Here is a 57,671-nt window from a genome sequence, read left to right on the forward strand (position 1 = left end):
GGGTTCGATCCCGCTAAGTAAACGCAATTTACTCTAAGATATCGGCGATTAGCGCAGTTTGGTAGCGCACTTGGTTTGGGTCCAAGGGGTCGCAGGTTCAAATCCTGCATCGCCGACCACTTTAAAAAAATTATGGTCAAAGAACGATTGGTTTGGGTATATCCAATTCAGTCGCAGGTTCAAATCCTGCATCGCCGACCACTTCTAAATTTCTAAATACATCCTTTAATTCAGCTTAATTCTCCTTTGTTATTTTGTTGCGTTCGTTTTTTACGCATTTGAACGCTGATTGCTGCTATATACGCCAAATAATTGCCCCCCAGACTCGACTATCATAAATATTAGGTTATAATGCCGCGTCTATTGTTTAACATAGTGCCCATAGGGGCAAAGCAGCAATGGTATCTCATGGTTACAATGCGCCGTTTTAAGTTGAAATTTTCAGCGTTAAAACTTGCTATCACTCATGGAGATCACCTTGTTTGTAAGGAAGGCGAACAGTCGCCAAAATTGAAGATTGAGGTAAATCATGCAAGTTTCTGTTGAGACGACTCAAGGCCTTGAGCGCCGTCTGACCATCACCGTTCCTGCAGAGAACGTTGAGACTGAAGTAAAAAAACGCTTACAACAACTGTCTAAAACCCAGCGTATCGATGGTTTCCGTCCTGGTAAAGTACCAGCGTCTATCATCAACAAGCGTTACGGTGCTGCAGTACGTCAAGAAGTTGCTGGCGAATTAATGCAACGCAACTACATCGAAGCAATCGTTTCTGAAAAAATTAACCCAGCTGGTTCACCTACTTTCGCTCCTAAAGCGTTAGAAGCTGGTAAAGATTTAGAATTCGATGCAACTTTCGAAGTTTACCCAGAAGTTGAAATCCAAGGTTTAGATAAAATCGCTGTTGAAAAGCCAGCTGTATCTGTAACTGACGAAGACCTAGCTAACATGCTAGAAACTCTACGTAAGCAACACGCTTCTTGGGCTGAAGTTGACGCAGCTGCTGGCGAGAACGATCGTGTAACTATCGACTTCGTTGGTTCTATCGAAGGCGAAGAGTTCGAAGGCGGTAAAGCTGAAGACTTCCCACTAGAACTTGGTCAAGGTCGTATGATCCCAGGTTTCGAAGACAACATCGTTGGCAAAAAAGCGGGCGAAGAAGTTGTTGCTGAAGTAACTTTCCCTGAAGAGTACCACGCTGAAAACCTTAAAGGTAAAGCAGCTACTTTCGCAATCACTGTTAAGAAAGTTGAAACTCAAGAGCTTCCTGAGCTTAACGACGAGTTCGCAACTAAATTCGGTGTAGCTGAAGGCGGTGTTGACGCTCTTAAAGAAGAAGTTAAAAAGAACATGACACGTGAGCTTGACCAAGCAGTTAAAGCTAACGTTAAAGATCAAGCTATCAAAGGTCTTTTAGCTAACAACGAAATCGAAGTGCCAAAAGCGCTAGTAGATCAAGAAATTGATGCACTACGTCAGCAAGCTGCACAACGTTTCGGTGGCGACGCTAAAAACATGCCTGAGCTTCCAGCTGAATTATTCCACGAGCAAGCTGTAACTCGCGTTAAGACTGGCCTATTACTAGGTGAAGTAATTAAAGCAAACGAGCTTAAAGTTGACGACGCTAAAGTTGAAGAGTTAATCGCAACTGTAGCTTCTGCATACGAAGATCCAACTGAAGTAGTAGAGTACTACAAAGCAAACGATCAGCTTATGCAGCAAATGCGCAACGTAGCGATGGAAGAGCAAGCAGTTGAAGCTATCCTAGCTAAAGCAAACGTGACTGACGTTGAAAAAGCATTCGACGACATCATGAATCCACAGCAAGGTGCTTAATAAGTCATTGACTTAAGCTCTCGCTAGCGATTAAATGGCTCGTGTTACCCTGTATTTATACAGCGTACTCGGGCCATTTTAGTTTGTGGTATCAGTTTCAAAAAAACCAACAATACTGATGTTATTTCAGAACTTTTTTCGACGAGGATTGAATTTGTTCTGATAAGTTCCTATATAGTTATAAAGATTGAATAGACAGCTTAATTTACATTAGTATAAATGTGCTTTCCTTATAGTAAGGATGAGTCGCAGCGGATAAGGAATTAAATAAGAATGAATAGCGGTATGATAGACCCTCTAAACGCACTAGTCCCTATGGTTGTCGAACAAACAGCTAAAGGTGAGCGCTCATATGATATTTACTCACGTCTTTTAAAAGAGCGCATTATTTTCTTAACTGGCCAAGTAGAAGATAACATGGCTAATTTGATTCTTGCGCAAATGCTGTTTTTAGAATCAGAAAACCCAGAAAAAGATATTTATCTTTATATCAATTCGCCAGGCGGTTCTGTGACTGCGGGTATGGCAATTTACGATACAATGAATTTTATCAAACCTGATGTAAGCACAATTTGTGTTGGCCAAGCGGCAAGCATGGGTGCATTTTTGCTATCAGGTGGTGCTAAAGGTAAGCGTTTTTGTTTACCTAACTCACGTGTAATGATCCACCAACCATTAGGTGGTTTCCAAGGTCAGGCATCTGACTTTGAAATTCATGCCCGTGAAATCTTATCAATTAAAGATAAGCTAAACCGTTTAATGGCTGAACATACTGGCCAGCCACTCGATGTGGTTTCTCGTGATACCGATCGCGACAACTTCATGAGCGCAAGCGAAGCGGTTGAATACGGCCTAGTTGATTCAGTATTTTCAAGCCGCGAATCGAAGTAATCTGAATAGCTAATAATAACGTATTGTTAGCTATCACCCTTTACTATGCGAAAACTAATATTCTTTGATATAGTTAAACATAGTGAATTAGCAGTGGCCTAGTGCTACTGCCAACGTAATAAATGAGGTAGCTGAATGTCTGACACTCCTACAGACGGCGACAAAAGTAATAAATTGTTATACTGCTCTTTCTGCGGCAAAAGCCAGCACGAAGTTCGCAAACTAATTGCTGGCCCTTCAGTATATATTTGTGATGAATGTGTTGAGCTGTGTAACGATATTATCAGGGAAGAAATCAAAGACATTGCGCCGAAGCATAATGCGTCTGATAAACTGCCTGTGCCGAAAGAAATTCGTAATCACTTAGATGATTACGTGATTGGCCAAGACCACGCGAAAAAAGTGCTGTCGGTTGCGGTATACAATCACTACAAACGTTTACGCAATCAAACAATCAATGCAGATATTGAGCTTGGTAAGAGTAATATTCTACTAATCGGTCCTACAGGTAGTGGTAAAACATTACTTGCTGAAACCATGGCTCGTTTACTTGATGTACCATTCACGATGGCGGATGCAACGACACTAACTGAAGCAGGTTATGTAGGTGAAGACGTTGAAAACATCATTCAAAAGCTGCTGCAAAAATGTGATTACGACGTAGAAAAAGCACAACGTGGTATTGTTTACATCGATGAAATCGACAAGATTTCTCGTAAGTCTGACAATCCATCGATCACCCGTGACGTATCGGGCGAAGGTGTACAACAAGCCTTACTTAAGCTAATTGAAGGGACGGTTGCATCTGTGCCACCACAAGGCGGCCGTAAGCATCCACAGCAAGAATTCTTGCAAGTTGATACATCTAAGATCCTATTTATCTGTGGCGGTGCGTTTGCTGGCCTAGATAAAGTGATTGAACAACGCAGCCATAAAAATACCGGTATTGGTTTTGGTGCTGAAGTTAAGCAATCATCAGGTAGCCGTAGTTTAAGTGAAACATTTAAAGATGTTGAACCAGAAGATTTAGTGAAATACGGTTTAATCCCTGAGTTCATTGGTCGTCTTCCAGTTGTTGCGACATTAACAGAACTAGATGAAGCAGCGCTTATTCAAATTCTTAGCGAACCAAAAAATGCATTAACTAAACAGTTCTCTGCATTGTTTGCGATGGAAGATGTTGAGCTTGAGTTCCGCGAAGATGCACTTAGCGCAATTGCTCATAAAGCAATGGAGCGTAAGACTGGTGCTCGTGGCTTGCGTTCAATCGTTGAAGGTGTATTACTTGATACTATGTATGAATTACCTTCGATGGATGATGTTAGCAAAGTGGTTATTGATGAAACCGTTATTAAAGGTGAATCAGACCCAATTTTGATTTACCAAAGCGGTAACCAAGACAAAGCTGCATCAGAATAAAGCTGTAATAGTTTAAAAGTTAAGCAGTTGAACACGAAAAAGGAGCCAAAGGCTCCTTTTTTTATAAATATGTTGAACTTTCCCTTACATATCCCCATATACTTGAGTAATCTTTAAAATAAATGAAGTGCGAAGAGAATATAATGACGCTTGAGAGAACAGATCGAGTCGAAATCCCCGTGTTGGCACTGCGCGATGTAGTGGTTTATCCACACATGGTGATCCCGCTATTTGTTGGTCGTGAAAAATCAATAAAATGCCTAGAAGCGGCGATGGACAAGGACAAACAAATTTTCCTAGTGGCGCAAAAAGACGCCTCTGTTGATGATCCGCAGCAAGATGATATCTACCGTGTTGGCACCATTGCCACAGTACTTCAGTTATTAAAGTTACCTGATGGCACCGTTAAAGTGCTTGTTGAAGGCATACAACGTGCGAGCGTTGAAACGTTTTTAGATAACGATGATTTCTTTGTTGCTGAAGCACAGTTCATCGAATCAAGCCATATCGACGAGCAAGAACAAGATATCTTTATTCGCAGCGCAATTAGCCAATTTGAAGGCTATGTAAAGCTTAATAAGAAGATCCCACCTGAAGTACTTACTTCTGTGTCAGGCATCGATGAAGCTGCGCGTCTTGCTGATACCATGGCAGCACACATGCCGCTTAAGGTACCTGAAAAGCAAAAAGTGCTTGAGATTGCCGATGTGACTGAGCGTCTTGAATACTTAATGGCGCTGATGGAAGGCGAGATTGACTTACTGCAAGTTGAGAAAAAAATCCGTACTCGCGTGAAAAAGCAGATGGAAAAGTCGCAGCGTGAGTATTACCTCAACGAGCAAATGAAAGCGATTCAAAAAGAGCTTGGCGAACTTGATGATGTACCCGATGAATTCGAAGCAATTAAAAAACGCATCGAAGAGTCTGGTATGCCTAAAGAAGCGCAAGAGAAAGCAAACGCTGAGTTATCTAAATTAAAAATGATGTCGCCGATGTCGGCGGAAGCAACCGTCGTGCGCTCTTATATTGACACGCTAATCAATGTACCTTGGAAAAAACGCTCTAAGGTGAAAAAAGACTTAGCTGGCGCACAAAAGATTTTAGATAGTGACCATTACGGCTTAGATAAAGTTAAAGAACGTATTATTGAGTATCTAGCGGTGCAACAGCGCACTAACAAGCTAAAAGGCCCAATTTTATGTTTAGTGGGTCCTCCTGGTGTAGGTAAGACTTCACTAGGTCAGTCAATCGCACGCTCTACAGGTCGTAAATATGTGCGTATGGCATTAGGTGGCGTTCGTGATGAAGCGGAAATCCGCGGTCACCGCCGTACTTACATTGGTTCTATGCCAGGTAAGTTAATCCAGAATATGACTAAAGTTGGCGTAAAGAACCCATTATTCTTATTAGATGAAATCGATAAGATGTCATCAGATATGCGTGGCGACCCAGCATCAGCATTACTTGAAGTACTTGATCCTGAGCAAAACAGCCATTTTGCTGATCACTACTTAGAAGTTGATTACGACTTATCTGACGTAATGTTTGTGGCAACATCAAATAGCTTTAATATCCCAGGTCCATTATTAGACCGAATGGAAGTTATTCGCCTTTCGGGTTACACCGAAGACGAGAAACTTAACATTGCTAAGCAACACTTGATCCCAAAACAAGTTAAGCGCAATGGCTTAAAAGAGCATGAAGTTGAAATTGCTGACAGTGCAATCATTGGCATTATCCGCTACTACACACGTGAAGCGGGCGTTCGTAACTTAGAGCGTGAAGTGTCAAAACTATGCCGTAAAGCAGTTAAAAACATCCTGCTTGATAAAGACACTAAAAAGGTCCTTATCGACGATAACAACCTTGAAGAGTTCTTAGGCGTTCAACGCTTTGATTATGGTAAAGCTGAAGACGGTGACCGTATTGGCCAAGTAACGGGTCTTGCGTGGACTGAAGTAGGTGGTGATTTACTGACTATTGAATCAGCAGCTGTACCAGGTAAAGGCAAGCTAACTTACACAGGTTCGCTTGGTGATGTAATGCAAGAGTCAATTCAGGCTGCGATGACGGTTGTTCGTAATCGTGCTGAAAAACTTCGCATTAATAGCGACTTCTATGAGAAACGTGACATTCATGTTCACGTGCCAGAAGGTGCAACACCAAAAGATGGCCCAAGTGCTGGTATTGCCATGGTAACTGGTTTGGTATCGAGCTTAACGGGTAATCCAGTGCGCTCAGATGTAGCAATGACAGGTGAAATCACATTACGTGGTGAAGTATTACCAATTGGTGGCTTAAAAGAAAAGCTACTGGCAGCGCATCGTGGTGGAATTAAAACCGTAATTATTCCAAAAATTAACGAACGTGACTTAAAAGAGATCCCAGACAACGTATTAGAGGGCCTTGAAATTCACCCAGTTACATGGATTGATGACGTTTTAAAACTGGCTTTGAAGCACCCAGTAGAGAGTTTTTCTGTCGAAACTGAAAAAAACCAGTAAAAAACCGCAAAAAAGTGCATTTAGGGGCTTTTCAAATACAAAGGGTATGATAAGTTAAGCACTAGTTTTCAAGCCTAGGCCTTATGTGGCCTAGGGTTGAGAAAAATATAATAAACTGAGCATAAACTTAATTTGCTCATAAATTTTCAAAACAGTGATGTTATTTTTTATAAAAACAATCGCTCTTGATAATAACAATGAAAGAGGATGATATTGTGAATAAATCTCAATTAATCGATCAAATCGCAGCTGACGCTGACATTTCTAAAGCGGCTGCAGGTCGTGCACTAGATTCATTCATCGAGGCTGTTTCAGGCGCTCTTAAAGATGGCGATTCAGTAGCGCTAGTTGGCTTTGGTACTTTCTCTGTACGTGAGCGTGCAGCGCGTTCAGGTCGTAACCCGCAAACTGGTGAGACTATCCAGATTGCTGCAGCAAACATTCCTTCTTTCAAAGCAGGTAAAGCGCTGAAAGACGCAGTAAACTAATCATTAAAGATTAGTTGGTGAGAGATACCTAATCACACTTAAATTGAATTTAGGTAACTTATCACCAGTTACTTCAAGTGAAAAAGCGTATCTGGTAAGATACGCTTTTTTTACATGAGCAGGGTTAATTTGTACCTGATCAGAATAGAGATAGATAAATGCTTGAGAAAATCAGAGAAGGTTCGCAGGGACCTGCAGCCAAAATTATATTAGGCGCGGTGATTTTATCTTTTGCTTTAGCTGGGATCGGTGGTTATTTAGGACAAACCACAGAGCAACCCGTTGCAGAAGTAAATGGAGTTAAAATTAGCCAAACCGAATTCAGCCGTGCATACCAAAACGAACGTAACCGTTTAGAACAACAATTTGGTGAATACTTTGCACAAATCGCTGCTGATCCAAATTACATGGCACAAATTCGCCAAGGCGTAATCGACCGTTTAGTACAACAAGAATTGCAAACTCAACTAGCGGCAGAATTAGGTCTTCGTGTAAGCGACGAAAGTGTTCGTAAAGCAATTTTAGAAATGCCTTACTTCCAAGTAGGCGGCCAGTTTAGCAACGACCGCTACTTACAAGTTATTCGTCAAATGAATTTCCAACCAGATGCTTTCCGTGAATATTTACGTGAAGACATGACACGCAGCCAATTAGTGGGTGCAGTAGCTGGTACTGATTTCATCTTAGAAAATGAATTAAACAACAGCGTTGCTCTACAACAGCAAACGCGAAGTATTGATTACTTAGTTGTTACTAAAGAATCATTACAAGCTGGTATCGAAGTAACAGAGCAAGAAATTGCTGATTACTATGAGTTGAATCAACCGCAATTCTTAGCACCAGAGCAAGTGTCTGTAAGCTACATTGACTTAAATGCAGCAAGCTTAACGCTTGATTCAAGTGTTTCAGAAGAAGATATCAAAGCTTACTATGATCAAAACAGTGCACAGTATGTTGAGCCTGAAAAACGTCGTGTATCGCACATCTTAATTGATAACAGCGAAGACGATGATGCAGCAAAAGCGAAAGCTGAAGAGCTACTAACGCAGTTACAAAACGGTGCTGATTTTGCTGAGCTAGCTGAGTCTTCTTCTGATGACGTAGTGAGTGCAGAAATGGGCGGCGACCTAGACTGGATTGAACGTGACATGATGGATCCTGCGTTTGAAGATGCAACGTATGCACTTGAAAGCAAAGGCGACATTTCTGACGTTGTAGAATCAGAGTTTGGTTATCACATCATCAAACTTACTGATATTCAAACACAGCAAGTTAAACCATATGCTGACGTAAAAGATGAGCTTCGCGCTGAACTTGAGCGTACTAAGAAAATTAATGCATTCTATGAAAAGCAAACTCAAATGGGTGAGCTTGCGTTCGAAATTTCAGATACTTTAATTGATGCCGCAGAAGCAGCAGGCGTTGAAGTGCAGAAAACAGAACTTTTGACTCGCAATGCATTACCTGAGCCGCTAAACAACCCACAAGTTGTTACTGCTATTTTCTCACCTGAAGTGTTAGAAGATCGTATGAACTCAGAAGTAATTGAAGTAGGCGATGAACATGCTGTTGTTGTTCGTGTAAACGATCACAAAGCTGCGACTACGAAAGCACTAGCAGATGTGTCTGAGCAAATTAAAGCGACGTTAGTTTCACAAAAAGCATCGGAGCTTGCTAAAGATAAAGCACGCACTCTATACGCTGAGATCGAAGCTGGTAAGAGCCTAAACGAAGTTGCACAAGCTGAAGGCCTAACAGTACGCCAAGAAGCTGCACTTGCTCGTCAAGCTTACACAGTGTCACCAGCTATTGTTCAACAAGCTTTCAAAATGGCTCACCCACAAGGTGCACCAGAGGTTGAAGTTGTTGACCTAAACAATGGCGATGCGGCAATTGTTGCGCTAAAAGCAGTTAATCCAGCAGCTGATGTTGAGATTAATGAGCAACAAAAGCAAAACATCACGATGGCTCAAGTGAATAAAAACTACATGGTATTTATTGCAGCACTAAAAGCACAAGCTGAAGTGCAAGTACCAAAAGCGACTCAAGCTGCTGAATAATTAGCAAACTGAGTTAAATAAAAGGCGCCTATTGGCGCCTTTTTTGTTACCGTTAAAGGTAATGCAAGTTATAAGGAGCTTTTATGGAGTACAGTCTAATAGAGCAGCTACCAAGCGCAGAAGAATACTGTGATATGCGCCTTAAAGCTGGCTTATCAGCACGTTCATTAGCGGCTGCAAAGGCGGGGTTACCAAACTCTCTTTATGCTATTTGTATTCGTAAAAACGATGAGTTGATTGGCATGGGCCGCGTTATTGGTGATGGCGGCTGTAATTTTGAAGTGGTTGATATTGCTGTATCACCTGAATATCAAGGGCAAGGGTTAGGGCGTGTCATTATGGAACATGTTGACCGCTACATTGAATCTGCCGCTTATGAAGGTAGTTACGTCACTATGGTCGCTGACAAACCTGGCTTTTACGAAAAGCTTGGCTACAAGTTTGTCGCACCACAAAGCCAAGGGATGTATAAAAAGTTTTGATATGAGTAAAGCTGCAAGGGGAGTGATCGAATCACTCAGTAGGAGGCGTTTTAACGCCGAATCAAACTGACAGCTTACGGCTGATAGCTGACAGCTCACTATCAACAGTTCAACAACTTCTGCGTCACCACCGATTGGGGATCTTGGAAAATCGCTTCGGTTTGGCCGTATTCAACAATCTCACCGTGATCAAGTACCACAAGTTGGTCGCTAATATGACGCACCAAACTTAGGTGATGCGTAATAAGTACATAGCTAAGGCCTGTGTCTTTTTGTAGACGTAGCAATAAGTTTACCGTTTGTGCGCGTACAGACGGGTCAAGGGACGATAACGCTTCATCGAGCACGACAACCTTAGGGTCTAAAATTAAAGCCCGTGCAAGCGCTATACGTTGTAATTGACCACTACTAAACATATGCGGGTAATAGTGCTGGTGATCTAAAAGCAAGCCCACTTTTGCGAGGGTTTGCTTTATTTTATCTTCACGCTCTTCTTTGTTTAAATCAGTGTTGTACTGTAAACAGTCATTGAGCATATCGCCAATGGTTAAACCTGGATTCAAAGACGCTTCAGAGTCTTGGAAAATCAACCTAATATGGCGACAGTCGTTATCACGCAAGCCATCATTTTCGATGATATTGCCATCAAGTAGAATTTGCCCTTTATCTGCGTTATCAGCCCCAGCAAGCAATTTGGCGAGAGTACTTTTACCTGAGCCTGTTTCACCAATAATGGCGATCGTCTCGCCTTGCCCTAAGCAAAACGAAATATCTTTTAATACAGTAAAGCTTCTACGTGAAAATAAACCGGCACGCAAATTAAAACTCTTTGATAATGCTTGAACTTTGAGTAGGGGCTGCATTATTTCATCGCCTTAATTAATGGGAAATGACAGGCGTAACTCTGGCTATGATGCTTGGTCAATTTCGGGGTAACGACACACTCTTTTTGTGCTTGTGGGCAACGTGGGCCTAAGCGGCAGCCAATAGGTAAATGTTGTAAAGTTGGAATGGTGCCTTTTAAAGCATAAAACGGCTCTTTGTGAGCAAGCCCTTGCTCATAATCAGGCAAACTTTTTAACAGTGCTTGGGTATAAGGATGTCGCGGCTGGCTAAAAATTTTGTTAGTCGGCCCAGCTTCAACCATCTGACCGCAGTATAAAACATGCATGCCATGAGACCACTCTACAATTTCCTCAAGCTCGTGAGAGATCATCAAAATCGACATGTTCTTTAGCTGGTTTAAGCTTTTTAGCAGTCTAAATACTTGCGCACGCGTGGTGCTCTCAAGAGCGGTAGTTGGCTCATCGGCAATCAATAGTTTTGGGGTACGCGCAATGGCCATGGCAATCATCACTTTTTGACAAATACCTTCAGAGAGCTCATGAGGGTAGCTGTCTAGCACCTTCTTATGGTCTTTAATACCAACCTTGTGGATTAACGCTTTTACTCTGTCTTTTCGTTGTCTGTTTCGTTTTAAGAAAAAACCACTGGTTGCTTGTTCAGGTAAGGTCTCGGCAATTTGGTCGAATATCTTGGCAGTTGGATCTAGGCAGCGGCTTGGATCTTGGTAGATCATAGCAATGTCTTGACCTACGAGTTTACGGCGTTGCTCGTTAGATAAGCGCATTAAATCCACGCCACGCCAATGCATGCGGTCTGCAGTGATATGCCAACGTTTGTTTAAAACTCCAACAATGGCTTTTGCAATTAAGCTTTTACCTGAGCCAGACTCACCAACCAAAGCATGTACTTCGCCTTCTTTTAAGGTCATGCTGACTCTATCCACCGCACGAATCACGGTATCTGAAGTGCGTAACTCTATAGTGAGGTTACGAATATCGAGTAATTGCATAATTAGTCGGCCTTACGTTCTTTAAGCACTTGGCGTAAACCGTCACCTACTAAATTGGTAGACAGCACTGCTAAAAATAATAATACGCCTGGTAAGCCAACAGTCCAAGGGGCAAGGTAAATTAAACCTAGATTTTCAGCCAAAATAGCGCCCCATTCTGTGGTGGGGGGCTGGGCGCCCAATTTTAAAAAGCCAAGTGCCGAGATATCCAAAATCGCAGTAGAAAGCGCCATGGTAAAAATAACCACAATATGCTCGTAAATGTTCGGAAAAATACCACGAGCAAGAATATGCCAATTGGATGCGCCATCAAGCTTGAATGCTGTAATGTAATCTTTGTTCAGCTCTTCGACAATTAAGTTACGCACCGAGTGAATAAACTGAGGCAATAAAGCTAATATAATCGCCCAAACTGTATTCATTAGACCAGGGCCAAGAATCGCAATAATAATGATGGCCAGTAATAATGATGGAATTGATAAGGTAATATCAAGCAAGTGATTTAAAAAGCTTGAGCGAATACCTTTGCTAATGCCAGCAAAGGTGCCCACTAACACACCTATCACTGTGGTGATCAAAGCTGCGACAACCGATAAACCAAAGGTGTAAGTTGCACCATTCATTAAACGTGACAATACATCTCGGCCTAAATCGTCGGTGCCTAATAAAAAGCGTACGTCACCTGCATCATGCCACGATGGCGGTAATAGCAGTGCATCGCTGTGTTGCTGGTTCACGCCATAAGGTGCAAGGAGTGGTGCAGACACTGCCAGTAACACTAAAGCAATAAACAACCATAAGCCTACAAGGGCAGGGTGATTGGTTTTAAATTTCTTCCAAAATCGCGCTAACGGCGATTTATTCGACTCTTCAGAGAATAAATTAAACTTTGCCATGTGCTTGGTTCCGCGATAATGGGTCGAATAAGGTATAAGTGAGCTCAGCAATAATGGTAGCTAAAATAACGAACATAGAAACAGCGAGTAAGCCACCTTGAATTGCAGGGTAGTCACGCTGATAAATACTATCGATAAGCCAACGACCAATGCCCGGCCATGAGAAAATAACCTCGGTGATCATCGCAAGGGTGATCAAGGTACTAAACTGTAGACCTATTTGTTTAATCACCGGTAGCAGCGCATTACGCAGAGCGTGGTGAATAATCAGCTGCGCACGGTTTAAGCCCTTTGCGCGCGCTGTTTTAATATAACTTTGATCGAGTACTTTCAGCATTGAATCACGGGTAAAGCGAACTAGTACTGTGGTCGGATACATAGCAAGTACTATGGTAGGTAGTGTTAAATGATGGATTGCATCTAAAAATGCCATGCCATCATAGGGGAAATCAGCTAAAAAGATATCAATAAGTATAAAGCCGGTAACTGGTTCTATTTCGTAAAGAAGGCCCATTCGGCCCGACATAGGAAACCAGCCTAGTTGCAGGGAAAACACCATAATTAGTAACAATGCTAACCAAAAAACGGGCATTGAATAGCCAAAAAGTGTGCCGGAATTTATCAGTTTATCAGGCCAACGTTTGTAGTAGGCAGCGGCTAAAATACCACTTGGTACGCCAACTATGACGGATACAATGAGCGCATAAAGACTCAATTCGAGTGTTGCTGGAAATAAGTCTTTTATATGTTGAAATACACTCTCACCAGATGCAAAAGAAATTCCCCAATCCCCCTGAATAATGCGTTCTAAAAAGGCAAAGTATTGCACCACGTAGTTGTCGGTAAAGTGAAACTTTTCCTCTAACACACTGGTTTGCGAGAACGTACTATTAGTAATACCGCTTAAGTTAGTTAGCGCATCACCCGGGAACATAAAGCTCAATGAAAAGGTAAAAATACTCAGCGTCAGCATCATAAACATTAACAACGCTAGACGACGAAGAATATAATCAAGGATCATTATTCTTTCCTCGCGTTAGCTAGTGAAATGCCGCCGAATGGGCTTAAATTTATACCTTTTACGTCACTACTTGCTGCTTGAAAGCGCATACCATGGGCTATCGGCAAAATAGGCAGCTCTTGCACTATGATCCGCTGTGCCTGATTGTAGTATTGTTTTCGTTTTTCAAGATCTGTGGTGTCGAGGGCTTGAGTAAGTAATAAATCAAATTCAGGATGACACCAATTGGCAGGGTTTTTACCACTAAATGTTGCGGTGCAACTTAACAATGGGCTCATAAAATTATCAGGATCTGGCGTATCAGCAGCCCAACCAAGTAACACACTATCGTGTCTATGCTCACCAACGCGTTGTAAAAAGGTGTTCCACTCATACTCGACGATATTAACGTTTACACCAATCTTGCGTAAATCACTTTGCATCAGCTCAGCCATTTTACGGGCGTTTGGATTATAAATACGGCTTACCGGCATAGCCCAAATATTCATATCAAAGCCATTTTTGTAGCCAGCTTCTGCGAGCAAGGTTTTGGCAAGAGCTGGGTTAAATTCAGGCATGGCTTTTTGCGCTTCAAATGCCCACGAAGCCGGAGGCAGTAATGACTGCGCTTTAATGCCGTTACCGTAATACACCGCTTGCATGATTTTATCGACATCAATGGCGCTGGCGAGTGCTTGGCGTACACGTACATCATCAAAAGGCGGGCGCTCAGTATTAAAGGCCCAGTAACCAATATTTAAGTTTTGCTCTTTTTGAACTTTTATGTCTTCACGTTGCGATAAAATACTTAGCTGCGCGCTGCTTGGGTGCGCAGTCACATCACACTCTTTAGTGAGCATTTTCGCAACGCGAGTGGTGCCGTTTGGCGTAATGTCATACACCAGTTGTTCAAGTGCTACAGGATGTTTCCAGTAGTCAGGGTTGCGATAATAGCGAATTAAGCGGTCTCGACGATATTCTTTATATACATAAGGGCCAGTACCCACAGGGTATTGGTCAAATAAGTTTTCTTGGTTTCGCTCTTTAAGCTGCATGGCGTATTCTTCCGATAACACCACGGCAAAATCGGTTGCAAGGTTTGCTAAAAAGCTGCTTTCAGCATTATAAAGCTCAAACCGTACTTGGTAATCAGAAACACGCACAATACGACGAATAAGCTGATCAATACCCACACTTTGAAAATAAGGGTAACTGGCATCGCCAACAAAGTGGTAAGGGTTATAAACGTCAAATAAGCGGCTGAAAGTAAAAATTACATCATCAGCGTTAAAATCACGGCTTGGGGTAAAGTATTTTGTGGTATGAAATTTAACCCCTTTACGCAGGGTAAAGGTAATTGCTTTGCCGTCAGGGCTAATTTTCCAATCAGTTGCCAGCTCTGCTTTAAACTCGGCAGACACCGGATCAATACTTAACAGGCGATCATAAAGCTGATTGGCGATAATATCGATAGTCGAACCTGTCGTTGTCACTTGTGGATTAAACGACACAGGGTTTGCTTCAGCGCAATAGACTAAGCCCTGGTTTTTTTGTTCTGTGGTTTTTTCTTCGTTATCTAGGCAGCCTACTAAGCACACCAAAGACAAAGCAAGTAACGGTTTAAACACCTGATTAGCCTCTAACTATTGCTGCTGATCTAATAAATTGTATTTTTTCAAATAGCCACGTAATTGATGATACGTTAATTCTAAGTGTTCTGCAGTTTTCTTTTGGTTAAATTGGCTATGTTCAAGCGCTTTTTTAATGACATCAATTTCAAAGTCGTTAGATAGCTGCTTTAAATTACAAGGAAATTGAATGTCGGGCTTATTGAGTGTCACAACGTCTTGATTTTGTGTCGTGGCGATAGGCGCAGCTTCGACGTTTGCAACAGGGGCACTGCTAACGGCAGCTTTAACGCGCTGTTTAGGTCTAAATTTACTCGCAAATGGATCTAAAATAATCTGGTGAACGGGAATATGTTCGTTACCATGACGATATAAGCTACGTTCAACCACATTCTTTAATTCACGAATATTACCCGGCCACTCATAAGATTGTAGCGTTTCGATGGCGCTACGCGTAAAGCCACTAAATAGCTCCCACTCAAGGTCGCGAGCCATGTTAATTGCAAATTGTTCTGCCAATAACATGATATCTTCTTGGCGTTCACGCAGCGGGGGCAGGGTAATAACATCAAAAGCGAGGCGGTCGAGTAAGTCGCTTCTAAATTCGCCTTGCTCAGCTAGGGTTGGTAAATCTTCATTGGTCGCACAGACTAAACGGGTATCGACTTTAACGGTTTGCTTACCACCAACGCGTTCAAACTCGCCGTATTCAATAACGCGTAGTAGTTTTTCTTGTACCATCGCCGAGGTGTTGGCTAATTCATCAAGGAATAGCGTACCGCCATTAGCACGCTCAAAGCGGCCTTCGTGGCGTTTACTGGCACCGGTGAATGCGCCACTTTCATGACCAAATAATTCACTTTCGAGCAGGTTTTCGTTAAGCGCTGCACAGTTAAGCTTTATATAGTTTTGATCCCAACGCTTAGATAAGAAGTGCAAACGGGCAGCAATGAGTTCTTTACCCGTACCGCGCTCACCAATAATAAGGACCGGCTTTTCTAAACTAGCTAGTTGCGAAACTTGATCAAGTACACTTAAAAAACTGTCAGATTGGCCGAGTAAATTATCCTGTTGGCGAAATTGGCTCATATTCCCTAACTCTTAGTCATTTTTACTAAGATCTAGTGTATTTCATTATCTATTAGAACTAAAGAAATTTATAAATTTAGTTTAACTGTTTGAATATATTAAGTTATTCTAAGTTTATAAAAGTTGGCAAGCATATTGATACTAGATATACCAACTGATTAAGTTAAAACACCAAAGAGGTAAATGTTATGGGAATTTTTTCACGTTTTGCAGACATCGTTAATTCTAATATCAATGCCATCTTAGATAAAGCAGAAGACCCAGAAAAAATGGTTCGCCTGATCATCCAAGAGATGGAAGATACATTAGTAGAAGTTCGCTCTACATCAGCAAAAACACTTGCTGAGAAAAAAGAGCTAGTACGTCGCGTTGAAACTTTAAAAGTTCAAGTTGCAGACTGGCAAGAAAAAGCTGAATTAGCACTAAGTAAAGACCGTGATGATTTAGCGCGTGCAGCACTGATTGAAAAGCAAAAGTCAGCAGATGCAGTCTCAGCGGTTGAAATTGAGCTTGAGCATGTAGAGTCTCACATCGAGAAACTACAGCAAGAAGTCAGCACGTTACAAGAGAAGCTAGCTGATGCAAAAGCGCGTCAAAAAGCAATCATCTTACGTCAACGCTCTGCTGAGTCACGTCTTGAAGTTAAAAAAGCACTCGACAGCTCTAAAGTTGAAGACGCTTTAAACCGCTTCGAACGTTACGAAACTAAGATCGATGGTCTAGAATCACAAATAGAGTCTTATGATCTTGGTAAAAAATCATTAGCTGACGAAATTGCTGGTCTTCAGCAAGACGAAAAGATTGATGATGAGCTCGCTGAGCTTAAGAAAAAACTAGCAGATAAAAAATAATAAATGGGGGCATGTCCCCCAATGCTTAAACACATAACGGATTGACAGGAGAGTACCATGTTCGACGCAGAAGTTTTGATGGCACCGATTATTGTTTTTATGGTGGTTGTTGCCCCACTTTGGCTAATTTTACATTACCGTAGTAAAAAACAAGTGAGCCAAGGTTTAAGTGAACACGAGCACCGCCAATTATTAGAGCTTGCACAAAAAGCAGATAAAATGGCAGAGCGTGTTGAAACATTAGAAGCCTTACTTGATCAAGAGGCTCCGCAGTGGAGACGTAAAGTATGAGTATCAAACGCGAACTTTATAAAGATCCTGAACGTGGCAAGTTAGGTGGTGTATGTGCAGGTATCAGTGATTACTTTAACATGGAGCTTTGGCTGGTACGTATCTTAGTTGTTTCGGCAGCGTTATTATCAGGTGGTCAATTTATTGTTGTTGCTTACATTGCTGCTTGGTTTATTTTAGATAAAAAACCGACAGAAAAAACAGAGAAAAGCACAGACAGCATTCACCAAGACCCGCTTGAAGTAAAATTTAAAGTATGGCAAAAAGGGGAACCACCTCGCCGTGCATTGCAAGACTTAAAAGATCGTCTTGCTCGAGTTGATGGTCGTTTACAAGAGATGGAACGCTATGTCACATCAACAGAATTTACGGTTAGCCGTGAAATCAACAAACTTTAAAGGATATATACGCACCTTGTTTGCTTCGTGATACCCAGCGCAAATAAGGTGCTAGACACTTTATGAGCCAATCATTTGCAAAGAACACCTTTAATTCGTTAAAAAATAAAGCGGAAAAAGCCCTTCACCGTAGTTTAGATCAACACGTGAAGTTAGCCGTTACAGGCTTAAGTGGCAGCGGCAAAACCGCTTTTATTACCGCCTTGGTTAAACATTTAACCAGCCAAGCTGACGATAAAAACTTACCTTTTTTTGATGTGATGCGCGAAAAGCGTCATATCGCCACAAAAATAGTGCCGCAGCAAGCACTGACAATACCGACATTTGAATACACAAATGCATTATCAGCGTTATTACCTGTTGAAGGTGAGCCCGCATGGCCTGCCTCTACCGAGCGTATAAATACGCTACGTTTGGCAATTAAGTACCAAATTAATTCGGGACTACGCGGTCACTTTGCACCGCAGTCAACGCTCTATTTAGACATTATTGATTACCCAGGTGAATGGCTACTTGATTTGCCAATGCTAGAGCAATCATTTGCTGATTGGTGTGAGTCACAATACTCACTCTTGCAACAAACAGCACGCAACGAAAAAGCGAAGCCATTTTTAACCGCCCTTGCTGAACTTGATCTATCAGCCAGTGTTGATGAGAGCCAACTTGCTGATGTTGCTGCGCTTTATCAACAGTTATTGGTCGGCCTTAAAAAAGACACCAAGCTTGCCATGTTACAACCAGGTCGCATGCTGATGCCAGGGGAGCTTAAAGGAGCGCCGCTACTGCAGTTTTTCCCTGTTGCGCATGTGCCAGATGAAATAACCGAAGGGTCGAATCTAGCGCATCTTAAAAAGCGCTATAAAGCCTATGTAAAAGAGGTTGTAAAACCTTTTTACGAGCAGCATTTTCGTCATTTTGACCGACAAATTGTGCTAGTGGATGTGCTCAGTGCTTTGAATGAAGGCAGCGAAACCCTGCATGAGCAAAGCCGTGTTATTAACCAATTGTTGGCCCATTTTAATTATGGTGAAGCAAGCTTCTTTAAACGTTTGTTTAAACCAAACATCGACAAGCTACTGTTTGCGGCCAATAAGTCAGATCATATTAGTGCGCAATATCATAAAGATTTAGCGCTATTGCTTGATTCAATCGTGCATGACCAATCGAATCATTTAAAGTTCGAAGGCGTGCAAATCGAAACCATGGCAATGTCATCTATCTGCGCAACAGAGCCACGCCAAGTGGCTGAAAAAGGCCAACAGTTAGCTTGTATTTATGGCAAGCCTCTAGGCGAGCAAGAATGGCTAACGTATTTACCACCGCAGCCACCGTCACGCCTTCTCAACAAACAAGAGTGGCCAAAACAGGGCTTTGAGTTCTTATCGTTTTCGCCACTGCCATGCCCTGATAAACGGTTAAAGCATATTCGTTTAGATCATGTCATGCAGTACCTGATAGGAGATAAACTAACATGAGTGAGCAACCAAAGGAGATGAACTTTCAGGCTGGTCGCCGTATTTCAAGCTCTGCAAGTAATGAAGCGCCAGCGAAGGAGTTAACTGTTGCTAAAGTGATAGAAAACGCCGAATTTATCGACACTGAAGAAGATCAGCAAGATAGCATTGAGCTTGAGCCCGTGTATAAAAAGTCGAAATGGCAAACCCTAAAAGGGGTGTTTGTTGTTAGCTTTTTAATTTTAGTGCTACTTGAGTTTGCGATGTCATTGTTTGTGACGTTCCAGCAATCAATTATTTTAGGATCGGTGTATTTAACGGCTGTTCTCAGTGGTGTGCTACTGATTGCCCGTGTTATTTGGCGCGAGTACCGCATGCTAAGAAGTTTAAAGCGCAATCAATTACATCGAACCGAAGCCGACCGTTTACTCAATAGCGAGCAAGTAGGAGAAGCACTGCCGTGGCTTGAAAAGCTTAATAAACATCAAACGCTTACAGGGTTTGAAGAGTTTAAGCAACAAATAGCAAGTCACCATACCGATAAAGAAATCATGACCTTATACGCCGATAGCTTATTGGTCAGCCAAGATCAGCAAGCGAAAAAACTGATTAACCGTTTTGCCACTGAGTCTGGTTTATTGGTTGCGCTAAGCCCGTTGGCTTTAGTTGATATGATGGCGGTGCTATGGCGTGGCACTAAGCTCATTGAGCAAATTGGCCGTATTTACGGTATTGGTTTTGGTTATGCAAGCCGTATTAAATTGTACCGCTTATTAGTGAAACAAGTACTGTTTGTTGGTAGTGCAGAGTTAGTCTCAGATTTAGCAGCAACGGCACTAAGCGCTGAATTACTGGGGAAATTGTCGGGCCGTGCAGCGCAAGGGCTAAGTGCAGGTATTTTTACTGCGCGTATAGGGTATAAAGCGATGGAGCTTAGTCGCCCGTTACCTCGCTTAGAGCATAAGCGCAGCTTGCTAAAAGAAACCGCCAATAGTATTGCCCGTAAAATTGCCTCACGTACGAGCGACAAAGAGACCGAAAATACAAAATGACAACTTTTGTGTACAGTTAATAAAAACAGCTGAGTGATATTTAGCCATCTGAGCATCCGGCATGCTTGTGCATTGTGGGTATCTACGTTTTATTTATGAGTATGAAGTACTGATAATAAAAACGAGAACACACAATGACTAAGCATCACTTACATACACAATGTATTCATGGTCCAGAAAAACCGAATGACCCACATGGCGCACTGAGTGCGCCACTTTATCAAACCTCTACCTTCTCTTTTGCTAATGCAGCCCAAGGTGCAGCCCGATTTGCCGGTGAAGAGCAGGGCTTTATTTATACCCGTTTGGGTAATCCGACAACCCAAGAGCTAGAACAAAAAGTGGCTCAATTAGAAAACTGTGAAGCAGCGGCTGCTACAGCAACGGGTATGGGTGCGGTGTCTGCGTCTGTGCTTAGCTTTTTACAACAAGGTGACCACCTAGTCGCATCAAGCGCGTTATACGGCTGTACTTTTGCATTTTTTGCTCACATGTTGCCGCGCTTTGGTATCGAAGTTACTTTTGTTGATATGACCAACGAGGCTGAAATTCGCGGCGCGGTTAAAGCCAATTCAAAAATGATTTTTGCTGAAACGCCAATTAATCCGACCATGGCGGTGCTTGATCTAAGTTTAATTGCTGATGTTGCCAAGCAGCATCAACTGATAAGCGTTATCGACAATACTTTCTTAACGCCTCTGCTCCAGCAACCTACCTCGTTTGGCATTGATATTGTGGTACATAGCGCAACTAAATACCTAAATGGCCATGGTGATGTGGTGGCAGGACTTTTGTGCGGCACAGAGGAGCATATCAACCTGATAAAAATGACGGTGCTAAAAGATATTGGTGCAACGATTAGTCCTCATGATGCATGGTTAATTAATCGCGGTTTAAAAACCCTTGCTGTACGCATGGAGCGCCACTGTGCAAGTGCCCAAGTAGTTGCTGAATATTTAGAGCAACACCCGTTAGTTAGCCAAGTTTATTACCCTGGGCTTAAATCACATCCGGGTCATCAATTTATTGGTTCACAAATGAAAGCCGCTGGTGGTGTTATTGCCTTTGAAATAAAAGGCAGCCTTGAAGATGGCGAAACATTTATAAATAACACTCAGCTTTGTACCCTTGCTGTGAGTTTAGGGGATGCTGAAACCCTCATTCAACATCCTGCATCGATGACACATTCGCCTTATACACCTGAAGAAAGAGCAGCTGCAGGGATCAGTGATGGCTTAATTCGATTATCAGTTGGTCTTGAGGATGTTAACGATATTATTAACGATCTTAAAACTGCATTTACATTCATTGGCTAGGTTGTAGTTTTAAGTTTACGGTTGCGCTTGCTTTTACCCCTTTAAAAATGTGGCGTGTAAACTTTTCGATCTTCTAGTGTAATTTTAAATTTACGTTAAGGCTATTTCTGCAAACCTTAGAAACAGCCTTAACTATTAAAATTTCGCTTACTTTTACATAGTATCGGCTTAACAAGTTAATGAGATTCTGATCAATGCTGATCAAGATTTAACGAAGAAGGTTATTATGGCTAAAGCAAGTAATTACACCTCCAAGCAACCTGATGAAAATGGGGTTATCCATTGGAGCGAAGAAGAAAATAAAATATGGTCTGAGCTAGTTGCTCGCCAACTCGCTTGCATAGAAGGTAAAGCCTGTGATGAATATTTAGCAGGTCTTAAGAAAATTAATTTACCAACAGATCGTATTCCACAACTTAGTGAACTCAACGAAGTGTTACTCGAAACAACGGGCTGGCAAGTTGCGCCTGTTCCGGCATTGATCGATTTTGATGAGTTCTTTCGATTACTAGCAAACAAGCAGTTCCCAGTAGCGACTTTTATTCGCAGCCGTGAAGAGTTTGACTACTTACAAGAGCCTGATATCTTCCACGAGATTTTTGGTCATTGTGCGATGCTTACCAACCCAGCATTTGCTGAGTTTACACACAAATATGGTCAGTTAGGTTATGCCGCTGAAAAGAAAGATCGTGTTTATTTAGCACGCCTTTACTGGTTTACTGTTGAGTTTGGTTTAATGCAAACCGAACAAGGTCTGCGTATTTATGGTGGTGGTATTTTATCAAGCCCAGGCGAAACACAATACGTGTACTCAGATAAGCCAGAAATCAATACGATGAACGTGCTTGATGTATTACGTACACCTTATCGTATTGATATTATGCAGCCTGTGTACTACACCATTAACTCAATCAATGACTTATTTGATATTTCACAAATGGATATCATGTCGCTGGTGAGTAAAGCAAAAGAATTAGGGCTACATGAGCCAAAGTTTCCTCCTAAAGAAAAATTAGCAAGTTAAGGATTTATAATGTCTTCATTAAGCACACAAAAGTGTGAAGCGTGTCGTGCGGATGCGCCTAAAGTATCTGATGCTGAATTAGCAGAATTGATCAAAATGATCCCAGACTGGGTTCCTGAAGTGCGCGACGGCATTATGCAATTAGAGCGTGTTTACAAGTTTAAAAACTTCAAGCAAGCACTTGAGTTCACTAATAAAGTGGGCGATATGGCTGAAGAAGAAGGTCACCACCCAGGTCTGTTAACCGAGTGGGGCAAAGTAACTGTTACTTGGTGGAGCCACTCTATCAAAGGGTTACACAAAAATGATTTTATCTGTGCTGCTAAAACAGACGATGTATTCGCTGCACTGTAATTTTAAGTTCTGCCCAGAACGATAAAAGGCGTAACCTCAGGTTGCGCCTTTTTGCTTTTTTAGTTCTGATTTCAGCACCGTACTTGAAGGGACTTCATAAAAAGGCTAGCATGAACCTCATATAGGTAAATACTAGGGAAGGTGGTTTATCGTTTATTCCTCTAAGGTTATAGAAAGCACTCAAACCCAGAGCTTTTATTTTTTACGCCATATCATATTATCAGCTTATATTTGCCTTTATCTTTTACTTTTATTAAAGCCACTTGAGGTACAAGCTATGTTTGGTCGATTTAAATTGCATACTGTAGAAATGTCGCCGGAGGTATCAGGTCGAATAACTGATGGGGGTAAGCCATTATCAGGTGTGCAAGTAGCAAGAAGCCTAGCATATGATGGGTACAAAGATGGTAAAGAACAACTAGAGCATACATTTACAAATGAAAATGGTGAGTTTTCGTTTACAAAAATGGTAATCAAATCTCGTAAGCCAGGCAGTATCTTTGGACAGAACATGCCAGTATTACAAGCGATTTATGTTGAGCGCGACGATAAGTTATATCAACTATGGTATACGAGTAAGGTGTGGGAACCAGTTAAGCCGTTAAGTGATTTGTTATTAAGATTAAATGCAGATCTACAAAATAAAGAAATACACCATGAAGTTGATACAAGAAGTTATGGTGGTATGCGCTCTCAAGTCGTTTTATCTATATGCTATTTCGAAGATAGCCTCATAACATCTTTTTATAATAATCAAGAGATATCTACTTATGCAGATATTGATTAATTTTTAATTTTTAATTTCAATTTTAATGTAAGGAAACATTATGCACGCAATTTCACCCAGGATGGCATCTAGCCTAGCACTAGCCTCATACTCTATTAAAAATGGCTTATCAAAAGGGGCTCGACTAGCAGTTAACCAAGATATCGATAAACACTTCAGCTTTGACCTATCAAACGGAGTACACAAGGGGACTTCTGGGGGATTTTTCTGGCGTAAAGAAACAGGCTTCGCACTTATTGGTCAAGGAAAGGCTAGTAGTATGATACATAAAAATGATTATGTAGTTGCTTTTAGAGGGACTGATGCCTTAGCTGACTGGGTTACTGATGCAACAGCCCATAGTACGAATAGTGATAATGGGAATGCTGTTCACACTGGTTTTCAGCGTAGTTTTGCTTCTATAAGACCTAGTCTTTTTGATTTTTTTAACCAACCTGGTGTAAGAGACAAAAAAGGTGGGGTTGTTCATTGTGTTGGACATAGCTTGGGTGGAGCCTTAGCGACATTAGCTGCTGACTGGATAAGTACAGAATTTGATAAAACAGTTTACGTATATACCTTTGGTGCTCCGCGAGTTGGCAAAAAAGATTTTGTAATAAATAATCATTCAAGAATTGAAAAGACTTACCGTTGTGTTCATGGAAATGACCCTGTTCCTAAGGTACCTGTTTGGCCTTTTTACCATGCTCCGTTAAATGGACGAGAATATATATTATCACGAGCTCAAGGAATTAGTTTCGCAGCACATGGAATGCCGAATGGGCCTGGATATATAAATACAGCAGATCATAATCGTTGGGAGAATTTAGATGTGCAATCATCAACCTCTATAAGCCAGCGTGTAATACTCAATTATAACCATCGCCTTCAGACTACATACTCAACACATTGGGCTGATAAAATAGCAGCTGCATTAATGACAATATTGGTTGATGGCGGAGCGTCAGGTATCGTCGCTAGTTTACAAGCTACATTAGTTCCTGTTGCCACTGTTTATGATGTTATGGCTCGTACTCTGGCTGATATAGCTAAGATAAAAACAGAGCAAACAGAACCCCTTAGAGGTTTGTTAGCATGTATGCTGGCTTTTGCAGGTAAAGGCGTAAGTATCCCAATAAAATTCACAGAGAGCTTTATTCGTTGGGTATTCAGTGTAACTATTGGGCGTTTGTATAAAGCTGCTAGGCAAGCAATGAAGCAAAACTAGCAACCATTACATAAATAAATATTTATGAAGTTGCTAAAGTAAAAACAGACGATGTATTCGCTGCACTGTAAATTTTAAGTTCTGCCCAGAACGATAAAAGGCGTAACCTCAGGTTGCGCCTTTTTGCTTTTTTAGAGTCCAAGAATTAACATTGAACTCTTATCTTTGTGAGAACACGAGAAAAGAAAATAATGAAAAACAAAGCGCTTATTCTGCCATTCCTACTCATTTTACTGCCCTTAATTGATAGTTTGTTTATCCCGCAAACATTTGGCATTCAATGGCACAGCCCTAAGCTGATGTATCAAATAGGTGTAGTACTGATGATTGTAAAGCTCACTATGGTTGCCATTGGGCTTTGGTTATTATTAAAAGCAAAGCGCCTTTATATGGAAGCCAGTAAATCGACCCGTATTGTTAAATTTTCAGTCTTTTTACTCGGCGGCTTACAAGTGGTGATAATGACTGCAATATGCTTTTGGTATTTAGTAGCGGGCACGCAAGCGAAACATTTTATGCTGCAAGACAACATTGCTGTATTTACCGCTGATTATGGCGTATTTGCACCGGTACATCATGAGTTCTCATTTATATGCTTTGATGCCAATGGTTTTTACCACATGCAACCTATAGCCCAGCTACCTTGGCTCGGAGCCTTTACCTTTACTAGCCAAGATTCACGTTTGATCATTCAACATAAAAACCAAAGCGGCGCGAATACTCAAGAAATTTTATTAAAAGGGTTTGGCTGTTTGCAGTGAGAGGTGTTGGCTTTGTGGAAGGTGGTGCAATTATAAGTGGTTTTCAGGAAGCTGAGATTGGTTTAGTACGGCAACAATCATTATAAAACCATCTTCTTTAATAAAATAAGCAGTGTGTTTACCAATAGGAAAGTAAAAACCATTTGGATAAATGTCATTACAGCTACGCCCAATTTCTGGATTTTTTGTAACTTATCTTTTGCAAAGTGTTTTATAAAGTATCCAAGAAGTCTTTACCATCAACTACATTACCTTGAGCTAAGTCTCTTGTTGCGTTTTCAAAGCAATGCTTAATATAGTCGACTTTCATAGCTTCTAATTCTTCATAATCCCTTATAGACATGACCACTACGACGTCCTCGTTGTTTTTACTAATTTTAATAGGCTCACGTTGAGCGTTTAAATGTAGTTCACCAAAATTACGTTTTGCATCATTTGCTGTTAGTGTATTCATGGCTGAGCTCTAAAATAAAGTGATAGGGGAATTCTATTAAAAAGCATAAATGGTCGAAATAATTAAATCGCGCGATTAGTTTGGGTTCTGTAGTTTTACTTACAAGGCACTGATTATAAGGCACGTAACATATATAAAAGAATTATGAAATTTATATTAGATGACATAGTAATCGAGCATATTGAAAACTCTGATCCTATTTCAATAAAAGTAGGAAAGGTTGGCTGTAGCCATGGTTATATTGACTTAGAAGTAGATATGCTATCTATCTCTCAAGCAAATGAAGCACTTACAACAGGTGGAAGGCCAAAAAGCTTAAAATTTGGTTCAGCCCTCAAAGGATGTAAGTTTAAATTTAGTAAGCAAGAGACAAAATTTTACACAGGTTCAATGCTTTGGTGGTGTTTGCCACTAAGCTTTCGCTGGGAACCTCTTTATTGCTATAAAATAAAAGAGGTTATTAGAATGATTCACTATTTTAAAGCATTATAAGGCGAGTATTTTAAACGCGAATCGTAGCTGTAAACTTAGTTCTGCGTTAGTGTATCTAGTTGGTCATTTCTAAATCATAATTGTGACATAACATATGGAGACAAATTGAACAGTTTAAGGATAGTAAAATACACTTTAGTCATGCTGGTTTTGAATACCGTATTAAGTACCTTTATCACTCTAATAATTGGAAGTGATAACTTAGCTTCACTCTCATTCGGTAAATATTTTACATACCAGTTATTACCATCTTATTTATTGAGCGCAGCTATTTATACCGTTATGGCTAAGCGCAATGTTGTAAAAGCTTGGAATTATGCCCTAAGTGTATATTTACTGAGCTTTATAGTGGAAACAGTAATTGTATCGATACTATTACAAACGTTATTTATCCCACCTTTATGGTTTGTAGAAGTGCCTTTGAGTATAGCCTTTGCGATTGTTGGTACTGTCATCGGAATTAAATTAGGTACTCAGGATAGTAAGGAAGTCGAAGGGCCCTGATCTTGCTTTTTTGCTTCCTAGAAAGTCAAAAACAAGCGCAACTCTTAATAATCATTACTACCCTTTATCATAACTGCCAGCTCTTAAAATATTTAATAGCTGGCAGTCATCTCAAGCCTTGCAGTTATTGCTTTACCTGAACTTCGACTTCTTGCCCGGTTTGTAGTTGCTCGGCGCCGCGTACTGCCACTTTATCGCCCGCATTTAAAGTGATGTTAGAAGTCGGGGTGACTTCAACAAGCTTGTCTTTACCATTACCGACTTTTACGGGAATTTGCAGGGCTTTGTTGTCGTTGTCGATTTTGACGATATGGGTGCCTTTTTTGCGTAAGATCAGCGCATCGCGATTCACCAGTAGTACATCCCCTTTGCTTTTTAGTGGCACGGCTACATCAACCAGTTGGCCAATTGCCCATGTTTGCTCAGCATCATTTGCTAGTAAAGCACGTACTTCTACGGTTTGTGAACGCGGATCGGTTGATGGGATCACCGCTGTTACGGTGGCTGTTGTCATATCAGGGGCTGATAAGTCGCCAGCTTTAATTGGTAACTCTATGCCTTTGTGTAAAAACTTTAAGTATTTAACAGGTACATACAAACGCACTTCTAAGTTATTAATATCGAGCAGAGTGATCAGTTCATCTGCGCGATTTATTTCGCGACCAGCGCGTTTAAAACGCTCGCTGATCACGCCATCAAATGGAGCGCGAACGGTTGCACGCGAAAGCTGATCGTCTATTACTTTTAATTCAACCTTAGCCAGTGCGATATCAGATAACGCAAGGTCATGCTTATTTTGCATATCATCGACTTGGCTTGCTGCTGCACTGCTTGCTTTAGCAAGTTTTTGTAAACGAGCAAGTTCTTGTTGATATAAACGTAAGTTTATTTTGGCGCGATTGAGCATTTCTTGCTGGCGTGCTTTTTCAAGTTCAAGCGGTAAGGTGTCCATACGAACTAGGGTATCGCCACTTTTAACCAGAGTGCCTGGCTCAACAACATATAATAAACGGCCGCTAACACCCGCTGTTAGGGTTACATCATCTTTGCCATACAGAGTGCCGCTAACTTCAATTTCGCTTGTCAGTGGAGCTTGTGTAACGGTTTCTACCGTAACCGGCACGACTGCAAAGGCGTTAAATGCGATAAGACTGAATAGCGCACAAAAGCGAGCGGTTAATTTACGAAAAGGTGTGTTCATTGTTTTAATACTCATTGATTCGATACCAAGCTTAAAGGCGTTTTTTCTGGTTGCTGTTTGTTATTAACGGGCGGTAGTTGTCTGCCAAGTTGCAATAAACTTGGCATTAATATCAGGGTGAATAGGGCACTAATAGCCATGCCGCCAACAATCACAGTGGCAAGGCCACGGTAAATTTCTGAACCTACCCCCGGCATTAGCATCAGTGGCAGCATGCCAAATAAGCTGGTTAAGGTACTTAAGTAAACTGGTCTTGCGCGCAGCAGTACAGCTTGACGAACGGCGTCATCTCGACTGAGTCCTGCGGCCATCGCAACACGGGTTTGGTCAACCAACAAAATGGCATTATTTACCACCAGACCCAGCAAGATAATAAAGCCAATCATGGTCAGTAAGTCGAGCGATTGGAAGGTAAATAAGTTAAGTACGAATAGGGCCAGGACACCGCCTGCAATTGCCAATGGCATGACCAGTAAAACTAACGCGCTGTCTTTGGCTGACTTAAACAATGCGGTCATTAGCAAGAATAAAATAAACAGAGCCAAGATAAAGTTGATTGTCATTTCTTGCATGGCCGAATTCATCTTTTGTGCGTTACCCGCCAAAATCGCACCAGAGCTGTCGGGCAAGCTTGCACGAACTTTTGGCATAACTTGCTCTGAAAGAATAGTTTGCGCTTGTTGTAAGCTCATATCTGCTGGTGGAGTGACAACAATACTCACGGTACGACGGCCATTAACACGTCTAAGCTGGGTTGGCCCCACGGTGCGTTCAATATTGGCAAGTTCGCCTAAGGTTTGAACACCTGATTGTGGGGTCACAATGGGCAGTGCTTTAAGCTCCTCTGGAGTTTGCCACGGTATACCGCGCAAAATTACGTTCATGCGTTCGTTGCCATCAAAGTATTCATTAACAAATAACCCACCTGTATAGGCTTGCACTGCTTGAGATACATCACGACGAGTTAGCCCTGCTTGGGTTATACGACGGTCATTGGGTGTGAGCCTAAGTTCTGGCTCTGCCATATCGAGTCGTGGTTGTGGCCTTGCAGTGGCATTCGGCATTGCTTCGGTGACAGCTTGCAGCGCCACATTAGCACCGGCTATTAGCTCGTCCATATTCGGACCCGTTAAATCGATATTGATATTACGACCATCACCGCCATTAGCAACTTGGATCATCGACCCTCGAAAGAAGAATACTTGGGTGTCGGGTAAATCAATGAAGATTTCTTCTCGGGCAACCTTCATTAGTTCTTCAACACGTTGCGGATCGGCAGAATAAATAAAACCGCCAGCATTCGAACCAAAAGCATAAAAGTTAAAATCTTTAATCCCCGGCTCTTTTTCACCTGTGTAGTAAGGCATTAAACGCTTTTTAATACGCATCAGCAGCTCTTCTTCCATAAACTGCACATTGCCGCCAGGCGGGGTGTTCAAGTTAAAGAAAAAGCCATCGGTTGGTGCGCGCGGCATAAAATCAGTTTTCGGGAGCATGGTCATGGTCGCGACGAGTGAGCCACCTAATAACGACACTATCCATACTATTTGTTTAACGCGGGTATTGGTAAGCGCCATGATGAAGTTAGTCAGCTTCTGCCAATATTCACGATAAGGATCCGCTTTGAGTTCTTTGTCTGGCCAAAAATGGTTAGCTAACGGGATTAGTGTAATTGCGCAAATCATAGAGGCAATTACAGCAATTGATAAGGTGAGCGCCAAGTCAGAGAATAACTGCCCCTCAATACCTGCCATAAATAAAATTGGCAAGAAGATAGCAACGCTGGTGGTGGTTGAGGCAAATAAAGCGCCTGTTACTTGAGCTGCGCCTTTTAGCGCGGCTTTCTTCGTATCAAAGCCTTCACTTCTGAGCCTTGCGATGTTTTCTTGCACTATGATGGCGGCATCAAGTACTAAGCCAACCGCAAAGGCAAGGCCTGCTAGTGAAATAACATTTAAGCTGCGGTCAAAAATATTCAACGTTAAAAACGCGACTAACAAAGAGACAGGAATTGTCGCTGCAATCACAAACGTGGCCTTTAAGCCCCTAAAGAACAGCCATAAGATTAAACACGACAGCAAAACACCCAAGCCTAAGTTACTTTTAACCAACGACAAAGCATTACGAATATGCACTGAGGCATCAAAACTTAATTCAATCGATAAACCATTTTCAGCCAGCGGCCCTTCGTTTAGCTCTTTAATGGCAAGGTTAATTTCGTCGAGTAGGGCAACGGTATTGGCTTCGTTAGCGCGAGAAATACGAATGTAATATGCGGGTTTACCATTTCGACCACTCATCCCTAAACGGTCAGAGAAAGTGCGCTCTACACTTGCGATATCGCCAAGGTAAATGGGTCTATCGCCTGAATAACCAACGCGCATTTGTGCCATGCTTGATAAATCATATTGCCCCGTAAAGCGTACGGTATATTGACGACGGCCAACATTAGCAAGGCCACCAGAGGTATCGCGTGAGCTGGCTAATACGTTACTGATTTGGTCAAGGCTGACGCCAAGTGCGGCGGCTTTGTGGGGGTCAAAGGTGATACGTAACTCTTTTGGTCGCTCACTGGCTAAATCAACGCGGGCAACACCAGGAATACGTGCCAAACGGGGCTCAACAAATTCATCGATTTGTTTTTGGAACTGCGCCATGTCTAAATCAAGGCTGTCGCTATTAAAATCTTTTGGGGTGACCAGTAACGTTGCAGCGGCTTCCCCATTATTACCGCCAGCAAATACCACAGGATCAAATGCATCTAACGGCAGGGGCGGCGCTTGGTTTAGGCTAGTTAACACATCAAGCATGGCCTGTTGCATGTTTTGCCCAACAGCAAAAGTCAACGTGATCGAGCCATTGCCACGGTTAATGTAAGTATTAACCTCTAAGGCACCCGGGGTGTTTTTTACTGCGTTCTCGAGCGGCTCAATGATCACCGATTCAATCTCTTCAGGTGCAGCTTGGCGCCAGCCAGAGAAAATAGTGATCTGCGGTTGCTCGATATCTGGTGTGAGCTGAATTGGCAGCTTAAAAATACTCAACATGCCAAACAACATAATCAACACCAAGATGACAATAACACTCGCAGGGTTTTTCAGCGAACTACGTGTCAGGTTCATTGTGTGTGTTCCAAAATCAGTTTGTGTGCATTGTAGTGCGATGTAAAAAAAGTGCCAGTGAGGTAAATGAAATGTATGTCAGAAGTAACGCTGAATAGCCGTTAATTCGCGATAAAGTGTGTATTTGAAATAAGATGTAACAATTTAGCTGAGGCGCTTTAAGTTAAAAGCCTTAAACCCTAAGTTTTAAGCTCTAAGTACAAAAAAGCGCGAAACTAGTTAGCATCGCGCTTCTTGAATTTTTAAACTTACAGCTTACAGCTGACAGCTGACGGCTGACAGCTTAAAGCTCCGCTTTATTATTCATCAATCGAGCGAAGTAGGGCGTTAATACCTACTTTTTCGCGAGTTTGCTGATCCACTTTTTTCACGATGATGGCAGCATATAGGCTGTGCGAACCATCTTTTGACGGTAAAGAACCAGGAACAACAACCGCACCGGCTGGTACTCGGCCGTAATGGATTTCGCCAGTTTCACGGTCATAGATACGTGTGCTTTGGCTGATATAAACGCCCATCGAGATAACGGCGCCTTCTTCAACTACCACGCCTTCAACAATTTCAGAACGTGCGCCAATGAAGCAGTTGTCTTCAATAATAGTTGGGTTAGCTTGTAGTGGCTCAAGTACACCACCAATGCCTACACCGCCAGATAAGTGAACGTTTTTGCCAATTTGTGCACATGAGCCAACCGTTGCCCATGTATCAACCATTGTACCTTCATCAACGTAGGCGCCAATGTTGACATAAGATGGCATAAGCACCACGTTTTTACCTACGAAGCTGCCTTTACGTGCCACAGCATTAGGCACAACACGCATGCCGCCTTGTTGGAATTGCTCTGGTGTATAGTCGCTAAATTTAAGTGGTACTTTGTCGTAAAACTGATTAACACCATCGCTCATTGGTTGGTTATCACGAATACGGAAAGACAATAGCACCGCTTTTTTTAACCATTGATGCACAACCCACTCACCACTGATTTTTTCAGCAACACGGGCAGCGCCGCTATCAAGTAATTCAAGCGCGTCGATAATAGCTTGTTTTACTTCACTTGATACCGTGCTTGGGCTGATGCTATCGCGGTTGTCCCAGGCGTTTTCGATCATGGTTTTTAAATCTGACATAAGATCCTCTTATTCGGTTTCTGCGTTGAGTTTTTTACGCAATGCTTGATGAATTTTAGCCTGTTCTTCGTCTGTTAATGCTTGGTATTCGTTATTTGATACCACGAAGAAATCTTCTGCACGTTCACCAACTGTGGTGATCCGTGCGGCATGAATATGTAATAAGTGCGCTTGAAATACTTCCGCAATTTTTGTTAATAGACCCGGAATATCCACCGCCTGAATTTCAATTAAACTGCGGTCTTTACGGGCATGCGGTCTAAGCACAATTTTTGGTTTGATATTAAAGTCTTTGAAGCGCTGTGAGCGATTCTTTTTAAGGCGAATTTTCTTTTTCGGGTCGCTAATTGCAAGATCTAAAGCACGTTTAATGCCTTGCGAACGGTTACTCGCAATCGGGTCACCATTGACCTCTAAAATAACAAAGCTAAATAGCACGTAGCCATCTTTTGTGGTCAGTACTTGCGCATGTTGAATTTGCGCTTTTTTCGAACCAATCACACTAACTAAACGTGAGAATAAACTGCCCGAGTAAGGGCTATAAGCAAATACTTGTGTACCACCATGCATTGCGGTGTTAGACACGGCAACGCTAGGCTGGCTTAAATCGTCACAGCTTAGTAAGTGCTCTGTGTGCCACGAAATCTGTTGCTCGCTAAAAGCAGTAAAATAATTGGCTTTAAAGCGACTCCAAATTAAGTCGATTTGATCTTCGTTACAACCGTGGTTCAGTAAGCGCTGTTTGGCTTGCTGTTTTTTATCACGTATTTGGTCACGTTGGTCCATTGGGTTTTCAAGCCCTAAACGAAGCGCTCGCTGGGTGTGTAAATACAGCTCACGTAGTAGGGTATTTTTCCAATCGTTCCACAGGTTATCGTTAGTTGCGCGAATATCGGCTAACGTTAAGCAGTACAAGTAATCAAGCTGACGCTCATTTTTCACTTTACTTGCAAAGTCTTTAATCACATCTGGGTCATTAATATCTTTGCGCTGCGCTGTAACCGACATAAGTAAGTGATTAGCCACTAACCACGAAATAAGCTTGCCATCTGAGGCTGGGAAGCGGTGTAGCTTAGCAAACGCGATTGCATCAACTGAGCCAAGCTCAGAGTGATCGCCACCACGACCTTTAGCAATATCATGGAAAATACCGGCTAAATAAAGTAACTCAGGCTTGTCCATGCGAGTGACAATTTCACTACATAAAGGAAATTCGCTGACTTTTGATTTATCAAAGTACTTATAAATATTGTTGATGAGTTTATGGGTATGTTCATCCACGGTGTAGGCATGGAATAAATCGAACTGCATTTGCCCAAAGATATTACGCCACTGTGGTAAGTAGGCAGCGATAATACCGTGCTTGTGCATCAGCGTAAATGCGCGCCCCATACCGTTAGGGTGTTTGATTAAACGCAAAAATGCTTCGCGACAGGCGGCGTAATCTTGTAAATCACCCAATAAACGACGGCGAACTTGGCGCATTGTACGTATGGTACTTGGGTAAATATGGGTGATTTCTGGGTTATCAGCAATATGCTCGAACAATACAAATAGCTGATCACGGCGGAAGAACACCGATGGATTCTTAACACGAATTTGATGACCAATACGCTCAAAGTTACGGTCAAGCTCAATCACAGGTAACTCACCAGCACCCGGTAAAATGCTTTGTTCAAAGTATGAAAGCAGCATTTGGTTAAGCTCACGTACGCGGCTCATAATCCTAAATAAGCGCTTCATCATGCGCTCGACCGAGGCTTTACCATCACTACCAAAGCCGAGGATTTCAGCGGCGTTAGGCTGATGATCGAACAATAAGCGGTTTTCAGAGCGACCTGCAGCGATGTGTAGCGCAAAACGAATGTTCCAAAGGTTTTCTAAACATTCAGACAGTTCTTGGTATTCTTCGTGAGTAAGGTAGCCGTGATTTATAAGTTCTTGTAATGTTTCGGCCCTAAAGTGCTTTTTAGCAACCCAAATAATGGTCTGTAAATCACGTAAACCACCTGGGTTTTCTTTGATATTCGGCTCAAGATTATAAGCTGTACCATGGCATTTTTTATGGCGTAAACTTTGTTCTTGTACTTTTGCCAAAAAGAATTCGTCTGAGCGCCAAATCGGCGTATCAATTAAATGATTTTTTAATTTTTCGAATTCGATATGGTTACCGAAAATTAATCGGCTTTCGAGTAAGCTGGTGGCAAATGTCACATCTTCGCGTTTTTGTTCTAATGCTTGTTCTATAGTGCGAACGCTGTGACCAATTTCTAAATTAAGATCCCAAAGCATGGTAACGAACTGGCCAATTTTCTCGCACACGGCTTCACTTGGCTGCTCGCTTACTAGCAACATAAAGTCGATATCGGAATAGGGGTGTAGTTCGCCACGACCATAACCACCCACAGCAATCAGGGCAAGATCACTTTCGTGAGCAAGGTCGTAATCGTGAAACAGTTTAATTAATAAGCGGTCGATAAACTCAGCACGGGCATTAATTAAGTTGCTAACGGGTTGTTTTGAGAATTCGTTCTGTAGCCATTTATAAAAATAACTAGAACAGTCGCGATAATCGCTAAGTTGCTCAGCTTGGCTGAGCAACTTTTTTACTTTATTGGGTAATGCCACTGGGGCTGGCTCCTAGTGTTCGATGATCCTGTCAATAGTATCATCTGATCGGAGCGTTAAAATTTCAACACCATTTTCAGTCACTAACAGTGTATGTTCCCACTGTGCAGACAATGAACGGTCTTTTGTTACAACTGTCCAGTTGTCTTTAAGTAGCTTACATTGGCGTTTACCAGCATTAACCATAGGTTCGATTGTTAAGCACATACCTGCTTTTAATACTTCACCAGTACCTGCTTTACCATAGTGCATTACTTGAGGTTCTTCGTGGAACTCAGCACCAATACCGTGGCCACAGTATTCACGTACGATTGAATAGCTAAAGCCCTCTGCGTATTTTTGAATTGCAGCACCAATATCACCTAAGCGTACGCCTGGTTTTACCATTTTAATTGCAAGGTAAAGGCTTTCTTGGGTGATATCTGCAAGACGCTTGCCTTGAATGTTAGGCGTACCAACGTGGAACATCTTCGATGTATCACCGTGATAGCCATCTTTGATCACTGTCACGTCGATATTGACGCTATCGCCTTCTTTAAGTGGTTTGTCATTTGGAATACCGTGACAAATTACATGGTTCACTGAGGTGCAAATTGATTTTGGGAAACCGTGATAATTAAGCGGTGCTGGAATAGCATCTTGAACATTAACAATATAATCATGACAAATTGTATTTAGTTCATCTGTGGTTACACCTGGCACCACATGCGGTTCTATCATTTCTAGTACCTCGGCGGCTAAGCGCCCGGCAACACGCATTTTTTCGATTTCTTCAGGGGTCTTGATCACAGCACTCATTGAGGCTCCAAAGTTGTTTTTCAGGTCAGTTTTTAGTGCACAAATTTTGCACTAGACGTTGAGTTTTCAATTTTAATATGGTATAAAGCGCGCCGTCTTTTTACAAATAAATTCTTAACTGATTTTTTGTATTTAAGGCAAACACAATTTTATTTTAACACACACACGTATCGTCACATACACTTGGGTGCACTTAAGTTACAAATTAACTACGGTGTTGGTGCTATGGGATATGTGGAGGCCTAACCCTAAATTATAGAGGATTATACAAATGGCAAACGTTTCAATGCGCGATATGCTTCAAGCTGGTGTTCACTTTGGTCACCAGGCACGTTACTGGAACCCTAAGATGAAGCCTTTCATCTTCGGCGCTCGTAACCGTGTTCATATCATCAACCTAGAGCAAACTGTACCAATGTTCAACGAAGCACTTAAGTTCTTATCGAACGCAGCTTCTAACAAAGGTAAAGTACTTTTCGTTGGTACTAAGCGCGCAGCAAGCGAAGCAGTTAAAGAAGCCGCTCTTCAAAGCGAGCAGTTCTACGTAAACCACCGTTGGTTAGGTGGTATGTTGACTAACTGGAAAACAGTTCGTCAATCAATCAAGCGTCTTAAAGACCTTGAAGCGCAAAGCCAAGACGGTACTTTCGAGAAATTAACTAAGAAAGAAGCGTTAATGCTTACTCGTGAAATGGAAAAGCTTGAAAAGAGCCTTGGTGGTATCAAAGACATGGGCGGTCTTCCAGACGCGCTTTTCGTTATCGATGCAGACCACGAGCACATCGCTATCCGTGAAGCTAACAACCTAGGTATCCCAGTTGTTGCTATCGTTGATACTAACTCTAACCCAGACGGTGTTGATTACATCGTACCTGGTAACGACGATGCGATCCGTGCTATCCAACTTTACACTGGCGCTGTATCAGCTGCGATCACTGAAGGTCGTGAGAACAACATCGTTGCTCAAGCTGAGAAAGACGACTTCGTAGAAGCTGAGTAATTAGCTGTCATCAAGTCTTCATCTAATTAAGATGAAGACTTGTTATTCTTGTTAAGCGGCCTATACCGCTTCCCTATAACAGAATTCAATTGAGGATATTCTAATGGCTGTAACTGCTGCCCTAGTTAAAGAATTACGCGAGCGTACTGGCGCTGGCATGATGGATTGTAAAAAAGCGTTAACTGAAACTAACGGTGACATCGAGTTAGCGATCGAAAACATGCGTAAGAGCGGTGCTGCAAAGGCTGCTAAAAAAGCAGGTAACATCGCTGCTGAAGGTACAATCTTAATCAAAGAAGGTAACGGTTTCGCTGCACTTCTTGAAGTTAACTGTCAAACTGACTTCGTTGCTAAAGACGCTAACTTCCTTGGTTTCGCTAACCAAGTTCTTGACGCTGCTGCAGAATCTAAAGCAGACATCGAAGCACTTAAAGCACAATTCGAAGAAACTCGTGTTGCTCTAGTTGCTAAAATCGGTGAAAACATCAACGTTCGTCGCGTTGAGTACATCGACGGTGACAAGCTTTCTTCTTACCGCCACGGCGACCGTATCGGTGTTGTTGTAGTTGGTGAAGCTGACGAAGAAACACTTAAGCAAGTTGCTATGCACGTAGCTGCGTCTAAGCCTGAGTTCGTAAACCCAGAAGATGTACCAGCTGACGTTGTTGAAAAAGAAAAAGCAGTTCAAATCGATATCGCGATGAACGAAGGCAAGCCTGCTGAAATCGCTGAGAAAATGGTTATCGGTCGTATGAAGAAATTCACTGGTGAGATCTCTCTTACTGGTCAAGCTTTCATCATGGAACCTAAAAAATCAGTTGGCGAAATTCTTAAAGAGAAAGGCGCAACTGTTTCTAACTTCATCCGTTTAGAAGTTGGTGAAGGTATCGAGCGTAAAGAAGAAGACTTCGCTGCTGAAGTAGCTGCTCAAATCGCTGCTGCAAAAGGCGAGTAATTTTCTAACTTAGTGACGTAGGACAATAAGATGAAATTAATCTGCTATTAGCTTTTGCGTCACTGATGAAAATTCTTTAAAATAACCGCGTTTTATGTGTAACCATAGCGCGGTTATTTTTTATCTCATTACTAAGGCTGGCCCAAATATTATGACTATCAATCGTAAACCTATTTTTAGACGTGTTCTTCTTAAACTTAGCGGTGAAGCATTAATGGGAGACGAAGGCTTCGGCATCGACCCAAAAGTACTTGACCGTATGGCTCAAGAAATTAAAGAACTTGTAGAGCTCGACGTAGAAGTAGGTTTAGTTATCGGTGGCGGTAACTTCTTGCGTGGTGGTTCATTAGCAGAAGCGGGTATGAACCGCGTAGTTGGCGACCACATGGGTATGCTTGCCACTGTAATGAATGGTTTGGCAATGCGCGATGCACTGCACCGTGCATTTGTAAATTGTCGTTTAATGTCTGCTATCCCACTGAACGGTGTGTGTGATGCTTACAACTGGGCAGAAGCTATCAGCCTATTAAAATCTGGCCGCGTTGTAATTTTCTCAGCGGGTACAGGTAACCCATTCTTCACGACTGACTCAGCAGCGTGTTTACGTGGTATTGAAATTGAAGCAGATACTGTAATCAAAGCGACTAAAGTGGATGGTGTTTACTCTGATGATCCAGTGAAAAACCCAGACGCTACACTATATCGCCACTTAAGCTACAATGAAATCATTGAAAAAGAGCTTAAGGTTATGGATTTAGCTGCATTTACGCTGGCGCGTGACCACAACATGCCATTAAGCGTATTTAACATGAATAAATCAGGCGCGCTTAAGCGTGTTATTATGGGCGAAGATGAAGGAACGCTTATCTCTTCACAAGCCTCAGACGAAACTAGCAAATAGATTAGGATTGAACCGTGATTAACGATATCAAAAAAGATGCGTCAGAACGTATGCAAAAAAGTGTTGCGGCACTAGGCAGTCAATTATCTAAAATTCGCACAGGCCGTGCGCACCCAGCATTACTTGACGGTATTCAAGTGTCTTACTACGGTGCTGACACGCCATTAAACCAAGTTGCTAACGTAACAATTGAAGACTCTCGTACACTTGCAATTAGCGTGTTCGATAAGTCATTAGCGCAAGCAGTAGAAAAAGCGATCATGGCTTCAGATTTAGGTTTAAACCCAATGTCTGCAGGTACTGTTATTCGTGTTCCACTTCCTCCACTTACAGAAGAGCGTCGTAAAGACCTAATCAAAATCGTACGTGGCGAAGTTGAAGGTGGCCGTGTTGCGGTACGTAACATCCGCCGTGACGCAAATGGCGATATTAAGAGCTTATTGAAAGAAAAAGACATTTCTGAAGATGAAGCACGTCAAGCAGAAGACGAGATCCAAAAGCTTACTGATAAGTTCATCAAAGAGATGGACGCACAACTAGCTGCAAAAGAAGCTGAGTTAATGGAAATCTAATCGCTGCTGTTTATCTTTCAGACACTGATTCTGTAAGTAAACAGGCATAACTAAATTTATTAGTTTTGAAACGCCGTCTAGGGTATACTAGACGGCGTTTTTTTATGGAATACTCGATATTTATGGTTCTTAACGCTGATAAAATTTCCCAGCAAAGTTTGCCTAAGCATGTCGCTATAATCATGGATGGCAACGGACGTTGGGCACAAGCGAAAAATCGCCCACGTGTTTATGGGCACAAAAAGGGCGTTGATGCGGTTCGTCAATCAGTGCAATTTTGTACTCGCTTAGGTATACAGTCGTTAACACTATTCGCATTTAGTAGCGAAAATTGGCGACGTCCAGAAGACGAAGTAAATACGCTCATGGAGCTATTTTTATTTGTACTGGGCAAAGAAGTTAAAAAACTTCATAAAAATAATGTAAAGCTAAACATAATTGGTGATTTATCACGCTTTTCAGAAGGTTTGCGCAATAAAGTTGATGCAGCCCATGAATTAACTCGTAATAATACGGGTCTACAGTTAAACGTGGCAGCTAATTATGGTGGACGTTGGGATATTACTAACGCCGCAACAACGCTTGCGAAAAAAGTCGCAGCCGGTGAAATGGCCGCAGAAGATATTACTGAAGAGCTAATGGCTGAACAAATGAGTATGGCCGACCAAGGTGAGCTTGATTTAATGATCCGCACCGGTGGAGATTTACGCATCAGTAACTTCCTTTTATGGCAAGCGGCTTATGCTGAGCTTTACTTTACCGATACGCTTTGGCCAGACTTCAATGAAGCTGCATTTGCTGACGCTATCGCATGTTACGTTGCCAGAGAGCGACGATTTGGTTGTACAGGCGAACAAATAAAACAATTACTCGCCGAGACCTAATTACTAGTTGAAGGTACACACATTGCTAAAACAACGAATTTTAACCTCGCTCGTGTTGGCACCACTTGCACTTATTTTGGTTTTTTATACCCCATTAACACTATTTAGTTATATCGCCGCTGGTATTGTTTTGCTCGGTGCGTGGGAATGGTCTGCATTTATGGGCCTATGCGATAAAGTTAAACGCTTTGGATTTGTAGCAGCAACGGCTGCATTTTTGGCATTACTCAACTGGCATTGGCCCATTGAATCACTTTGGCAAAATGGTCAATTAGTGGGTGATGCAAACTATCTATTTACCTTGTCATTTGCATGGTGGATTGTGGCAACTTACTTAGTTTGGCGCTACCCAGCAATGGCAAAGGCTTGGAATGAAGGCATTGTAATGCGTGCCATTGCAGGCTTTTTAACCTTAGTGCCACTTTGGCTTGCATTAAATACACTACGTAGCGCAGGTTATGGCGAATCTACTCACTTTGGTTCAATGTTAATTTTAGTTGTACTTGGTATTGTGTGGAGCGCAGATATTGGTGCTTATTTTACCGGTAAAAATTTAGGTAAACGTAAACTAATGCCAAAGGTAAGTCCTAATAAAACGATTGAAGGTTTATTAGGTGGTGTAGTGGCTTCGGTTGTTTTTGTTTTAGCATTTTGCCACTTCACTAATGTTGATATGAGTGTTTGGCCAATCTATGCCGTAATGACTGCATTTATTGCGTTATTTTCAGCGGTGGGCGATTTACTCGAAAGTATGTTTAAACGTGAGGTTGGCTTGAAAGACAGCGGTTCATGTTTACCAGGTCATGGCGGTATTTTAGACCGTATTGATAGCTTAACCGCAGCTGCGCCAATTTTTGTACTTTGCTACGCATGGACACTGAGTTTATGAGCAAAGTAGAGCAACTTGTCGTACTGGGCGCAACTGGTTCAATCGGTTTAAGCACCTTAGATGTTGTTTCTAGAAACCCGGAACGTTTCGAGGTTTTTGCTTTAGCGGCGGGTAAAAATGCCGAGCAAATGGCTGAGTTGTGTATCGCACATCAGCCTAAGTTTGCTGTAATGGCTGATCAACAAGCCGCTAGTGCGTTATCAAATTTACTTGCAAATAGCTCGTGTAACACACAGGTGCTAGCAGGTGTTGAGGCGATGTGTGAGCTTGCTGCACATACAGATGTTGATGCAGTGATGTCGGCGATAGTAGGTGCAGCAGGTCTGTTACCGACTTTAAGTGCAGTTGAAGCTGGCAAAAAAGTGTTGCTAGCAAATAAAGAATCCTTGGTTATGTCGGGTCAGTTGTTTATTGATAAAGTAAAACAACATGGCGCCACTTTACTGCCTATCGACAGCGAACATAATGCGATTTTCCAATGTATGCCTGCATCATTACAGAATGCATCAGGCCTACTTGCTGATAATGGTGTAAGCAAAATCTTGCTTACAGGTTCTGGCGGTCCTTTCTTAACGCGTGATTTAGCGACATTACCATTAGTGACTGTTGCTGAGGCAGTGGCACATCCAAACTGGTCAATGGGACAAAAGATTTCTGTTGATTCAGCGACTATGATGAATAAAGGCCTAGAGTTTATAGAAGCCAAGTGGCTGTTTAACTGCTGTGCCAGTGATATTGAAGTGGTGATCCACCCACAAAGTATTATTCACTCTATGGTGCAATATCAAGATGGCTCAGTGCTTGCGCAAATGGGCAATCCAGATATGCGCACACCAATTGCTCATGCTTTAGCTTTTCCTGAGCGTGTCGATGCGGGTGTAAAACCGCTCGATTTTTCACAAATGGCTGACTTTACCTTCACTAAACCAGATTATGCTCGTTACCCTAATTTAAAACTTGCCATTGATGCGTGTGAAATGGGGCAAGGTGCAACCACCACAGTAAATGCGGCGAATGAAATTGCCGTTGCAGCATTTCTAAATGGACAAATCGGCTTTACAGATATTTATCGAATTAACGCTGAAACGCTCAATGCAACACAAAATATCAACGTGCAGACCCTCGATGAGATTTTAGCTTGCGACCAAGCTGCACGTGTAAAAGCGACTGAGTTTGTAAAAAGAGGCATCAACTAGCATGTTTGATTTTTTCTGGAATCTTGGCTCATTTATTCTCGCCTTAGGTATTTTAGTGACTGTGCATGAATATGGTCATTTCTGGGTTGCGCGAAAAGCGGGCGTGAAAGTGCTACGTTTTTCAATTGGCTTTGGTAAGCCGTTGATCAAGTGGTACGACAAACAGCAAACCGAATATGTGATTGCTGCAATCCCACTAGGTGGTTATGTCAAAATGCTTGATGAGCGTGTTGACGAAGTGCCGCCAGAGCAGCGTCATTTATCATTTAATGCTAAATCAGTAAAAGCACGTATTGCGATTGTGGCTGCAGGCCCGATGGCAAACTTTTTATTCGCTATTTTTGCACTTGCTGTGATGTATATGGTGGGGGTGCAGTCATTAAAACCTGTGGTGGGTGAGGTGACTCAAGGCAGCCGTGCCGCTGCTGCTAAGATTGAGCCAAACCAGCAAATTATTAAAATTGGTGAAGACGACATTAACACTTGGCAAGATGCTACATTCTCGCTTATGAGTCGCTTAGGTGAGCAAAGTGTTGTGGTAACGCTTCGTGATCAAAATTATCAAAAACATGTGCGTACTCTTAATTTAGATGGTTGGAAATTAGATCAACAAGACGTTCCGCCATTAACCTCGATAGGTATTGTACCGTTTCGCCCTAAGGCACTTTTAGAAGTGGCCATGATCAGTAAAGGCTCGGCGGCAGAAGCTGCAGGTTTACAGGTTAACGACAAAATACTTGCTGTAAATGGTGAAAATATCAGCAGTTGGAGCAAGTTAGTTTCATTAATTCAGCAATCACCTAACAAATCCTTACAATTTAGTGTACAAAGGCAAGATAGTATAAAAGAACTGACAGTAACGCCACAAAGCAGAACCAATGATACAGGCGTTGCTCAGGGCTTTTTAGGTGTGTCTCCGGTGGTCGAGCCATGGCCAGAAAACTATATTGAAACTAGACATTATGGCCCCGTCGATAGTATTGTGCTGGGCATACAAGAAACATGGCGTTTAATTACCCTTAGTTTTGACATGATTAGTAATTTAATTACTGGTCAGGTGTCGGTTAAAAATTTAAGTGGCCCGGTGGGCATTGCAGTTGGCGCGGGAACTAGCGTAAGCTATGGCTTGGTTGCCTTTTTAAGCTTTTTAGCATTAATTAGTGTAAACCTTGGTGTATTTAACTTATTGCCGCTGCCAGTGCTAGATGGTGGGCACTTAATGTATTACATAATTGAACTTTTTCGCAAAAAGCCGGTCTCTGAGAAGACGCAAGAATTTGGTTTTAAAGTGGGGGCCTTGCTGCTTCTATTTTTAACATGTTTCGCTTTGTTCAATGATGTATCGCGTTTATAACAAGTAAGCGAAAAATTCCAATTTGAACACGATTGTAAAACACCAAAAAGTTTATTTAAAAAGGTGTTGAGCGGTAATACAGTTGTAAAGGATAAAGATAACAAAATGGCTATAAAAAAACATTTGGCAGTTTCAAGTTTATTAGGCGCTAGCTTTGCAGCCCTAGGCCAAAACTCCTTTATTGTAGAAGATTTAAAAGTTGAAGGTTTACAGCGTGTTGCACTGGGTGCTGCGTTAACGCATATTCCGATCAATGTTGGCGATAATATTGATGAGTACACAATTTCAAGAACCATAAAGGCTCTCTATCGTTCTGGTCACTTTGACAATATTAAAGCATTACGTGATGGCAACAGTGTTATCTTCCGAGTGACTGAGCGCCCAACGATCAGTATGATCGAATTTGATGGCAATAAAGATATCAAAGATGAGCAGCTAAATGAGTCGCTAGACCAGCAGGATATCCGTACTGGTGAGCCGCTTGATAAAACAGTTCTTGATAACATTGAAAAAGGTCTAGTTGAATTCTTCCACAGTATTGGTAAGTACAATGCAAAGGTAGAAGTTAGTATCACTAAGTTACCTCGAAACCGTGTAAAACTATTATTTGAATTTGATGAAGGTGATGCTGCATCAATTCGTCAAATCAACCTCGTTGGTAACGAGCTTTTCTCTGATGAAGAGCTACTTAAATTAGCTGAGTCACAGCAAGATTTGCCGTGGTGGAAGTTCATGTCGAGCGACCGTTATCAAAAGCAAACCATTGAAGGCGATTTAGAGAAAATTCGCAGTTACTACCTAGACCGTGGTTACCTGCGCTTTAATATCGATTCGACACAAGTATCTGTAAGCCCTGAGCGTGACTCTGTTTATGTAACAGCAAATATCACCGAAGGCGTTAAATACAAAGTGAAAGGCTTTGACTTTATTGGTGACTTGTTAGGCCGTGAAGAACTCATCAGAAGTGTTATCCCGCTGAAAACAGGTGAGCTTTATAATGGCTCTGTTGTGACCTCTTCAGAAGAGTTCATCAAAAGCTACTTAGCGCGTTTTGGTTATGCTAATGCTGAAGTGCGTACCATCCCAGAAATTGATGATGAAAATAAAGAAGTTCAATTAACGCTATCGGTTAATCCGGGTAAGCGTGTTTATGTTCGTCGTATCATTGTGGGTGGTAACCAAAATACCTCTGATGAAGTAGTGCGCCGTGAAATGACACAGCTTGAAGGTGCGTGGTTGTCCAATCAAAGTCTTGAGCGCTCTAAACTGCAAATTCAGCGTTTACCCTACATGGAAAGCGTTGATTTTAATGTGGTGCCAGTACCAGGTGTAGATGACCAAGTTGATGTAGATTTTACTGTGAAAGAACAATCTGCAGGTAGCTTTAACGCAGGCCTTGCCTATGGTTCTTATTTAGGTCTGCAATTTAACATTGGTGTCAGTGAATCAAACTTCTTAGGGACCGGTAACCAAATTGGTTTCAACATCAATACCTCACGTGGTTCTGAGCGTATTAGTGTGTCTTATACTGACCCTTACTTTACGCCTGATGGTGTATCGCAAGGTAGTAGCATTTTCTACAGTAACTACGATGCGAGTAAGTTTAGCCTAATCGACTATAAATCGAAGAGCTATGGTATTGGTACTAACATTGGTTTCCCAATCGATGCTGTAAACCGTATTAACTTTGGTGTTCGTTGGGTACAAGAAGAGCTGTCAGATATTGCTGAGTACGAGCAAACACGTGTTATTCGTGAAACCTTCTTAGATCCAGATAACCCAGATGCAGGTTTTGACTTTACTAAGTACGAGCTAAGTGCAGGTTGGTCACGCGTTACTGTAAACCGTGGTTTATTCCCAACAGCAGGTTCACGCCAATCTCTTAACTTAACTGCAACAACGCCAAACTCTGATTTACAGTACTTTAAGCTAAATTACGATTCACGTTTTTATTGGCCAATCAGTAATGACCATAGCTGGGTATTCTCAACGCGTGCGGCACTTGCATATGGTAATGGTTATGGTACAACAAATGGATTTGACCAAACGCTACCATTCCAAGAATTCTTTAGAATTACCGAAATGGAATTACGTGGTTTTGATAGAAACACTATTTTACCACGGGCTGTTGCTAGAAGCCCTCAAACTATTCCAGGCACGCCATCTGATGACGGAAATAGTACAGGTAACATTGGTGGCGCGTCAGAATTTGACCAATTACAAACAGCAGGTCGGATTGGTGGTAACGCCAAAGCGGTCGCAGGGATGGAGCTTATTGTTCCAACACCTTTCTTAGATGAAGAAAACACTAGCTCTGTACGTACCAGCTTCTTCGTAGATGCAGCAAACGTATGGGATACAGAGTTTAATATTGACCGTTATCAAGATCTTCCTGCGGCGCAACGTGATAAATTGGATGATTACTCAGATCCGATGCGCTTTAGGGTTTCAACCGGTCTTTCTCTACAATGGATCTCTCCGATGGGTCCAATGCTGATCAGTTTTGCGTATCCATTGCAAAAAGAAGAAGATGACGATACGAAGACCATCAGCTTTAACATTAGTAATACATTCTAAAGGAGTTTTTTCGTGAATAAATCAATTAAATCAACAGCTTTTGCACTACTTGCTACTTTATCTATGGGCCTATCTACTAACGCATTTGCCCACAAAGTAGGTATTGTTGATATGCAAGAAATCTACAAACAAATCCCACAAATGGCGAAAGTAGAGCAAACTTTAGAAGCTGAATTCTCTGAGCGTCGTCAAGAGCTAGAAAAACTTCAAGGTGATATTCGTTTTGAAGCTGAAAAGTTCAAGCGTGAAGCGACAACGATGAGCGACAAGCAAAAAGAAGAATTACGTACTAAGATTCAAGGTATGCAGCAGCAACTTGCTGAAAAAGGTCGTCCTTTAGAGCAAGAAATCAAAATGCGTCAAAACCAAGAGCTGGCTAAAGTTCAAAAGCTAATCTTAGATGCAATCGAAGAAGTAGCGAAAGCTGGCAAATTCGATGAAGTTAAAGTTAAAGAAACAACGATTTATGTTAACCCTAAAACTGTCGATGACTTATCAAGCAAAGTTGTTGAAAAAGTAAGTAAGCAATAGAAATCATATATGCAAAACTACACGCTTTCGCAGATAGCGGATCTTCTGGGCGCTGACCTTCAAGGTGACGGCGCTACAGAGATTAAAAAAATATCTACACTTGCAAATGCCCAACATGGGCATATTGCATTTTTAGCGAACAAGAAATATCGCTCGCAATTAGATGATACTCAAGCAAGTGCGGTGATTTTATCATCAGCAGACGCTGAGTACTTTTCGGGTAATAAGCTCATTGTTGCTAACCCTTATGTTTGTTACGCCAAGCTTGCTCAGCTAATGGACACCACACCGCGCTCAGCAGTGACGGGTATTCACCCTAGTGCAGTCATTCATGATTCAGCTTCGATTGGTAATAATGTCGCGATCGCCGCCAATGTGGTGATTGAAGCGGGTGCTGTTATTGCTGACAATGTGCAGATTGGTCCAAACTGTTTCATTGGTGAGCATGCAAAAATTGGTCAAAGCACTAAGCTTTGGGCAAATGTAAGCATTTACCATGAAGTTGAGATTGGCAGCGACTGTTTATTCCAAGCGAATACAGTCGTGGGCAGCGATGGTTTTGGTTACGCTAATGAGCGTGGGGAATGGGTGAAAATACCGCAACTTGGCCGAGTAATCATCGGTGATAAGGTTGAGGTAGGCGCGTCTACTACGATTGACCGTGGTGCATTAGACGATACGATCATCCATAGTAATGTAATTATCGATAATCAATGTCAAATAGCGCATAATGTCGAGATCGGCTCAGGCACAGCGGTTGCCGGTTGCACGGTTTTTGCCGGAAGCGTCGAGATCGGTAGGAATTGTCAGATTGGTGGTATGGTTGCAATTAATGGTCACCTTAGCGTATGCGATGGTGCTATAATCACCGGCATGAGTATGGTGACGAAAGCAATCACAGAGCCTGGAATCTATTCATCAGGATTACCTCATCAAACTAACAAAGAATGGCGCCGAAGTATTGCCCACATCCGCAATCTTGGCGATATGAAAGACCGCATTAAAGCTCTTGAGTCACTGACTAAGTCACTCAATATTGAAGACAAATAAGGATGCTATTTTGGCAAATGAATTAAATAGTCTTGATATCCAAGATATTTTAAGTTTACTTCCGCATCGTTACCCGATGCTACTTGTTGACCGTGTTCTAGATTACACGCCAGGCGAGTCGTTACATGCGATTAAAAATGTAACAGTGAACGAACCTATTTTTACGGGTCATTTTCCTAATCAACCTATCTTTCCAGGTGTGTTGATTTTAGAAGCAATGGCCCAAGCAACTGGCTTACTTGGCTTTAAGACAGTTGAAAATCGTAGCGATAACGAACTATATTTATTCGCTGCGATTGATAATGCGCGATTTAAACAGCCAGTATTACCTGGCGATACTATGCATTTACATGTAGAGTTTTTAAAAGAGCGCCGCAATATATGGAAGTTTGCAGCAGAAGCAAAAGTTGACGGCAAAGTAGTGTGTACTGCCGAAATCATGTGTGCGAGAAGAGAGTTTTAATAGTGATCCATCCTACGGCGATAATCGAACCAGGTGCAAAACTTGGAAATAACGTATCAGTTGGCCCTTATAGCTACATCGGTAACGATGTAACTATTGGTGATAACTGTATCATCGAATCTCATGTGGTTGTAAAAGGCCCATCGACGATTGGTTCTGGTAACCATATTTTCCAATTTGCTTCGGTCGGTGAAGCGTGCCAAGACAAAAAGTACGCGAATGAGCCTACAACCTTGATCATTGGTGACAACAACGTGATCCGTGAGTGTGCGACCATTCACCGTGGTACGATTCAAGACCAAGGTGTAACAAAAATTGGTAGCAACAACTTATTTATGGCTTACACACACGTTGCGCATGATGCAGTAGTGGGCGATAACGTTATTTTTGCTAATAATGCCTCTGTTGCTGGCCACGTACACGTAGGTGACTGGGTGATCCTTGCTGGTAATTCAGGTGTTCACCAGTTCTGTAAAATTGGTTCACATGCCTTTGTTGGTATGTACTCAGGTGTTAATAAAGATGTGCCACCATTTGTAACGACCATTGGCACGCCGGCAGGCCCTGTAGCAATCAATACTGAAGGCATGAAACGCCGTGGTTTTGAAAGCGATGAAATCATGGCAACACGCCGTGCATATAAAACGCTTTACCGTAAGAGCTTAGGTGTTGAAGAAGCAATCGCTGAGCTAAGTGAAGATGCTGCGAAGTATCCAGCTGTTCAGTTGATGATAGACTTCGTGAAAAGCTCTGAGCGCGGAATTATTCGCTAATCAAAAGCTAATTACTAAAAGCCACCTTAAGGTGGCTTTTTTGTTTTTATAGTTCAGGTTTTGCTAAGTCAGTGCTTGTTATCTTCACGACAAAAAAGGATCTAGTAATATGAATAAACTCATCATCTTTGCATTGTTAAGCTTAATAATAAGTGGTTGTAGTAGTGCGCCTTCAGTATCAAAAGGAGCGATAGAAAAAGGCAAAGCCAGTTATTACGCTGATAAATATCATGGCCGAATGACAGCAAGTGGTGAGGTGTTTAATCAACAGGCATGGAGCGCGGCTCATCAAACGCTTGGCTTTGGCAGCAGAGTGAGGGTCACCAATATTAGTAACAATAAAAGTGTGATTGTTACCATTAATGACCGCGGCCCATTTATCCGCGGTCGTATTATCGATTTATCAAAAAAGGCGTTTTCACAAATTGCCTCAGTCAAGCAAGGTGTGATTGACGTTACTGTTGAGCAGCTCGATTAAAAACGGGTAATAAGCTCTACGTAATCGGCTTCATTAGCCATCAATTCAGCATGACTTGCAAAGGCTCTTACTTGTCCTTGTTCTAACCAAATAACCTTATCAACACGACTTAGCATTGCTGGGTCGTGGGTAATGGTCAACATGGTTTTATCTGCCCATATTTTCTCAAGTGTAGTCAGCAAGTTTTGCTTAGTGTGGTTATCTAGACTCTCTGTTGGCTCATCAAGAATGATTAAATTACCTTGCCTTAATAGGGCTTGAGCTATGGCAATACGACGTGACTGACCATGAGAAAGTTTTCTGCCTGCGGTTCCTAAGCGGGTATTAAGGCCGGCTTTTAAGTTCTTAAGCCAAGAGCCAAGTTCAGCGTTTTCACAGGCTTCAATTAGCATCTCATCTGTCGCATCAAAAGCTGCATAGCGTAGATTTTCACCTAGCGTGCCATCAAAAATATGATGCTGCTGGGCAACTATCGTTAGCTGCTTAAAGCGTGTTGCAGTGCTCAAGCTTTCAAGTTCAAAGTTATCTTGCTTGGTGGTGAGCTTTAATGAGCCTGATTGCAGCGGCCAAAGGCCCGTGAGTAAGTTAACTAGAGTGGTTTTGCCACTGCCACTGGCACCGACTAGGGCAACTTTACTGCCGGGTGTAATCGCAAAATTGATATTGCTAAGGGCTTTACTTTTTGCCCCCAAGTATTGGTAATTGACCTCGCTTAGCTCAAGACCAAGCCCTGATTTGTCAGCTAATTGGTTTGCTAGCTGATCATCTAAGTTGTTTGGCTTTTCGGCTAAGCTGTTGTGTTTATCTTCAAGATCAAACAGTCGCTTTGCGGCACTTAAAGTAAGCGGCAATTCAATAAATGCCGTAGGCAGAGTGAGCACGGTTTCAAAGCTTGCTAATACAAATAACGCGAGCATCGCCAGTTCAACGTTTTTCATAGTCCCTATTGCAACCAGTGGAATTATCATAAATACACTGGCTAGCATGGTGAGTTGTATCACCAAAGTGTTTAAGCCATTACTATTTGCTATGGCCTTGTGACGATTGTAGAGCTGGCTGTTGTATTGTTTACTGAGTGAATCACAATGCGCTAATTGCGCCGCATGTGCTTGATAGACAGCAAGCTCTCTAGCACCTGATAACGTATCGGCAAGTTCAGATCTTAACTCGGCTGAGAGCTGGGTTTCGTTATCCGCTTGTTGGTGAAGCTTATGGCTTAACAATGTGGGAAGCAGTACGCCAATAATTATCAGTGAAGTAAAGCACACTAATGCAACGTCAGCGTTATACATGGCCATGAAGGCCATTACTATAGAAATGCTGAAAAGGGCGACAATAATAGGCAGCAGTACATTTAGGTAAAACTTATCCAGCGCATCGACATCATTCTGTAGCCGGTTAAATAAATCGCTACTACGACTCATTGCTAAGTCAACGTTGTTCAGTTGGCTCAAAGTCTTGAACATGTTTACGCGAATTTCGCTCAGTAATAAAAAGGTAGCATTATGAGTTATCATCCTCTCACCGTAACGAGAGGCTGTGCGCACGATAGCTAAAAAGCGGATCACTCCAGCTGGGGTAAAGTAATTCATCTGCACACCAGCAATGCCCGCCGCTGCCATAGCTGCTAAAAACCACCCCGATATAGCGAGCAAGCCTACATTAGCAAGTACCGTTAAGCTTGCTAAAAAAGCCCCTAAAAGCAGCATGCCAGTATGAGGTTTGCACAGTTTTAATAGACGTATAAAGTTATGCATGGGCGTCACCTTGGCTTACCAGTTTAGCAAATAGGCCAGCTTGCTCAGTCAGTTGCTGGTACTGACCAGATTCAACAATGTGACCTTGTTGCATAACGTAAATCTTATCGGCGTGTTTAACCGTATTCAGTCGGTGAGCAATAACCAGCACTAAGTGATCTTTTGCATACTCGCGGATCGCTTGATTGATTAAATGCTCGGTTTGGCTGTCTAAGTGAGCGGTAGGCTCATCTAGCATTAGCACAGGGGCATTCTTCAAAAATGCACGAGCAAGGGTAATACGTTGTTTTTGCCCACCAGAGAGGCCTTCTCCTTGTTCACCGAGCAAGGTATCAAAGCCATCAGGTAGTGCAGTAATAAACTCAAGTGCGCCAGCTTTACTTGCTGCTTCATCGAGCTCTGCTTGGCTTGCATCGGGTTTAGCTAAACGCAGGTTCTCTGCAACGCTCCGATAAAATAACGTGGCTTGCTGTGGGATCCACGCCAGCTGTGCTTGCCAATCAGCTAATGCAGTATCACTCAGTGGTTGCTCGTTAATGCTAATGGCACTATTGGCCTGATGATGAAAACCCAATAGGCAATCAAACAAGGTACTTTTACCCGAGCCACTTTCACCCACAAAGGCAATTAAGCCTGAGCTTGGCAGGGTTAAGTTGATATCAGTTACCCCTTCGTTTGTTTCAGGGTAATGAAAGGTAAGCGCATTCAGCTGTATATGCTTTATTGGTAACTCAAGTTTAGATGACCCTACATGTTCATCTGAGTCGCTTTGATTGATTATGTCGACCATATCAGCAGCGGCACTGATCCCTTCAAGTTTTGCGTGATAATGAGTGCCCATTTGTCGAAGTGGTAAGTAAAACTCAGGGGCCAGTAGTAACACCACAAATCCAGTGGCAAAATCGAGGGTACCAAAAAATAATCTAAAGCCAATGATCACGGCAACAAGTGCCACACTAATGGTGGCTAAAAACTCAAGGGCGAAAGACGATAAAAAGGCGACTTTCAATACACCCATGGTTGCTCCACGATAATCATCAGAAATCTGACTGATGCTATTTAGCTCACGCTTGGTTGCATTAAAGAGCTTGAGTTGAGTCAGGCCTTGTAATCGGTCAAAAAAGTAATTACCAAGTACCGCAAGTTGTTGCCAGCGATCTTGGTTTAACTGCTCCGCTTTATGGCCCACTAAAATCATAAAAAAGGGGATAAGCGGGGCTGTTAAAAGGAATATCAGGCCTGCTTTGTAATCGGTTGGAAAAATCACCACTAATATCGCTATTGGAATAAGCGCACTGTAAGCCACACTTGGAATGTAATTAGCGTAATATTGATGCAGTGCTTCAACCCCATTATGTAAGGTGTTAAGTGTTGCGCCATGACCTTTTTGTTCACTGTAGGCTGGCCCAAGTTTGCTGAGCTTTTCTAGCAATGTATTTCGCATCACGTTTTTTATTTTTAACGCGGCGCGGTTACTTACGCGTTCACTTAGGGCAACCAACAAAGCACGAACTAAAATTAGCCCAGCCAGCGGCCATAATAATGGGCTTACGGCTTGCAAGTTTGCTTGTTCAAACATGACTTGATGAGCCGCGTTTGCAAGAAGATAACAAGAGGCAATCATTAATAGGGCGTTGAGTGTGCCCAAACTAATGCTTAATTTAAGAAGCCCTGAAGCGGACTGACTATATTGCTTTAAAAAAGCGCGCAGCGTTTGTTGCTGCGCGCGATTTGGTCGGGGTTTAGTTGTCATCGGTGTTTTTGAGTCTCGCGTAAAGCTCTAGCTCATCATCAGCAATCGAATCTTTATGTTGGTGAAATTCGTACCACATTACGTTGATCACCCCAAGGGTACAGGCTAATAGAACACCTAAAATCCAGGCAAAATACCACATAATTAAATCTCCTTAGTAGCTACCGTGCGTGTTGTTTTCGATTTCACTAATGGTTACTTTGCGCCACATCTTCACATAGCACCACGTTGTGTAAATAAGGATAAGTGGTACAAAAATAACCGCTGCAATAAACATCACGTTGAGAGTCATATGGCTCGAAACCGCATCCCACATAGTTAAACTAATATTTGGGTTGTTACTCGAAGGCATAACGAACGGGAACATTGACATACCCGCAGTTAAAATTACGCCTGCAAGCATTAGGCTTGACGCTGCCAATGCCATTGCCGGTTTTTGTAATTTAGATAACACAATCGCCAGTGCCGCCATCACGAATGCAAGGGCAGGGAACAGCATGGTTAATGGCATTTTTGTATAGTTATCAAGCCATGCACCTGGTGCCTGCGTGACTGTTTTACCAAGCGGGTTTGCAAAGCCTTGAGTATCGCCCATGCTAACGATTTTATAACCGTCAATTTGCGATACCCACACACCTGCCAAGGCAAACAACACAATAAACGCCATCAGCGCATATTGACCGTATTGTGCTGAGCGTTTTGCAACCTCTGCATCCGTACGAAGTTGTAGCCACATGCCTGCATGACCAACCAGCATTAGTACGCTTACTAAGCCTACAACAATGGCAAATGGGTTTAATAACGCAAAGAATGAACCTTGATAACTAACACGCAGTAGGTCGTCGATATGATAAGGCACGCCCAGTAATAAGTTACCAAATGCCACACCAAATACTAAAGCAGGGATAAAGCTGCCTGCAAATAAGCCCCAATCCCAGTTGTTTCGCCAACGTGGTGAGTCTATTTTTGAGCGGTAATCAAAACCAAGCGGTCTGAAAAATAACGCAAATAACACCAGCATCATAGCAAAGTAAAAGCCAGAGAACGCGGCCGCGTATACCATAGGCCAAGCAGCAAACAGTGCACCCCCAGCGGTGATGAACCAAACTTGGTTACCATCCCAGTGAGCACCTATGGTGTTAATTACAGTACGGCGCTCCACATCGGTTTTACCAACTAGGCGAAGCAAAATTGCCACACCCATGTCCATGCCATCGGTCACTGCAAAGCCAATCAGTAATACACCAATTAACAGCCACCAGATTAGTTTTAATGTTTCGTAATCAAAAATCATGACTGAGCTCCTTGGCTTGCAAGTGAATCTGCTTTAGCAAGTTCATGGTGATATTTACCAGTATGAAGCGAGCTTGGACCTTGTTTAATAAAGCGCAGCATTAACCAGCCTTCTACAGCAGCAAGTCCTGTGTAAAAGATAATGAAGCCAGTAATGCTGATAAGTAAATCGTTTACCGTCAGAGATGAGGTTGCCAAGAAGGTTGGTAGAATCTCTGAAATAGCCCATGGTTGGCGGCCATATTCAGCAACAATCCAACCAAATTCAATGGCAATCCACGGCAGTGGAATACTCCATACCGCAGCCCATAATAACCAGCGTTTTTGCTCAATAATGCGGTGCGCGTTGTAATAAAATGCAAGCACGAATACGCCAAGCATGATCACACCGCAACCGACCATAATTCTGAAGGACCAAAACATAGGACCAACTTTAGGGAACGAATCTTTCACTGCTTTTTGAATGTGCTCTTCTGTGGCATCTACCACGTTAGGCGTATAGCGTTTTAGTAGTAAACCATAGCCAAGGTCGTCTTTTAAGCTATCGAATTTTGCAATGTTTTCTGGAGTGTCTTCACCACCTCGAAGCTTCTCTAAGTATTCGTATGCAACCATGCCATTACGAATTCGTACTTCGTGTTGCTTTTCTAGATCTTTAATACCCGTTACCTGTTCATCAATAGAGCGAGTAGCAATAATGCCCAGTGCATAAGGTATTTTAACAGCAGCGTGGGTGACTTGCTCTTCTGAATCAGGAATACCGACCAGAGTGAATGCAGCAGGGGCTTCTTCGGTGTGCCACTCAGCTTCAATGGTTGCGAGTTTAACTTTTTGTACCTCGCCAACTTCGTAGCCAGATTCATCACCAAGTAAAATAACACAAAGGATAGACGCTAAACCAAACCCAGAAGCAACCGAAAACGAGCGTTTAGCAAAAGCAAGATCGCGACCTTTTAGGATGTACCAGCTACTAATGCCCAGTACAAACATAGATGCTGCAACATACCCTGCCGAAACGGTATGAATAAACTTAACTTGTGCGACGGGGTTGAATACCAGTTCAGCAAAGCTGGTCATTTCCATTCGCATGGTTTGATAATTAAACTCAGCCCCTACAGGGTTTTGCATCCAACCATTGGCAATCAAAATCCATAAAGCTGATAGGTTAGTACCTAGAGCCATAAGGAAAGTTGCAGCTAAATGCTGACGTTTTGTTAGTCGCTCCCAACCTAAAAAGAACATACCGACAAAGGTTGACTCTAAAAAGAATGCCATTAAGCCTTCAATCGCCAGTGGAGCGCCAAAAATATCGCCCACGTAGTGAGAGTAGTAAGACCAGTTGGTACCAAACTCGAACTCCATGGTTAGACCTGTCGCCACACCAATCGCAAAGTTAATACCAAATAACTTACCCCAGAATTTAGTCATATCACGATAAATTTCGCGACCAGTCATCACGTAAACGGATTCCATGATCACCAAAATCCACGTCATACCTAAAGTAAGGGGAACAAATAGGAAGTGAAAGAGGGCAGTGATTGCAAACTGCAATCGCGATAGATCCACAAATGTTTCATCTATCATTGTTTAGCTCCTTGTTAGCGAGTGCGGTAGACACGACAAATTATTGGTTATGAAGTTTCAGTAATTATTGAAACTTTGTGAATATTAACCTTGTATCCATTTTAGTCAATAGAAAAATAAGAAAATAAGATTAAATAATTGTTCATCATTTCTACAGACTAGAGATTAAAGCTTAACTTTTCAATCGATTAATTACCTTATCAAAAACTTTTAGCCAGTTTTTATAGAACAAAAAGATTACTCACTTATAGGTATTCTGTCGGCTAAAAAATTAATTGTTTACTTTCTTAGCTGGTTACCTAGGTTAATGAATAAGCACTTATTTAAATTCTAGTATTAATTACTCGTGTGACATTTATCCGACTGCTAAAACACGGTAAACTCATTTTTATTAGTGCCAAAAGTTGCGAATTATCAACGAATGAAAGAACAAACAAAGCCGTTACGTATTGCCTTGGTGGCAGGTGAGTTATCAGGTGATATTTTAGGTGAAGGGCTAGTAAAAGCACTTAAACGCCGTTTTCCAGATGCCATATTTGAGGGGATTGCAGGCCCGCGTATGCAAGTGGCTGGCTGTAAAACATTATTCGATATGGACGAATTATCTGTAATGGGCTTAGTTGAAGTACTTGGCCGATTACCGCGCCTACTAAAAATACGCAAACAATTGGTGCAGCATTTTATCGATAACCCACCAGATGTATTTATTGGTATAGATGCCCCTGACTTTAACTTACGTGTTGAAAAGCCGCTAAAAGAGGCGGGTATTAAAACAGTACAATATGTTAGCCCGTCAGTGTGGGCGTGGCGCGAAAAACGCATTCATAAAATCAGTGCCGCCACTAACTTAGTGTTGGCATTATTGCCGTTCGAAAAAGCCTTTTATGATAAGCACGATGTACCTTGTACGTTTGTGGGTCATACTCTGGCTGATGATATTGCTCTTGAGCACGACCAAACCGAGGCTCGTAATCAACTTGGATTGGCACAAACTGATAAAGTGCTTGCATTACTACCTGGTAGTCGAGGTTCTGAAGTAGGGCTTTTAAGCGAAACTTACATTGAAACAGCGGCGAAATTACAAGCGCAAAATCCTGACCTTAAAATTGTGGTGCCGTTAGTCAATGAAAAACGAAAAGCACAGTTTTGTGAGATTTTAGAAAAAACAGCCCCTGATCTAAAACTGCAATTATTGGATGGTCAGTCAAATCTTGCAATGCAAGCCGCTGATGCCATTTTGCTTGCCTCAGGAACCGCAACACTTGAAGGTATGCTGTATAAAAAGCCGATGGTTGTGGGTTATAAAATTAAGCCATTGAGTTACTGGATTTTCAAAACCTTATTCACTTTTAACATTAAGTATTTCTCGTTGCCTAATTTATTAGCCGATGAAGAACTCGTCCCAGAGTACCTTCAAACTGAGTGTAATGTTGAAAACCTATCGGCTGCGCTAACACCTATGCTTAATACCGATAACAGCGAACTAAAGGCGCGCTTTTTAGCCATACATAAAAACATTAGATTAAATGCCAATGAACAAGCTGCAGCAGCAGTCGCGGAGTTACTAAATGCAAATTGAACGACCGAATGTTAATTATATTGCTGGTGTAGATGAAGTTGGCCGTGGTCCATTGGTCGGTGATGTTGTAACTGCTGCGGTAATACTGGACCCAAATAAACCCATTGCCGGGTTA

At 42.1% G+C, this 57,671-nt stretch carries 53 protein-coding genes and 1 tRNA gene (1 of these 54 running past the window's edge); 37 read left to right on the plus strand and 17 right to left on the minus strand.

Annotation, left to right across the window (positions count from 1 at the left end; genetic code table 11):
• Nucleotides 1-42: 42 nt before the first annotated feature.
• The 8 genes from CWC02_RS06255 (at nt 43) to CWC02_RS06290 (ending at nt 9,678) form a co-directional block, all read left to right on the plus strand.
• A tRNA-Pro gene (locus tag CWC02_RS06255) sits at nt 43-119 on the plus strand.
• 410 nt (nt 120-529) lie between these two features.
• Nucleotides 530-1,834: a trigger factor gene (gene tig / locus CWC02_RS06260; protein ID WP_054553149.1), complete on the plus strand. Its 1,305-nt coding sequence runs from the start codon at nt 530-532 to the stop codon at nt 1,832-1,834.
• Between the two features lie 273 nt (nt 1,835-2,107).
• Nucleotides 2,108-2,725: an ATP-dependent Clp endopeptidase proteolytic subunit ClpP gene (gene clpP, locus CWC02_RS06265; RefSeq protein WP_054553148.1), complete on the plus strand. Its 618-nt coding sequence runs from the start codon at nt 2,108-2,110 to the stop codon at nt 2,723-2,725.
• A gap of 135 nt (nt 2,726-2,860) precedes the next feature.
• Complete coding sequence (clpX, locus tag CWC02_RS06270; RefSeq protein WP_054553147.1) at nt 2,861-4,144, plus strand: ATP-dependent protease ATP-binding subunit ClpX; 1,284 nt, start codon at nt 2,861-2,863, stop codon at nt 4,142-4,144.
• A 143-nt stretch (nt 4,145-4,287) separates the two neighbouring features.
• The gene (gene lon / locus CWC02_RS06275) at nt 4,288-6,648 is read left to right on the plus strand and encodes an endopeptidase La (protein ID WP_138617095.1); all 2,361 of its coding nucleotides are present in this window, start codon (nt 4,288-4,290) and stop codon (nt 6,646-6,648) included.
• A gap of 197 nt (nt 6,649-6,845) precedes the next feature.
• Nucleotides 6,846-7,136 (plus strand): HU family DNA-binding protein, encoded by a 291-nt coding sequence (locus CWC02_RS06280; protein WP_175580427.1) that lies wholly within the window; start codon nt 6,846-6,848, stop codon nt 7,134-7,136.
• A 158-nt stretch (nt 7,137-7,294) separates the two neighbouring features.
• Entirely contained in the window at nt 7,295-9,196 is a 1,902-nt protein-coding gene (gene ppiD, locus CWC02_RS06285; protein WP_138617097.1) for a peptidylprolyl isomerase, read from the plus strand.
• An 83-nt stretch (nt 9,197-9,279) separates the two neighbouring features.
• Nucleotides 9,280-9,678, plus strand: coding sequence for a GNAT family N-acetyltransferase (locus CWC02_RS06290; RefSeq protein ID WP_054553144.1), 399 nt, complete (start codon nt 9,280-9,282; stop codon nt 9,676-9,678).
• Nucleotides 9,679-9,779: 101 nt separating this feature from the next.
• Here CWC02_RS06290 and CWC02_RS06295 read toward each other — a convergent pair whose 3' ends face one another.
• The 6 genes from CWC02_RS06295 to pspF are packed head-to-tail and all read right to left on the minus strand — an operon-like array spanning nt 9,780 to nt 16,146.
• The gene (locus tag CWC02_RS06295; protein ID WP_054553143.1) at nt 9,780-10,541 is read right to left on the minus strand and encodes an ATP-binding cassette domain-containing protein; all 762 of its coding nucleotides are present in this window, start codon (nt 10,539-10,541) and stop codon (nt 9,780-9,782) included.
• The gene (locus tag CWC02_RS06300) at nt 10,541-11,533 is read right to left on the minus strand and encodes a peptide ABC transporter ATP-binding protein (protein WP_054553142.1); all 993 of its coding nucleotides are present in this window, start codon (nt 11,531-11,533) and stop codon (nt 10,541-10,543) included. Before CWC02_RS06300 ends, CWC02_RS06295 begins: the two co-directional genes overlap by 1 nt.
• A gap of 2 nt (nt 11,534-11,535) precedes the next feature.
• Nucleotides 11,536-12,429, minus strand: a complete 894-nt coding sequence (locus CWC02_RS06305; RefSeq protein WP_054553141.1) for an ABC transporter permease subunit — start codon at nt 12,427-12,429, stop codon at nt 11,536-11,538.
• Nucleotides 12,416-13,450 (minus strand): ABC transporter permease, encoded by a 1,035-nt coding sequence (locus tag CWC02_RS06310; RefSeq protein WP_054553140.1) that lies wholly within the window; start codon nt 13,448-13,450, stop codon nt 12,416-12,418. The genes CWC02_RS06305 and CWC02_RS06310 overlap by 14 nt, the downstream gene beginning before the upstream one ends.
• A complete protein-coding gene (locus CWC02_RS06315) occupies nt 13,450-15,057 on the minus strand; it encodes an ABC transporter substrate-binding protein (RefSeq protein ID WP_138617099.1) in 1,608 nt (535 codons plus the stop codon). Before CWC02_RS06315 ends, CWC02_RS06310 begins: the two co-directional genes overlap by 1 nt.
• A 15-nt stretch (nt 15,058-15,072) precedes the next feature.
• The gene (gene pspF / locus CWC02_RS06320) at nt 15,073-16,146 is read right to left on the minus strand and encodes a phage shock protein operon transcriptional activator (protein WP_054562065.1); all 1,074 of its coding nucleotides are present in this window, start codon (nt 16,144-16,146) and stop codon (nt 15,073-15,075) included.
• Nucleotides 16,147-16,334: 188 nt separating this feature from the next.
• Here pspF and pspA point away from each other — a divergent pair, with 188 nt between their 5' ends.
• The 11 genes from pspA (at nt 16,335) to CWC02_RS06375 (ending at nt 25,641) form a co-directional block, all read left to right on the plus strand.
• Nucleotides 16,335-16,997, plus strand: a complete 663-nt coding sequence (gene pspA, locus CWC02_RS06325; protein ID WP_138617101.1) for a phage shock protein PspA — start codon at nt 16,335-16,337, stop codon at nt 16,995-16,997.
• Nucleotides 16,998-17,054: 57 nt separating this feature from the next.
• Nucleotides 17,055-17,288, plus strand: a complete 234-nt coding sequence (gene pspB, locus CWC02_RS06330) for an envelope stress response membrane protein PspB (RefSeq protein WP_036969793.1) — start codon at nt 17,055-17,057, stop codon at nt 17,286-17,288.
• Nucleotides 17,285-17,686 (plus strand): envelope stress response membrane protein PspC, encoded by a 402-nt coding sequence (pspC, locus tag CWC02_RS06335; protein ID WP_054553136.1) that lies wholly within the window; start codon nt 17,285-17,287, stop codon nt 17,684-17,686. Before pspB ends, pspC begins: the two co-directional genes overlap by 4 nt.
• 62 nt (nt 17,687-17,748) lie before the next feature.
• Nucleotides 17,749-19,161 carry a YcjX family GTP-binding protein gene (locus CWC02_RS06340; protein ID WP_138617103.1) on the plus strand — a complete coding sequence of 471 codons (1,413 nt, stop codon included), beginning with the start codon at nt 17,749-17,751 and terminating at the stop codon, nt 19,159-19,161.
• Entirely contained in the window at nt 19,158-20,192 is a 1,035-nt protein-coding gene (locus CWC02_RS06345; protein ID WP_138617105.1) for a TIGR01620 family protein, read from the plus strand. The genes CWC02_RS06340 and CWC02_RS06345 overlap by 4 nt, the downstream gene beginning before the upstream one ends.
• 134 nt (nt 20,193-20,326) lie before the next feature.
• On the plus strand, nt 20,327-21,508 hold the full coding sequence (gene megL, locus CWC02_RS06350) for a methionine gamma-lyase (protein ID WP_138617107.1): 1,182 nt from the start codon (nt 20,327-20,329) through the stop codon (nt 21,506-21,508).
• Nucleotides 21,509-21,734: 226 nt separating this feature from the next.
• The gene (gene phhA / locus CWC02_RS06355) at nt 21,735-22,532 is read left to right on the plus strand and encodes a phenylalanine 4-monooxygenase (RefSeq protein ID WP_138617109.1); all 798 of its coding nucleotides are present in this window, start codon (nt 21,735-21,737) and stop codon (nt 22,530-22,532) included.
• Between the two features lie 9 nt (nt 22,533-22,541).
• The gene (locus CWC02_RS06360) at nt 22,542-22,886 is read left to right on the plus strand and encodes a 4a-hydroxytetrahydrobiopterin dehydratase (RefSeq protein ID WP_036969771.1); all 345 of its coding nucleotides are present in this window, start codon (nt 22,542-22,544) and stop codon (nt 22,884-22,886) included.
• A gap of 277 nt (nt 22,887-23,163) precedes the next feature.
• Nucleotides 23,164-23,673 carry a DUF6795 domain-containing protein gene (locus tag CWC02_RS06365; RefSeq protein ID WP_138617111.1) on the plus strand — a complete coding sequence of 170 codons (510 nt, stop codon included), beginning with the start codon at nt 23,164-23,166 and terminating at the stop codon, nt 23,671-23,673.
• A 40-nt stretch (nt 23,674-23,713) separates the two neighbouring features.
• Nucleotides 23,714-24,880 carry a lipase family protein gene (locus CWC02_RS06370; protein WP_138617113.1) on the plus strand — a complete coding sequence of 389 codons (1,167 nt, stop codon included), beginning with the start codon at nt 23,714-23,716 and terminating at the stop codon, nt 24,878-24,880.
• 191 nt (nt 24,881-25,071) lie between these two features.
• Nucleotides 25,072-25,641 carry a hypothetical protein gene (locus tag CWC02_RS06375; RefSeq protein WP_138617115.1) on the plus strand — a complete coding sequence of 190 codons (570 nt, stop codon included), beginning with the start codon at nt 25,072-25,074 and terminating at the stop codon, nt 25,639-25,641.
• A 211-nt stretch (nt 25,642-25,852) separates the two neighbouring features.
• On the opposite strand, the gene CWC02_RS06385 is transcribed toward CWC02_RS06375, so the two are convergent.
• Nucleotides 25,853-26,095, minus strand: a complete 243-nt coding sequence (locus tag CWC02_RS06385; RefSeq protein ID WP_138617117.1) for a type II toxin-antitoxin system Phd/YefM family antitoxin — start codon at nt 26,093-26,095, stop codon at nt 25,853-25,855.
• Nucleotides 26,096-26,239: 144 nt separating this feature from the next.
• On the opposite strand from CWC02_RS06385, the gene CWC02_RS06390 reads away from it, so the two are divergent.
• Nucleotides 26,240-26,587 carry a hypothetical protein gene (locus tag CWC02_RS06390; RefSeq protein ID WP_138617120.1) on the plus strand — a complete coding sequence of 116 codons (348 nt, stop codon included), beginning with the start codon at nt 26,240-26,242 and terminating at the stop codon, nt 26,585-26,587.
• 105 nt (nt 26,588-26,692) lie between these two features.
• Complete coding sequence (locus CWC02_RS06395) at nt 26,693-27,091, plus strand: hypothetical protein (protein WP_138617122.1); 399 nt, start codon at nt 26,693-26,695, stop codon at nt 27,089-27,091.
• A gap of 124 nt (nt 27,092-27,215) precedes the next feature.
• Here CWC02_RS06395 and CWC02_RS06400 read toward each other — a convergent pair whose 3' ends face one another.
• From CWC02_RS06400 to map, 5 genes are all read right to left on the minus strand, one after another.
• Nucleotides 27,216-28,307, minus strand: coding sequence for an efflux RND transporter periplasmic adaptor subunit (locus CWC02_RS06400; RefSeq protein WP_407681624.1), 1,092 nt, complete (start codon nt 28,305-28,307; stop codon nt 27,216-27,218).
• Nucleotides 28,304-31,414, minus strand: a complete 3,111-nt coding sequence (locus tag CWC02_RS06405) for an efflux RND transporter permease subunit (protein ID WP_138617124.1) — start codon at nt 31,412-31,414, stop codon at nt 28,304-28,306. Before CWC02_RS06405 ends, CWC02_RS06400 begins: the two co-directional genes overlap by 4 nt.
• Nucleotides 31,415-31,713: 299 nt before the next feature.
• Nucleotides 31,714-32,541: a 2,3,4,5-tetrahydropyridine-2,6-dicarboxylate N-succinyltransferase gene (gene dapD, locus CWC02_RS06410; RefSeq protein WP_054553126.1), complete on the minus strand. Its 828-nt coding sequence runs from the start codon at nt 32,539-32,541 to the stop codon at nt 31,714-31,716.
• 9 nt (nt 32,542-32,550) lie between these two features.
• Complete coding sequence (glnD, locus tag CWC02_RS06415) at nt 32,551-35,169, minus strand: [protein-PII] uridylyltransferase (RefSeq protein WP_054553125.1); 2,619 nt, start codon at nt 35,167-35,169, stop codon at nt 32,551-32,553.
• 12 nt (nt 35,170-35,181) lie between these two features.
• Complete coding sequence (map, locus tag CWC02_RS06420; protein WP_228482666.1) at nt 35,182-35,991, minus strand: type I methionyl aminopeptidase; 810 nt, start codon at nt 35,989-35,991, stop codon at nt 35,182-35,184.
• Nucleotides 35,992-36,238: 247 nt separating this feature from the next.
• Between map and rpsB the strand changes: the two genes are divergently transcribed.
• The 14 genes from rpsB (at nt 36,239) to CWC02_RS06490 (ending at nt 49,590) form a co-directional block, all read left to right on the plus strand.
• Nucleotides 36,239-36,967, plus strand: a complete 729-nt coding sequence (rpsB, locus tag CWC02_RS06425; RefSeq protein WP_054553123.1) for a 30S ribosomal protein S2 — start codon at nt 36,239-36,241, stop codon at nt 36,965-36,967.
• Nucleotides 36,968-37,070: 103 nt separating this feature from the next.
• Nucleotides 37,071-37,922 carry a translation elongation factor Ts gene (gene tsf / locus CWC02_RS06430; RefSeq protein ID WP_062566883.1) on the plus strand — a complete coding sequence of 284 codons (852 nt, stop codon included), beginning with the start codon at nt 37,071-37,073 and terminating at the stop codon, nt 37,920-37,922.
• A 151-nt stretch (nt 37,923-38,073) separates the two neighbouring features.
• On the plus strand, nt 38,074-38,823 hold the full coding sequence (gene pyrH / locus CWC02_RS06435) for a UMP kinase (protein WP_138599317.1): 750 nt from the start codon (nt 38,074-38,076) through the stop codon (nt 38,821-38,823).
• A gap of 14 nt (nt 38,824-38,837) precedes the next feature.
• Complete coding sequence (frr, locus tag CWC02_RS06440; protein WP_138617126.1) at nt 38,838-39,395, plus strand: ribosome recycling factor; 558 nt, start codon at nt 38,838-38,840, stop codon at nt 39,393-39,395.
• A gap of 104 nt (nt 39,396-39,499) precedes the next feature.
• A complete protein-coding gene (gene uppS, locus CWC02_RS06445) occupies nt 39,500-40,279 on the plus strand; it encodes an undecaprenyl pyrophosphate synthase (protein ID WP_054553120.1) in 780 nt (259 codons plus the stop codon).
• 22 nt (nt 40,280-40,301) lie between these two features.
• Entirely contained in the window at nt 40,302-41,168 is an 867-nt protein-coding gene (locus CWC02_RS06450) for a phosphatidate cytidylyltransferase (RefSeq protein WP_054553119.1), read from the plus strand.
• Nucleotides 41,165-42,364 carry a 1-deoxy-D-xylulose-5-phosphate reductoisomerase gene (gene ispC / locus CWC02_RS06455; protein ID WP_138617128.1) on the plus strand — a complete coding sequence of 400 codons (1,200 nt, stop codon included), beginning with the start codon at nt 41,165-41,167 and terminating at the stop codon, nt 42,362-42,364. The genes CWC02_RS06450 and ispC overlap by 4 nt, the downstream gene beginning before the upstream one ends.
• 1 nt (nt 42,365) lies before the next feature.
• A complete protein-coding gene (rseP, locus tag CWC02_RS06460; RefSeq protein ID WP_138617130.1) occupies nt 42,366-43,718 on the plus strand; it encodes a sigma E protease regulator RseP in 1,353 nt (450 codons plus the stop codon).
• 105 nt (nt 43,719-43,823) lie between these two features.
• Nucleotides 43,824-46,295 (plus strand): outer membrane protein assembly factor BamA, encoded by a 2,472-nt coding sequence (bamA, locus tag CWC02_RS06465; RefSeq protein WP_138617132.1) that lies wholly within the window; start codon nt 43,824-43,826, stop codon nt 46,293-46,295.
• Nucleotides 46,296-46,307: 12 nt separating this feature from the next.
• Entirely contained in the window at nt 46,308-46,826 is a 519-nt protein-coding gene (locus CWC02_RS06470; RefSeq protein ID WP_054553115.1) for an OmpH/Skp family outer membrane protein, read from the plus strand.
• 9 nt (nt 46,827-46,835) lie between these two features.
• Nucleotides 46,836-47,876, plus strand: a complete 1,041-nt coding sequence (gene lpxD / locus CWC02_RS06475; RefSeq protein WP_054553114.1) for a UDP-3-O-(3-hydroxymyristoyl)glucosamine N-acyltransferase — start codon at nt 46,836-46,838, stop codon at nt 47,874-47,876.
• 10 nt (nt 47,877-47,886) lie between these two features.
• Nucleotides 47,887-48,339 carry a 3-hydroxyacyl-ACP dehydratase FabZ gene (gene fabZ, locus CWC02_RS06480; protein WP_054553113.1) on the plus strand — a complete coding sequence of 151 codons (453 nt, stop codon included), beginning with the start codon at nt 47,887-47,889 and terminating at the stop codon, nt 48,337-48,339.
• Between the two features lie 2 nt (nt 48,340-48,341).
• A complete protein-coding gene (lpxA, locus tag CWC02_RS06485) occupies nt 48,342-49,112 on the plus strand; it encodes an acyl-ACP--UDP-N-acetylglucosamine O-acyltransferase (RefSeq protein WP_054553112.1) in 771 nt (256 codons plus the stop codon).
• Between the two features lie 109 nt (nt 49,113-49,221).
• Complete coding sequence (locus CWC02_RS06490) at nt 49,222-49,590, plus strand: septal ring lytic transglycosylase RlpA family protein (protein WP_054553111.1); 369 nt, start codon at nt 49,222-49,224, stop codon at nt 49,588-49,590.
• Here CWC02_RS06490 and cydC read toward each other — a convergent pair.
• From cydC to CWC02_RS06515, 5 genes are read right to left on the minus strand one after another with little or no spacing between them, the layout of a single operon-like run.
• Entirely contained in the window at nt 49,587-51,347 is a 1,761-nt protein-coding gene (cydC, locus tag CWC02_RS06495) for a thiol reductant ABC exporter subunit CydC (protein WP_138617134.1), read from the minus strand. The two genes, CWC02_RS06490 and cydC, sit on opposite strands and share 4 nt — an antisense overlap.
• The gene (gene cydD, locus CWC02_RS06500; protein ID WP_138617136.1) at nt 51,340-53,100 is read right to left on the minus strand and encodes a thiol reductant ABC exporter subunit CydD; all 1,761 of its coding nucleotides are present in this window, start codon (nt 53,098-53,100) and stop codon (nt 51,340-51,342) included. Before cydD ends, cydC begins: the two co-directional genes overlap by 8 nt.
• The gene (cydX, locus tag CWC02_RS06505; RefSeq protein ID WP_054553108.1) at nt 53,090-53,242 is read right to left on the minus strand and encodes a cytochrome bd-I oxidase subunit CydX; all 153 of its coding nucleotides are present in this window, start codon (nt 53,240-53,242) and stop codon (nt 53,090-53,092) included. The genes cydD and cydX overlap by 11 nt, the downstream gene beginning before the upstream one ends.
• 12 nt (nt 53,243-53,254) lie before the next feature.
• Nucleotides 53,255-54,394, minus strand: a complete 1,140-nt coding sequence (cydB, locus tag CWC02_RS06510) for a cytochrome d ubiquinol oxidase subunit II (protein ID WP_138617138.1) — start codon at nt 54,392-54,394, stop codon at nt 53,255-53,257.
• Nucleotides 54,391-55,977: a cytochrome ubiquinol oxidase subunit I gene (locus tag CWC02_RS06515; RefSeq protein WP_054553106.1), complete on the minus strand. Its 1,587-nt coding sequence runs from the start codon at nt 55,975-55,977 to the stop codon at nt 54,391-54,393. The genes cydB and CWC02_RS06515 overlap by 4 nt, the downstream gene beginning before the upstream one ends.
• Nucleotides 55,978-56,398: 421 nt before the next feature.
• On the opposite strand from CWC02_RS06515, the gene lpxB reads away from it, so the two are divergent.
• Both lpxB and rnhB read left to right on the plus strand, forming a co-directional pair.
• Nucleotides 56,399-57,556 (plus strand): lipid-A-disaccharide synthase, encoded by a 1,158-nt coding sequence (lpxB, locus tag CWC02_RS06520; protein WP_138617140.1) that lies wholly within the window; start codon nt 56,399-56,401, stop codon nt 57,554-57,556.
• Nucleotides 57,546-57,671, plus strand: partial view of a ribonuclease HII gene (rnhB, locus tag CWC02_RS06525; RefSeq protein ID WP_138617142.1) — the 5' portion only. Its footprint extends 480 nt past the window's final position; only the first 126 of its 606 coding nucleotides appear in the window; it begins with the start codon at nt 57,546-57,548; its stop codon lies beyond the right edge, outside the window. Before lpxB ends, rnhB begins: the two co-directional genes overlap by 11 nt.

This window comes from Pseudoalteromonas sp. S2721, from assembly GCF_005887425.1.
In the GTDB taxonomy this organism is placed as follows: domain Bacteria; phylum Pseudomonadota; class Gammaproteobacteria; order Enterobacterales; family Alteromonadaceae; genus Pseudoalteromonas; species Pseudoalteromonas simplex.

Coding starts and splice junctions, on each gene's coding strand:
- CWC02_RS06490 (WP_054553111.1), top strand. CDS start 49,222: ATGAATAAACTCATCATCTTTGCATTGTTAAGCTTAATAATAAGTGGT.
- pspA (WP_138617101.1), top strand. CDS start 16,335: ATGGGAATTTTTTCACGTTTTGCAGACATCGTTAATTCTAATATCAAT.
- dapD (WP_054553126.1), bottom strand. CDS start 32,541: ATGTCAGATTTAAAAACCATGATCGAAAACGCCTGGGACAACCGCGAT.
- CWC02_RS06280 (WP_175580427.1), top strand. CDS start 6,846: ATGAAAGAGGATGATATTGTGAATAAATCTCAATTAATCGATCAAATC.
- rseP (WP_138617130.1), top strand. CDS start 42,366: ATGTTTGATTTTTTCTGGAATCTTGGCTCATTTATTCTCGCCTTAGGT.
- CWC02_RS06295 (WP_054553143.1), bottom strand. CDS start 10,541: ATGCAGCCCCTACTCAAAGTTCAAGCATTATCAAAGAGTTTTAATTTG.
- CWC02_RS06360 (WP_036969771.1), top strand. CDS start 22,542: ATGTCTTCATTAAGCACACAAAAGTGTGAAGCGTGTCGTGCGGATGCG.
- pyrH (WP_138599317.1), top strand. CDS start 38,074: ATGACTATCAATCGTAAACCTATTTTTAGACGTGTTCTTCTTAAACTT.
- bamA (WP_138617132.1), top strand. CDS start 43,824: ATGGCTATAAAAAAACATTTGGCAGTTTCAAGTTTATTAGGCGCTAGC.
- CWC02_RS06375 (WP_138617115.1), top strand. CDS start 25,072: ATGAAAAACAAAGCGCTTATTCTGCCATTCCTACTCATTTTACTGCCC.
- CWC02_RS06300 (WP_054553142.1), bottom strand. CDS start 11,533: ATGCAATTACTCGATATTCGTAACCTCACTATAGAGTTACGCACTTCA.
- CWC02_RS06390 (WP_138617120.1), top strand. CDS start 26,240: ATGAAATTTATATTAGATGACATAGTAATCGAGCATATTGAAAACTCT.
- CWC02_RS06515 (WP_054553106.1), bottom strand. CDS start 55,977: ATGATAGATGAAACATTTGTGGATCTATCGCGATTGCAGTTTGCAATC.
- CWC02_RS06305 (WP_054553141.1), bottom strand. CDS start 12,429: ATGGCAAAGTTTAATTTATTCTCTGAAGAGTCGAATAAATCGCCGTTA.
- CWC02_RS06370 (WP_138617113.1), top strand. CDS start 23,714: ATGCACGCAATTTCACCCAGGATGGCATCTAGCCTAGCACTAGCCTCA.
- CWC02_RS06310 (WP_054553140.1), bottom strand. CDS start 13,450: ATGATCCTTGATTATATTCTTCGTCGTCTAGCGTTGTTAATGTTTATG.
- megL (WP_138617107.1), top strand. CDS start 20,327: ATGACTAAGCATCACTTACATACACAATGTATTCATGGTCCAGAAAAA.
- cydC (WP_138617134.1), bottom strand. CDS start 51,347: ATGCATAACTTTATACGTCTATTAAAACTGTGCAAACCTCATACTGGC.
- rpsB (WP_054553123.1), top strand. CDS start 36,239: ATGGCAAACGTTTCAATGCGCGATATGCTTCAAGCTGGTGTTCACTTT.
- lon (WP_138617095.1), top strand. CDS start 4,288: ATGACGCTTGAGAGAACAGATCGAGTCGAAATCCCCGTGTTGGCACTG.
- cydD (WP_138617136.1), bottom strand. CDS start 53,100: ATGACAACTAAACCCCGACCAAATCGCGCGCAGCAACAAACGCTGCGC.
- pspC (WP_054553136.1), top strand. CDS start 17,285: ATGAGTATCAAACGCGAACTTTATAAAGATCCTGAACGTGGCAAGTTA.
- lpxD (WP_054553114.1), top strand. CDS start 46,836: ATGCAAAACTACACGCTTTCGCAGATAGCGGATCTTCTGGGCGCTGAC.
- clpP (WP_054553148.1), top strand. CDS start 2,108: ATGAATAGCGGTATGATAGACCCTCTAAACGCACTAGTCCCTATGGTT.
- pspB (WP_036969793.1), top strand. CDS start 17,055: ATGTTCGACGCAGAAGTTTTGATGGCACCGATTATTGTTTTTATGGTG.
- ppiD (WP_138617097.1), top strand. CDS start 7,295: ATGCTTGAGAAAATCAGAGAAGGTTCGCAGGGACCTGCAGCCAAAATT.
- CWC02_RS06385 (WP_138617117.1), bottom strand. CDS start 26,095: ATGAATACACTAACAGCAAATGATGCAAAACGTAATTTTGGTGAACTA.
- cydB (WP_138617138.1), bottom strand. CDS start 54,394: ATGATTTTTGATTACGAAACATTAAAACTAATCTGGTGGCTGTTAATT.
- clpX (WP_054553147.1), top strand. CDS start 2,861: ATGTCTGACACTCCTACAGACGGCGACAAAAGTAATAAATTGTTATAC.
- pspF (WP_054562065.1), bottom strand. CDS start 16,146: ATGAGCCAATTTCGCCAACAGGATAATTTACTCGGCCAATCTGACAGT.
- CWC02_RS06345 (WP_138617105.1), top strand. CDS start 19,158: ATGAGTGAGCAACCAAAGGAGATGAACTTTCAGGCTGGTCGCCGTATT.
- tsf (WP_062566883.1), top strand. CDS start 37,071: ATGGCTGTAACTGCTGCCCTAGTTAAAGAATTACGCGAGCGTACTGGC.
- phhA (WP_138617109.1), top strand. CDS start 21,735: ATGGCTAAAGCAAGTAATTACACCTCCAAGCAACCTGATGAAAATGGG.
- cydX (WP_054553108.1), bottom strand. CDS start 53,242: ATGTGGTATTTTGCCTGGATTTTAGGTGTTCTATTAGCCTGTACCCTT.
- uppS (WP_054553120.1), top strand. CDS start 39,500: ATGGAATACTCGATATTTATGGTTCTTAACGCTGATAAAATTTCCCAG.
- CWC02_RS06405 (WP_138617124.1), bottom strand. CDS start 31,414: ATGAACCTGACACGTAGTTCGCTGAAAAACCCTGCGAGTGTTATTGTC.
- ispC (WP_138617128.1), top strand. CDS start 41,165: ATGAGCAAAGTAGAGCAACTTGTCGTACTGGGCGCAACTGGTTCAATC.
- CWC02_RS06340 (WP_138617103.1), top strand. CDS start 17,749: ATGAGCCAATCATTTGCAAAGAACACCTTTAATTCGTTAAAAAATAAA.
- lpxB (WP_138617140.1), top strand. CDS start 56,399: ATGAAAGAACAAACAAAGCCGTTACGTATTGCCTTGGTGGCAGGTGAG.
- CWC02_RS06400 (WP_407681624.1), bottom strand. CDS start 28,307: ATGAGTATTAAAACAATGAACACACCTTTTCGTAAATTAACCGCTCGC.
- CWC02_RS06365 (WP_138617111.1), top strand. CDS start 23,164: ATGTTTGGTCGATTTAAATTGCATACTGTAGAAATGTCGCCGGAGGTA.
- tig (WP_054553149.1), top strand. CDS start 530: ATGCAAGTTTCTGTTGAGACGACTCAAGGCCTTGAGCGCCGTCTGACC.
- CWC02_RS06290 (WP_054553144.1), top strand. CDS start 9,280: ATGGAGTACAGTCTAATAGAGCAGCTACCAAGCGCAGAAGAATACTGT.